This window comes from Microcystis aeruginosa NIES-2549 (assembly GCF_000981785.2).
Classification (GTDB): domain Bacteria; phylum Cyanobacteriota; class Cyanobacteriia; order Cyanobacteriales; family Microcystaceae; genus Microcystis; species Microcystis aeruginosa_C.
Map to the genome: position 1 here is coordinate 3,283,052 of NZ_CP011304.1, position 57,671 is coordinate 3,340,722.

General features: G+C 42.2%; 58 protein-coding genes, 1 tRNA gene, 1 other RNA gene and 5 pseudogenes (2 of these 65 running past the window's edge). 31 read left to right on the top strand and 34 right to left on the bottom strand.

The window, feature by feature from the left end; all coding sequences use genetic code 11:
* Positions 1-650, bottom strand: partial view of a DUF2993 domain-containing protein gene (locus tag myaer_RS16115; RefSeq protein WP_002800349.1) — the 5' portion only. It extends 109 nt beyond the left edge of the window; the window shows 650 of its 759 coding nt (coding positions 1-650); it begins with the start codon at positions 648-650; its stop codon lies beyond the left edge, outside the window.
* A 198-nt stretch (positions 651-848) separates the two neighbouring features.
* Here myaer_RS16115 and myaer_RS16120 point away from each other — a divergent pair, with 198 nt between their 5' ends.
* Both myaer_RS16120 and myaer_RS16125 read left to right on the top strand, forming a co-directional pair.
* Positions 849-1,991 (top strand): ferrochelatase, encoded by a 1,143-nt coding sequence (locus myaer_RS16120; protein ID WP_046662845.1) that lies wholly within the window; start codon positions 849-851, stop codon positions 1,989-1,991.
* 56 nt (positions 1,992-2,047) lie between these two features.
* A tRNA-Arg gene (locus myaer_RS16125) sits at positions 2,048-2,120 on the top strand.
* A gap of 270 nt (positions 2,121-2,390) precedes the next feature.
* On the opposite strand, the gene myaer_RS16130 is transcribed toward myaer_RS16125, so the two are convergent.
* The 4 genes from myaer_RS16130 to myaer_RS16150 all read right to left on the bottom strand — a co-directional run bounded on the left by myaer_RS16130 (position 2,391) and on the right by myaer_RS16150 (position 4,194).
* Positions 2,391-2,579 carry a hypothetical protein gene (locus myaer_RS16130; RefSeq protein ID WP_002783384.1) on the bottom strand — a complete coding sequence of 63 codons (189 nt, stop codon included), beginning with the start codon at positions 2,577-2,579 and terminating at the stop codon, positions 2,391-2,393.
* Positions 2,580-3,166: 587 nt separating this feature from the next.
* Positions 3,167-3,529 carry a DUF5615 family PIN-like protein gene (locus tag myaer_RS16140; protein WP_046662846.1) on the bottom strand — a complete coding sequence of 121 codons (363 nt, stop codon included), beginning with the start codon at positions 3,527-3,529 and terminating at the stop codon, positions 3,167-3,169.
* Positions 3,504-3,803: a hypothetical protein gene (locus myaer_RS16145; protein WP_046662847.1), complete on the bottom strand. Its 300-nt coding sequence runs from the start codon at positions 3,801-3,803 to the stop codon at positions 3,504-3,506. Before myaer_RS16145 ends, myaer_RS16140 begins: the two co-directional genes overlap by 26 nt.
* A gap of 124 nt (positions 3,804-3,927) precedes the next feature.
* Positions 3,928-4,194, bottom strand: a complete 267-nt coding sequence (locus tag myaer_RS16150) for a HigA family addiction module antitoxin (RefSeq protein ID WP_235614759.1) — start codon at positions 4,192-4,194, stop codon at positions 3,928-3,930.
* Positions 4,195-4,420: 226 nt separating this feature from the next.
* Here myaer_RS16150 and myaer_RS16155 point away from each other — a divergent pair, with 226 nt between their 5' ends.
* Both myaer_RS16155 and myaer_RS16160 read left to right on the top strand, forming a co-directional pair.
* A complete protein-coding gene (locus myaer_RS16155; RefSeq protein WP_008202209.1) occupies positions 4,421-4,657 on the top strand; it encodes a hypothetical protein in 237 nt (78 codons plus the stop codon).
* On the top strand, positions 4,657-5,109 hold the full coding sequence (locus myaer_RS16160) for a type II toxin-antitoxin system VapC family toxin (RefSeq protein WP_002750618.1): 453 nt from the start codon (positions 4,657-4,659) through the stop codon (positions 5,107-5,109). Before myaer_RS16155 ends, myaer_RS16160 begins: the two co-directional genes overlap by 1 nt.
* A gap of 160 nt (positions 5,110-5,269) precedes the next feature.
* Here myaer_RS16160 and myaer_RS16165 read toward each other — a convergent pair whose 3' ends face one another.
* Positions 5,270-5,521 carry a type II toxin-antitoxin system RelE family toxin gene (locus myaer_RS16165; protein WP_004162266.1) on the bottom strand — a complete coding sequence of 84 codons (252 nt, stop codon included), beginning with the start codon at positions 5,519-5,521 and terminating at the stop codon, positions 5,270-5,272.
* Positions 5,514-5,759 carry a hypothetical protein gene (locus tag myaer_RS16170; protein ID WP_002734321.1) on the bottom strand — a complete coding sequence of 82 codons (246 nt, stop codon included), beginning with the start codon at positions 5,757-5,759 and terminating at the stop codon, positions 5,514-5,516. The genes myaer_RS16165 and myaer_RS16170 overlap by 8 nt, the downstream gene beginning before the upstream one ends.
* Before the next feature lie 342 nt (positions 5,760-6,101).
* Here myaer_RS16170 and myaer_RS16175 point away from each other — a divergent pair, with 342 nt between their 5' ends.
* From myaer_RS16175 to myaer_RS16200, 6 genes and pseudogenes are all read left to right on the top strand, one after another.
* Positions 6,102-6,818, top strand: a complete 717-nt coding sequence (locus tag myaer_RS16175) for a PEP-CTERM sorting domain-containing protein (RefSeq protein WP_046662848.1) — start codon at positions 6,102-6,104, stop codon at positions 6,816-6,818.
* Between the two features lie 163 nt (positions 6,819-6,981).
* Entirely contained in the window at positions 6,982-7,236 is a 255-nt protein-coding gene (locus myaer_RS16180) for a hypothetical protein (RefSeq protein ID WP_002734916.1), read from the top strand.
* Positions 7,237-7,572 carry a type II toxin-antitoxin system PemK/MazF family toxin gene (locus tag myaer_RS16185; RefSeq protein WP_002768260.1) on the top strand — a complete coding sequence of 112 codons (336 nt, stop codon included), beginning with the start codon at positions 7,237-7,239 and terminating at the stop codon, positions 7,570-7,572. It begins immediately after the preceding gene.
* A 51-nt stretch (positions 7,573-7,623) separates the two neighbouring features.
* Positions 7,624-7,728: pseudogene (locus tag myaer_RS22095) on the top strand (PEP-CTERM sorting domain-containing protein); the annotation flags it as partial.
* Between the two features lie 198 nt (positions 7,729-7,926).
* Positions 7,927-8,220 carry a nucleotidyltransferase family protein gene (locus myaer_RS16195; RefSeq protein WP_002783391.1) on the top strand — a complete coding sequence of 98 codons (294 nt, stop codon included), beginning with the start codon at positions 7,927-7,929 and terminating at the stop codon, positions 8,218-8,220.
* The gene (locus myaer_RS16200) at positions 8,217-8,561 is read left to right on the top strand and encodes a DUF86 domain-containing protein (RefSeq protein ID WP_046662849.1); all 345 of its coding nucleotides are present in this window, start codon (positions 8,217-8,219) and stop codon (positions 8,559-8,561) included. The genes myaer_RS16195 and myaer_RS16200 overlap by 4 nt, the downstream gene beginning before the upstream one ends.
* Before the next feature lie 264 nt (positions 8,562-8,825).
* Here myaer_RS16200 and myaer_RS16205 read toward each other — a convergent pair whose 3' ends face one another.
* The 5 genes from myaer_RS16205 to myaer_RS16230 form a co-directional block, all read right to left on the bottom strand.
* Positions 8,826-9,092, bottom strand: coding sequence for a Txe/YoeB family addiction module toxin (locus myaer_RS16205; RefSeq protein WP_046662850.1), 267 nt, complete (start codon positions 9,090-9,092; stop codon positions 8,826-8,828).
* On the bottom strand, positions 9,085-9,345 hold the full coding sequence (locus myaer_RS16210) for a type II toxin-antitoxin system Phd/YefM family antitoxin (protein ID WP_002783395.1): 261 nt from the start codon (positions 9,343-9,345) through the stop codon (positions 9,085-9,087). Before myaer_RS16210 ends, myaer_RS16205 begins: the two co-directional genes overlap by 8 nt.
* A 366-nt stretch (positions 9,346-9,711) precedes the next feature.
* Positions 9,712-10,749, bottom strand: a complete 1,038-nt coding sequence (locus myaer_RS16220) for a fatty acid desaturase (protein WP_046662851.1) — start codon at positions 10,747-10,749, stop codon at positions 9,712-9,714.
* A 306-nt stretch (positions 10,750-11,055) separates the two neighbouring features.
* On the bottom strand, positions 11,056-12,219 hold the full coding sequence (locus myaer_RS16225; RefSeq protein ID WP_046662852.1) for a pyridoxal phosphate-dependent aminotransferase: 1,164 nt from the start codon (positions 12,217-12,219) through the stop codon (positions 11,056-11,058).
* A gap of 288 nt (positions 12,220-12,507) precedes the next feature.
* Positions 12,508-15,270, bottom strand: a complete 2,763-nt coding sequence (locus myaer_RS16230; RefSeq protein WP_046662853.1) for a DNA methyltransferase — start codon at positions 15,268-15,270, stop codon at positions 12,508-12,510.
* A 210-nt stretch (positions 15,271-15,480) separates the two neighbouring features.
* On the opposite strand from myaer_RS16230, the gene myaer_RS16235 reads away from it, so the two are divergent.
* Positions 15,481-15,948 (top strand): DUF29 domain-containing protein, encoded by a 468-nt coding sequence (locus tag myaer_RS16235; RefSeq protein WP_046662854.1) that lies wholly within the window; start codon positions 15,481-15,483, stop codon positions 15,946-15,948.
* Positions 15,949-16,118: 170 nt separating this feature from the next.
* Here the strand turns inward: myaer_RS16235 and myaer_RS16240 are convergent, their stop codons facing one another.
* From myaer_RS16240 to era, 5 genes are all read right to left on the bottom strand, one after another.
* Positions 16,119-16,394 (bottom strand): MoaD/ThiS family protein, encoded by a 276-nt coding sequence (locus myaer_RS16240; protein WP_002742805.1) that lies wholly within the window; start codon positions 16,392-16,394, stop codon positions 16,119-16,121.
* Between the two features lie 106 nt (positions 16,395-16,500).
* Complete coding sequence (gene thrC, locus myaer_RS16245) at positions 16,501-17,805, bottom strand: threonine synthase (RefSeq protein WP_002783420.1); 1,305 nt, start codon at positions 17,803-17,805, stop codon at positions 16,501-16,503.
* Between the two features lie 776 nt (positions 17,806-18,581).
* Entirely contained in the window at positions 18,582-19,127 is a 546-nt protein-coding gene (rsmD, locus tag myaer_RS16255) for a 16S rRNA (guanine(966)-N(2))-methyltransferase RsmD (RefSeq protein WP_046662856.1), read from the bottom strand.
* 3 nt (positions 19,128-19,130) lie between these two features.
* Positions 19,131-19,808 (bottom strand): uracil-DNA glycosylase family protein, encoded by a 678-nt coding sequence (locus tag myaer_RS16260; protein ID WP_045362346.1) that lies wholly within the window; start codon positions 19,806-19,808, stop codon positions 19,131-19,133.
* A 143-nt stretch (positions 19,809-19,951) separates the two neighbouring features.
* Positions 19,952-20,908, bottom strand: coding sequence for a GTPase Era (era, locus tag myaer_RS16265; protein WP_046662857.1), 957 nt, complete (start codon positions 20,906-20,908; stop codon positions 19,952-19,954).
* Positions 20,909-20,943: 35 nt separating this feature from the next.
* On the opposite strand from era, the gene myaer_RS16270 reads away from it, so the two are divergent.
* Both myaer_RS16270 and myaer_RS16275 read left to right on the top strand, forming a co-directional pair.
* Entirely contained in the window at positions 20,944-21,711 is a 768-nt protein-coding gene (locus myaer_RS16270) for a DUF6816 family protein (RefSeq protein WP_046662858.1), read from the top strand.
* Positions 21,712-22,081: 370 nt separating this feature from the next.
* Positions 22,082-23,362 carry an HhoA/HhoB/HtrA family serine endopeptidase gene (locus myaer_RS16275; protein WP_046662859.1) on the top strand — a complete coding sequence of 427 codons (1,281 nt, stop codon included), beginning with the start codon at positions 22,082-22,084 and terminating at the stop codon, positions 23,360-23,362.
* Between the two features lie 343 nt (positions 23,363-23,705).
* On the opposite strand, the gene myaer_RS16280 is transcribed toward myaer_RS16275, so the two are convergent.
* Positions 23,706-25,385 carry a DnaJ domain-containing protein gene (locus myaer_RS16280; RefSeq protein ID WP_046662860.1) on the bottom strand — a complete coding sequence of 560 codons (1,680 nt, stop codon included), beginning with the start codon at positions 25,383-25,385 and terminating at the stop codon, positions 23,706-23,708.
* 785 nt (positions 25,386-26,170) lie between these two features.
* On the opposite strand from myaer_RS16280, the pseudogene myaer_RS16285 reads away from it, so the two are divergent.
* From myaer_RS16285 to rsmH, 5 genes and pseudogenes are all read left to right on the top strand, one after another.
* Positions 26,171-27,535 (top strand): annotated as a pseudogene (locus myaer_RS16285) (GUN4 domain-containing protein); the annotation flags it as partial.
* Positions 27,536-27,748: 213 nt separating this feature from the next.
* Positions 27,749-28,183: pseudogene (locus myaer_RS22710) on the top strand (GUN4 domain-containing protein); the annotation flags it as partial.
* 51 nt (positions 28,184-28,234) lie between these two features.
* Positions 28,235-28,444, top strand: a pseudogene (locus myaer_RS22715) (hypothetical protein).
* A 35-nt stretch (positions 28,445-28,479) separates the two neighbouring features.
* The gene (gene ilvA, locus myaer_RS16295) at positions 28,480-29,991 is read left to right on the top strand and encodes a threonine ammonia-lyase, biosynthetic (protein ID WP_046662862.1); all 1,512 of its coding nucleotides are present in this window, start codon (positions 28,480-28,482) and stop codon (positions 29,989-29,991) included.
* A 30-nt stretch (positions 29,992-30,021) separates the two neighbouring features.
* Positions 30,022-30,894 carry a 16S rRNA (cytosine(1402)-N(4))-methyltransferase RsmH gene (gene rsmH, locus myaer_RS16300; protein ID WP_046662863.1) on the top strand — a complete coding sequence of 291 codons (873 nt, stop codon included), beginning with the start codon at positions 30,022-30,024 and terminating at the stop codon, positions 30,892-30,894.
* 140 nt (positions 30,895-31,034) lie between these two features.
* Here the strand turns inward: rsmH and myaer_RS16305 are convergent, their stop codons facing one another.
* From myaer_RS16305 to myaer_RS16320, 4 genes are all read right to left on the bottom strand, one after another.
* Positions 31,035-32,201, bottom strand: coding sequence for a pyridoxal phosphate-dependent aminotransferase (locus myaer_RS16305; protein ID WP_046662864.1), 1,167 nt, complete (start codon positions 32,199-32,201; stop codon positions 31,035-31,037).
* Positions 32,201-32,569: an FHA domain-containing protein gene (locus myaer_RS16310; RefSeq protein ID WP_080949811.1), complete on the bottom strand. Its 369-nt coding sequence runs from the start codon at positions 32,567-32,569 to the stop codon at positions 32,201-32,203. The genes myaer_RS16305 and myaer_RS16310 overlap by 1 nt, the downstream gene beginning before the upstream one ends.
* Before the next feature lie 29 nt (positions 32,570-32,598).
* Positions 32,599-32,989, bottom strand: a transfer-messenger RNA (tmRNA) gene (gene ssrA, locus myaer_RS16315).
* Between the two features lie 268 nt (positions 32,990-33,257).
* Positions 33,258-33,722 carry a hypothetical protein gene (locus myaer_RS16320; RefSeq protein WP_002742776.1) on the bottom strand — a complete coding sequence of 155 codons (465 nt, stop codon included), beginning with the start codon at positions 33,720-33,722 and terminating at the stop codon, positions 33,258-33,260.
* Positions 33,723-33,905: 183 nt separating this feature from the next.
* Here myaer_RS16320 and myaer_RS16325 point away from each other — a divergent pair, with 183 nt between their 5' ends.
* The 3 genes from myaer_RS16325 (at position 33,906) to myaer_RS16335 (ending at position 37,417) form a co-directional block, all read left to right on the top strand.
* Entirely contained in the window at positions 33,906-35,375 is a 1,470-nt protein-coding gene (locus myaer_RS16325; RefSeq protein ID WP_046662865.1) for a TldD/PmbA family protein, read from the top strand.
* 2 nt (positions 35,376-35,377) lie between these two features.
* Positions 35,378-35,980, top strand: a complete 603-nt coding sequence (locus myaer_RS16330; RefSeq protein ID WP_046662866.1) for a DUF456 domain-containing protein — start codon at positions 35,378-35,380, stop codon at positions 35,978-35,980.
* Positions 35,981-36,073: 93 nt separating this feature from the next.
* The gene (locus tag myaer_RS16335; protein ID WP_046662867.1) at positions 36,074-37,417 is read left to right on the top strand and encodes a TldD/PmbA family protein; all 1,344 of its coding nucleotides are present in this window, start codon (positions 36,074-36,076) and stop codon (positions 37,415-37,417) included.
* 210 nt (positions 37,418-37,627) lie between these two features.
* Here the strand turns inward: myaer_RS16335 and myaer_RS16340 are convergent, their stop codons facing one another.
* The 7 genes from myaer_RS16340 to myaer_RS22720 form a co-directional block, all read right to left on the bottom strand.
* Positions 37,628-38,065, bottom strand: a complete 438-nt coding sequence (locus myaer_RS16340; RefSeq protein WP_046662868.1) for a DUF29 domain-containing protein — start codon at positions 38,063-38,065, stop codon at positions 37,628-37,630.
* 37 nt (positions 38,066-38,102) lie between these two features.
* Positions 38,103-38,300, bottom strand: coding sequence for a hypothetical protein (locus myaer_RS22100; RefSeq protein WP_235614760.1), 198 nt, complete (start codon positions 38,298-38,300; stop codon positions 38,103-38,105).
* A gap of 134 nt (positions 38,301-38,434) precedes the next feature.
* A complete protein-coding gene (locus myaer_RS16350) occupies positions 38,435-39,301 on the bottom strand; it encodes a transglutaminase family protein (protein WP_046662869.1) in 867 nt (288 codons plus the stop codon).
* Positions 39,301-40,302: an alpha-E domain-containing protein gene (locus tag myaer_RS16355; protein ID WP_046662870.1), complete on the bottom strand. Its 1,002-nt coding sequence runs from the start codon at positions 40,300-40,302 to the stop codon at positions 39,301-39,303. The genes myaer_RS16350 and myaer_RS16355 overlap by 1 nt, the downstream gene beginning before the upstream one ends.
* A gap of 68 nt (positions 40,303-40,370) precedes the next feature.
* Positions 40,371-41,807, bottom strand: coding sequence for a circularly permuted type 2 ATP-grasp protein (locus myaer_RS16360; RefSeq protein WP_046663816.1), 1,437 nt, complete (start codon positions 41,805-41,807; stop codon positions 40,371-40,373).
* Between the two features lie 41 nt (positions 41,808-41,848).
* Positions 41,849-43,084, bottom strand: coding sequence for an RNA-guided endonuclease InsQ/TnpB family protein (locus myaer_RS16365; protein WP_419178814.1), 1,236 nt, complete (start codon positions 43,082-43,084; stop codon positions 41,849-41,851).
* Positions 43,014-43,493 (bottom strand): IS607 family transposase, encoded by a 480-nt coding sequence (locus myaer_RS22720; protein ID WP_201261998.1) that lies wholly within the window; start codon positions 43,491-43,493, stop codon positions 43,014-43,016. The genes myaer_RS16365 and myaer_RS22720 overlap by 71 nt, the downstream gene beginning before the upstream one ends.
* Positions 43,494-43,775: 282 nt before the next feature.
* On the opposite strand from myaer_RS22720, the gene petB reads away from it, so the two are divergent.
* Together petB and petD are read left to right on the top strand one after the other, a co-directional pair.
* Positions 43,776-44,444 (top strand): cytochrome b6, encoded by a 669-nt coding sequence (petB, locus tag myaer_RS16370; protein ID WP_002738970.1) that lies wholly within the window; start codon positions 43,776-43,778, stop codon positions 44,442-44,444.
* A gap of 51 nt (positions 44,445-44,495) precedes the next feature.
* Complete coding sequence (gene petD / locus myaer_RS16375; RefSeq protein ID WP_004267928.1) at positions 44,496-44,978, top strand: cytochrome b6-f complex subunit IV; 483 nt, start codon at positions 44,496-44,498, stop codon at positions 44,976-44,978.
* A gap of 87 nt (positions 44,979-45,065) precedes the next feature.
* Here petD and myaer_RS16380 read toward each other — a convergent pair whose 3' ends face one another.
* The 4 genes from myaer_RS16380 to hmpF all read right to left on the bottom strand — a co-directional run bounded on the left by myaer_RS16380 (position 45,066) and on the right by hmpF (position 48,394).
* Positions 45,066-45,875, bottom strand: coding sequence for a squalene/phytoene synthase family protein (locus myaer_RS16380; RefSeq protein ID WP_046662872.1), 810 nt, complete (start codon positions 45,873-45,875; stop codon positions 45,066-45,068).
* 269 nt (positions 45,876-46,144) lie between these two features.
* Positions 46,145-46,369 (bottom strand): hypothetical protein, encoded by a 225-nt coding sequence (locus tag myaer_RS16385; RefSeq protein WP_046662873.1) that lies wholly within the window; start codon positions 46,367-46,369, stop codon positions 46,145-46,147.
* Positions 46,370-46,495: 126 nt separating this feature from the next.
* A complete protein-coding gene (locus tag myaer_RS22365; protein ID WP_255420520.1) occupies positions 46,496-46,624 on the bottom strand; it encodes a hypothetical protein in 129 nt (42 codons plus the stop codon).
* 129 nt (positions 46,625-46,753) lie between these two features.
* The gene (gene hmpF / locus myaer_RS16390) at positions 46,754-48,394 is read right to left on the bottom strand and encodes a pilus motility taxis protein HmpF (protein ID WP_046662874.1); all 1,641 of its coding nucleotides are present in this window, start codon (positions 48,392-48,394) and stop codon (positions 46,754-46,756) included.
* Between the two features lie 667 nt (positions 48,395-49,061).
* Here hmpF and myaer_RS22725 point away from each other — a divergent pair.
* The 7 genes and pseudogenes from myaer_RS22725 to myaer_RS16420 all read left to right on the top strand — a co-directional run.
* A pseudogene (locus myaer_RS22725) lies at positions 49,062-49,145 on the top strand (DUF4388 domain-containing protein); the annotation flags it as partial.
* Positions 49,146-49,239: 94 nt separating this feature from the next.
* Complete coding sequence (locus myaer_RS21455) at positions 49,240-49,389, top strand: response regulator (RefSeq protein ID WP_162496091.1); 150 nt, start codon at positions 49,240-49,242, stop codon at positions 49,387-49,389.
* A 356-nt stretch (positions 49,390-49,745) separates the two neighbouring features.
* A complete protein-coding gene (locus tag myaer_RS16400) occupies positions 49,746-50,111 on the top strand; it encodes a response regulator transcription factor (protein WP_046662875.1) in 366 nt (121 codons plus the stop codon).
* A 182-nt stretch (positions 50,112-50,293) separates the two neighbouring features.
* On the top strand, positions 50,294-51,517 hold the full coding sequence (locus tag myaer_RS16405; RefSeq protein WP_046662876.1) for an RNA-guided endonuclease InsQ/TnpB family protein: 1,224 nt from the start codon (positions 50,294-50,296) through the stop codon (positions 51,515-51,517).
* Between the two features lie 45 nt (positions 51,518-51,562).
* Positions 51,563-52,093 carry a chemotaxis protein CheW gene (locus myaer_RS16410; protein WP_046662877.1) on the top strand — a complete coding sequence of 177 codons (531 nt, stop codon included), beginning with the start codon at positions 51,563-51,565 and terminating at the stop codon, positions 52,091-52,093.
* Positions 52,094-52,186: 93 nt separating this feature from the next.
* Positions 52,187-54,850 (top strand): HAMP domain-containing methyl-accepting chemotaxis protein, encoded by a 2,664-nt coding sequence (locus myaer_RS16415; protein WP_046662878.1) that lies wholly within the window; start codon positions 52,187-52,189, stop codon positions 54,848-54,850.
* A gap of 73 nt (positions 54,851-54,923) precedes the next feature.
* Positions 54,924-56,135 carry a glycosyltransferase gene (locus myaer_RS16420; protein ID WP_046662879.1) on the top strand — a complete coding sequence of 404 codons (1,212 nt, stop codon included), beginning with the start codon at positions 54,924-54,926 and terminating at the stop codon, positions 56,133-56,135.
* A 141-nt stretch (positions 56,136-56,276) separates the two neighbouring features.
* Here the strand turns inward: myaer_RS16420 and myaer_RS21380 are convergent, their stop codons facing one another.
* On the bottom strand, positions 56,277-56,420 hold the full coding sequence (locus tag myaer_RS21380; RefSeq protein ID WP_158524807.1) for a hypothetical protein: 144 nt from the start codon (positions 56,418-56,420) through the stop codon (positions 56,277-56,279).
* 144 nt (positions 56,421-56,564) lie between these two features.
* Between myaer_RS21380 and myaer_RS16425 the strand changes: the two genes are divergently transcribed.
* Positions 56,565-57,671: the 5' portion of an AAA-like domain-containing protein gene (locus myaer_RS16425; RefSeq protein ID WP_046662880.1), read on the top strand. It continues 231 nt past the right edge of the window; the window shows 1,107 of its 1,338 coding nt (coding positions 1-1,107); it begins with the start codon at positions 56,565-56,567; the stop codon falls past the right edge of the window.

Here is a 57,671-nt window from a genome sequence, read left to right on the forward strand (position 1 = left end):
TTATCTAAATCCATAAGGTTGTTAACATGACTGATTAAAGCTTCTCCTAAAGCTTTCGATCTTTCGTCGCCTTGATAAACCACCTCGACAAATTGAATTTTTCGCCTTTCTTCCACAACCACAGCAGTGGTCATTTCTAGAAGAATTGGTTCTTCTTCTCCCAATTTAATTAGACTTTTCAGAGTTAAAGTTTTATCGTCATTGAGAATTAATTCCGTATTCTGACAGTGAATTGATTTACCTTCGTACTCTAATCTTTGCAGTTTTTCGACAATAAAAGGTGTATTAAAAGAGGTGGTTAAGTCTTCTTCCGTTAAAACTACCCGCAAAGTGGCCCGCGTCGGTTGACGGAGTTTCACCTGTCCGGTAAAAATGGCACTAAAATCGATCGCCACCGCCTGCACATACAATTCCATGGCCTCGATGCGTAGGCCATTGTACATGAGCATTGACTGACCGATAAAGTCAAAACCGTCGATACTGCCTTGCAGTAATTTGGCTACGGGTTCGGCGCGGACAGTCGCTGTCAGCTTGCCTGTGCGTTTGAATAATGCAGCGATTGCAGCACTCACCACTTTACTGATGAGTTGATCGCCGCTCTGATTGGAAAAAGGTAAGCTACCAAACACGCCTGCTGTCATATCTCTCATAGGTGGGACTGCAACGATCTTAACATTATTTAAAGTTTCTTTACATATCGTTTTATTAATCAGGATGATAAGCAATCTGTATGATTCTGTAGAGGTTATAAATTTTTAGCGGTCTATCGCGTGCGAGGGGATAGGATGGAAAAACGCTACTATCCCAGTGATATAGCGTTTTTCACTTAAAAAATCGGGGTTAAAAACGTGGTTGCCATTTCAGATCAACAACCGTTAGCCGCTACCCACAACCACAGCGATCGAGTGGCGGTATTATTGATGGGATACGGGGAAGTGGAGAGTTACGAGGACTTCGCCAACTATAATGAACAGGCCTTAAATCTGCTGACGGCTAAGTTTGCTCCCGTACCGACTTGGGTTTATCCTCCCCTAGCGAAATTATTGGCTATATTTGACCTGCACGAATGGCAGCACCAGCATAATCACTTTATTTCCCCCCATAACCACATTTTCGAGCATCAAAGACAGGAAATCGAGCGCAATTTACAGGCAAAATGGGGTAATCGGGTGGAGGTATTCAAAGCGTTTAACTTCTGTGCGCCTTTTTTACCGGCACAGGTGTTAACGGAAATCCGCGAGCGGGGATTTGAGAAAATTTTGATCTATCCTCTCCTCGTTGTTGATTCTATCTTTACCAGTGGCATTGCGATCGAACAAGTTAACAAAGCTTTAGCTCAAGGACAAACGGGGGAACATTGGGTCAAAGGATTGCGCTATATTCCCTCGTTTTATAACCAACCCGCTTATATAGAGCTAATGGCGCGGTTAGTGGAGGAAAAAATCGCGGCCGAGGTAGCTAGTAGCTGTCTTCCCTCGCAAATTGGCATTATTTTGATGAATCACGGTTGTCCTCACGAAGCTAAGGGATTTACGTCGGGAATCGATGAAAGTCAAGCTTTATACGAGTTAGTCCGGGAAAAATTAATCTATCGTTATCCCTTGATTTCTGTGGGTTGGTTAAATCACCAAACCCCCTTAATTAAATGGACGCAACCGAATGCAGAGTTAGCGGCGAAGAATTTAATCGAATTGGGGGCCAAAGCCTTAATTTTCATGCCGATTGGCTTTGCTACGGAAAATCACGAAACTTTACTGGATGTGGAGCATATTATCGAAGCTTTACGCCGCAAGCACGACCAAGTTAATTATGTGCAGATGGCCTGTGTCAACGATAACCCCGAATTTTGTCAGATGGCCGCCGATTGGGCCGAGGAACATATCGAAGCTTTACTATCACAAGAGGCTTTATCTGTCAATAGTTCTGTAACAATTCCTCACATTCATTCCGATCACCATCATCATCACCACGGACACCACCATCATCATTGAAAATCAGTCCTACCACTTGTCACTGTTGGAGGTATGATCTATAATTGTGCTTTCCTGGGTACGTAGCTCAATGGATAGAGCATCCGCCTTCTAAGCGGACGGTTGTAGGTTCGATCCCTACCGTACCCGTTATTGTTAACTAGGGGTTGGAAATTCTCTCCTATCGTCCCGGGGACAATCGCTTTGATGCGGTGAGCGTGGAATTAGGTCAGTTGAATCCCGTCGGTTGATATTAATTCTGTTTAATTTAGTTTGCGATCGAGTTGAGGATCAGTCAAGGGAGAAGGCAAAGGCGAATCAGACATACTGCGTCACAATATCTCACGGAATGAGGATATACAGCCTGAGAAGGAGTAAAACAAGAGAAACTACCTGAAACTCCTTCTTCTGTGCATCCCTCTATTTAATAGTTTGCCCTCTTTGCAATAGCCTTTCTCGTCTCTTTTGACGGGATTCTGTTTCCAGTTGGGCGAGTATATCGTCTAAAAAAAGATTATAAAGCTCAATCTGGCGGTTAGTTTCCCGTAAGCTTTCAAGACATTGTTTTCTCGTTGCTTCATCGGGATAGGAGGTGCGGTAAGTCATCATAAGTTCCATTGCCTCTTTACTTCATCAACACTAGCACTAACAGCATCCACACTGGCTGTTCCTTGCAAAATCGCTCTTTCTAACATCTCTAGCATCGTATTTGAGAGAGTCGGCTGCTCTTGTAAAATTATCAGCAGGATATTATTAATTCGGGAGTAGGAATTAGTTACCCTCTCTCTGGCATTAGATAATTCTTCTAATTCTGATAATGTCCGTTCATTTTCCCCATATTCTGTAAAAAGTTGCCATTCCGTTGCCGATGCCTACTCTATCTGATCCGCTAGTTGACGCAGTAGATCAAAAATGCTCGTTAAGGTTTCCTCCGGTAATGTAGCCATATTCAATTATTTCTATTATCCCCAGTCTATCATCTGGTTGGTACGAGGTAATCCTGTTTAATTTAGTTTGCGATCGAGTTGAGGGTCAGTCAAGGGAGAAGGCAAAGGCGAATAGGACATACTGCGTCACAATCCCTCACGGAATGAGGATATACAGCCTGAGAAGGAGTAAAACAGGGGAAAGGAAGCGATCGCCAGTGTGAGAGATATATAACTTAAGATTTGTGACGCGATCACGACAAAGCAGAATTAATAGTTCCAATGGTTCAGGGAAATGAACTGATTAGCAAGAGGGACGTTAGCCGTTTCCAGATTGGCGATCGCATTGACAATTGCCTTGGAGTCCATATTTTTAAAGCGGTTAGCGTTACGGTAAACCGCTAAGATACCCGAATGGCTTGGATTGGCTTGGTGCAACTCTTCAAAGTCATCGCAGTTATGAGTTAGCAGAATCCGATTTTCCTGTATGGCATAGTCAAGTACGACATCATCTGTGCAGCCAGTCAAACCAATTTTATTGATCGTCAGTACGTCATGACCAGCAGCCGTAAGTAACTTAACCAGAAGTTGGGATTGCGAGTCCTCATCAAGCAATAATCTTAGGCTCAACACTAATCCCCTTTGCTTCCAGACGGTGGCGTTCTTCTTCCGCTTCTTGCTTGAGTAGCTGCTGATTAGCCTCGCAGTAGTCAATTGCTTCGTAGATAGCAGCCAAAGGTAACTCCCAATTAAGAGCTGCTTCTTGAGGAGTCATCTGGTTGACAATCATATCTGACCAGACATCAAAAGCTTTCAGCCTCCTACCTTGAAAACAAAGCTGTTGTCGCCAGGAATGAGGACGTTTCTCTAAATACTGCCATTGAGTTTTTGCCGCGTTAGTGGTCATGCTGATGCCTTGATCAAAGCTGGTATCCCTAGTTTATCAGCTACAGAAGCAGCGCACCGTCGAAGGCGGCTCTCTTCGAGATCGCGCTAACCCAATGTTGTTTGGTGTTGTAACCCAATCGGATTCAGAAAATCCTATCTTCCTGTTTTTTAACCTCAGCAAGATCGTAATTCATCTGGAGGCGCAGCCAGACAGCAGGGGTGCTACCGATTGTCTTTGACAAACGCACAGCCATTTCCGGGGAAATCCCCGCCTTGCCATTGATTAGGTTAGATAGTCTAGAGCGTGACACGTTCAGCATTTTTGCCGCAGCTGTAACGGTCAATTCAAGCTCTTCAATCGAACTTTTGACAATTCTGCCCGGATGTACGGGATTTTTCAGGGTCATCATGTTTTTTCCCTCAATGATAATCTACAAGGTCAATGTCGAGAGCGTTTCCATCTTCACCCATCACCCATCCTCAAAATCCCCAAATCACTGAAAATCCTGATGCTGACAAGGAAGTAGTGCAGATACCAGCGTAAGCCATGAGGGAGAGGAATGTAAAGATTTATTAAATATAGAGAAATTGCGGCATGAGATATGATCGATATGGTTGCCTATTAGTCTAAGTCAAATGAACATTGAACAAGTTATCATTAAAAACCTAAGAAAACTTCCCTTAGAAAAACAACAAGAAGTGTTATCCTTCACCGAATCTCTCACCTCAAGAATTTCCCTCCCTTCCCCAGATTATAGTCTCACTCCCCAGGAAAAAGCTCAAAAATGGCAGAAAGTAATCGCTAAACTTCCTAAAACAAGTGCGAATTTACCTGATGAAGCTTTACACCGTGACACTATGTATGAAGACTAATGACTCAATATTTACTGGATACTAACATTTTGCTTCGGGCGGCTGATACGTCTTCAGCAACTTATTCTCTTGCTAATAATGTAATTACTCAAATCGTTGAAACAGCTAATGAATGTGTTATTATTCCTCAAGTTTTAATTGAATTTTGGGTAGTTGCAACCCGCCCCCTTGATGTTAATGGTTTAGGTTGGACTCCAGCACAAGCTACAAATTATGTCAATGATTTATTAGATAACTTTACATTAATTGCAGAAACGCCGGATATTTTTCCCCTTTGGTTTCAATTAGTCACCATCTACAACATTAAAGGAAAACGCACTCATGATATTAGGCTTCTTGCTGTTATGAAAGCTTCTAACATTACCCATTTATTAACCTTTAATCCTGATGACTTTATCCCTATTCCCAATATTACCATCGTTCATCCTCAAGATTTCATTAATTCCCAATAATTAGGCAGCAAATCCGACATACCGCACCACAATCCCTCACGGAAGTGGATAGTTCACCTGAAAAGGGGAAAAACAGGGAAAAACACCTGAGAATCCTTCTTCTGTGAATCACTGTCTTATGGCGAAAGGAGAAACAGCAGTCTAGAAAAGAGTTCTGGTATTATTTATAGACATCGCCGCGAGGTTTAATAGTTGTAATGACGTATAGATTGTTATTTCTATCTTCAAAAAACAACACTCGATACTTACCTACTCGCAATCTTAGTTCATCTCTTCCGTAAAGGGGTTTAATATCTAATTTTGTAGAATCCGAAATCAAAGTATCTAAAGCTTCAAGAAGACGAATTTGATCATTTTTAGGCATCCTTTCTAAGGAGCGTTCTGCTTGTCTAAGTAGAATATAATCAGCCAAGTTTATCTCCAAATAATTTGTATTTTAATTCTGTTGAAGTGATTCCAGTATCTCGACCGGATAAATAATCTTGCCATGCTGCTTGGCTTTCAGCAAGTTCTTCGGCTGGAATGATCTCATCGTCATCTTTTGGCGCTACGGTCGGCTTGATGATAGTTTTTAAATCCTCTAAAAGTCGCAACTTATCCGTAAGGGGAAGATTCTCTATTTGGCTGAGGATTTCATAGTAAGTTGTCATAGACCTTGATCGTATCAGATAATCCGAACACACCTCAAATAATACCACATCCAGATACTAACCAAAAATGGTAAAAGCGGTGGGCTGTTCACAACCGACTTGGTTCTGCGGTTTCTTTATCGGGATTAAGAGAGAAATATAAAAATTTATTAAATTGTATCAAAAAATACAATTGTGGGGGGGGGAATGTGTATTGTTGTCTTTGCTGACCCTTTAGGGTTAGGTAAAACTGCTGGTTAACTTGGCTGCTAGAAAAGCGATCGTATCAATTTACTCTTTGCCAACTTTGCCAAAAAACAGTTAAATCCCACTAAACAATTTCAATGTCTTGAGGCATCTATCATGGTATTCATTAAACTTGTCAAAAATTCTATTGGGGGAGCCGTACTTATCAGTTTGGCAACAATAGGTACTGCTAATGCTCTTCAAATTACACCTATCAGTTATAATATGGAAAATGGAGGCGCCTCTAAATACTGGGACAAGAAATATAATGGCACTGGAAACACGTCGCTAGATTATGCTCTTCTCAGCGGAGGAGTTGGAGATCTAACTGATGGCATAATTCCTACACAAAATTGGAATGATATAGAAGTTCCAGACGGTACAGGACCTTATGTTGGTTGGGAAAACCGGAATCCTGTCATTACTTTTAACTTTGCTGACACAGTAAGGATAAACTCAGTTACTGTCCATGTGAGTGACTCAAATGGTCTTGGTGGTGTTTCCGTACCGCAAAGTATATTATTAAGTATGGGCAGCTCTAATTACGATTCGGGAACTCTTACTGATCCGCCTAGTGCAGCGCCAACATCCTATACTTTTTCAGGATTAAATTTTAGTGGTAGTTCCCTACAACTTACTCTAAATCGACGCACTGCGTGGGTCTTTGCCAGCGAAGTTACTTTTGATGGCGAACTTTTGGGTGTCCAACCAGTTCCCGAACCCACTTCTACTTTAGGCTTCCTCGCACTCGGAACACTCGGCGCAGCTTCAACCCTGAAGCGCAAACTAAAACCCTCCCAATCCATTGAAAAAGAAACCACAAAAGTTGGCTAAATTGCTTCTAAAATACCATAAATGCCCCTTCATTCAGTCAGTAGAGGGGTTATTTTTTGTGTATTGTTTATTGTCTATTATTTAATTGCTGCTAACTAATTGACAACAAGAGGGTTTTTTGTGGTAAAATAGTCACCCTAGTGTAAATATAGTAAAAGTTGAAATGTCTGTCACCCATATTAATAATCTTCAAGACCAGATTTTGCAAAGTATTAAGACTTTACCGCTAGAAAAACAGCAACAAGTCCTTGAATTTGTCAAATCCTTACAAAGAAATTCACGTTTTCAGAAATGGGATAATATTTCAGATGCAGAAGCACAATCGTTACAAAATGAATTTGCTCAAGAGGATATTAGCTTTTCAGAAAGTATTTTACCCGATTATTTATCTCACCTTGAACAAGAGGATAAGGAATAAATGCGAGGCGATATTTATCTAGCTGATTTGAATCCGAGTCGTGGTTCAGAACAAGCTGGTATTCGACCTGTTATTATTGTCCAACATAACAATATTGATCGCTTCACTAGCACTGTTGTTGTAATTCCATTAACCAGTAATTTACGTCGCGCACAAATTCCCGGAACAATGGTTATTCCCGCAGGACAAGGAGGCTTAAATCAGGAATCAGTAGCCTTATGTTATCAAATTGTTGTTATTGATAGACAACGACTTCAGAGACAGTTGGGGACACTTTCTTCTAGTTATTTACAGCAATTGGAAGAGGCGATGCGATACACATTAGATTTAACATAAAACACTAATATGAATGTTTAATTAGTTTAATTTTCTTTCTGGAAAACTTGAACTTTAAGTCTCCTGGTAGTCAGTACACTCGGCGCAGTTTCAACCCTCAAACGCAAACTAAAACCCTCCCAATCCATCGAAAAAGAAACCAGAAAAGTAGGTTAAATTGCTTCTAAAAATACTATAAATGTCCCTTCATTTAGTCAGTTGAGGGGGTATTTTTTGCATAACTCTCTCAATTCTCATGATTTTAAGGAGTATGGTTTATCCTTTCATCCGCTATCTGCTACAATACAGATACAGGAAATAAAATTTTGATCAGTAGGGTAAAAGTCTTTTCCGTTATCTTAGAAGGTAAGCATCATGAAAAATTTAGAAGAAATTAAAGCGATTTTGGGTCAAGTTAAGTCCTTAGTAAAAGAAAAGTATCATGTCAGTGAATTAGGTATTTTTGGAGATTATGTAAAAGGAGAAGTGCAGGAAAATAGTGAAGTTAATATTCTGATAGATTATACAGAACCGCCTAGTTTACTGGATTTAGTAGATATGGAATATTATTTAAGTGATTTACTTAAGGTAAAAGCGGATGTTATCAGTAAAAATGGATTAAAAGGAAGAAGGCGAGAAAGAATTTTATCCGAGGTTATTTATGTATGACGCAACGGGAATTTAGAGATTTCTTGCAAGACATTCTAGAGGCAATTTGTCAACTAGAAAAGATGACTCAGGATCTAAGCTTTGAAGAATTTTCAACTAAGATAGAAATCTTTCTTTCGGTAGTAAAATTAATTGAAATAATTGGGGAAGCAGTCAAAAATATTCCTGATGAAGTGAGAGTTAATTATCCTAATATTCCTTGGAAAAACATCGCAGGTATGCGGGATAAATTAGTTCATGAATATTGGGCAATTGATGAAAAAGTCGTCTGGAAAGTGATTCAAAACAATCTCCCCCAGCTAAAGAGAATCATTATCAGTATTATTGAGAAATTACAATAAATTTTCCTGCCTCTCTGGTGTCCCGTTTTTTAACTTGGCTTTTACGACTAGCATTGATTAATCCTCGACCCTGGCTAAATTAAGTATAACACAGTTTACCTACAAATAGTAGAATGAAAATCGTGCTTCGCGGTTGACCCTTCGACTTCGCTCAGGGTCATTGATATTCTGGTCGGATTTCATTCCCCGCAAAGGTGAGTATCTTGTCGAAAAATCTAGCGGGGGCATTCATCCGACATTTTAGGTAAAATAAATTAAAAGGGGTTATTCATAATGAGTCCACATCCGTATAATTTTGACAACCTTCTCTTCTGGAATAACCTGATCAACCAAACGATGCTGAATATTAATACGTCTAGAATAATAGCTCGCTAAATCACCACTGAGTTTCTCATAAACAGGATAAGATTGATAGGGATTTGACTTAAGAATATTTAATAACTCGTTAGCTTGTTTTGCCAACCCAGTACGAGCCAGCTTTTCAGCATCTTTTTTCGCTTGTTTGGTAAAAAACAACTGCCAATTATCCATTTAAAATTGCTCTGATACCCGCCTCATCCAGACAATCTTCAATAGAAGTGTTGCCACCTTCAATAATTGAATCTACCATACCAGGAATAGAATACAAATAAAGCGTTTCTTGAATAGAGTTCCAATCTTCCTCAGCAATTAAAATAGCATTCTTTTTCGTACCAGATAACAAAATCGGTTGATGATTATCATTGGTATCATTCACTAATTCATCAATTTGTTCTTTGGCCTCAGTAACAGTAACAATTTTCATGTAACTATCCCTTAAATTAACAACATCACCGATTCTAACACAAGTCAACTATTATTCCGCATAATAGCACCTTTTCTAAATATTTCTCATTCCTCCGATTAAACGCCAAGGAATAAGAGAATAGCGAGACTTAATTTCCTTTGGTACATTTCTAGTTGCTTCTCCAATTAGATATTTGTTTGATTCTTGGCCAATGCTGCCGATGTCATTCCCTTTGTACGTTGTTCAATTTCGCTGCATCAGCTTAATTCCTTGCCACTGAACCAAATCCAGAAAAAGACTTTATTGCTAGTTTTGGCAACTATTCTCGGTGTGAGAAGAGGAGGCAGATTTTGCTGCCTCCTCCTCCTGATGGATAAGACAGGATCAGTTTTTGCGGTAAAAAATCTTACTGCCTTGGTCACTGACAAAATGACAATTGCGGTAGGACCGCCAGAGAGATTTGAAAATCGGTTCTTTCGAGACGCGATAATAGTCTCCTAAGACGGGACGGATAGCCTCGGTTGCTTCTTTAAGATGATAGTGGGGAATAGTGATAAAAATGTGATGGGCGACGTGAGTACCAATTTCGTGATGGATGGGATTAAAGATGCCATAATCGCGATCGATGGTAGAAAGCGCCCCTTTGAGAAAGTACCAATCTTGACCGCGATACCAGGGAATATCATCTTCGGTGTGGTGTAGGAATGTCACCAAGTCCAACCAAACCACAAAGACGATATAGGGCATGATGTAGTAGTTAAACAGAAACCAAAAGCCTTGGCTGATACCCACCCCGATTAATAGACCTAACATAAAGGTACAGCAAAAGGTGCTAGTCAGTACCTGCCAGCGTTCCGAGGGGCGAAAGAGGGGGCTTTCGGGCATAAAATGGGACCCCTGTTTATTAGGGGAACGACGGAAAAGATAGAGGGGATAAACAAATAAAATTAGCTGAAAACGAGCTAATTTTTCGTACCAAGCCATATTGTTATACTGGGTTTCCGTGACGGGATACCAACTTTCATCGGTGTCGATATTGCCGGTATTAGCGTGATGGGTGCGATGACTGATGCGCCAACCGTGGAAAGGTACGAGAATGGGAGTATGACTGAGATGACCGATTAAGTTATTTAACCAACGATAACGGGAAAAGGAACCGTGACCGCAATCGTGACCGACAACAAATAAGGCCCAAAACATGGTTCCCTGCATAAACCAAAAAAGGGGGAAGAACCAAGCTTGATTAATCTGGTAAGTTATCCAGTAAAGTAGGGTAATAATGCCAATATCAAAAAAAAAGTAGGCTAAAGAGCGAAAAACGCTTGATTGGAAGCAACGTGCCGGGATAGCTAGACGGACATCCTGTAGGGTAAATGGCAAAAATTCCCTTTCTAGGGTGGGTTTAGGTAGGGTTTGGGACACTAGGTTATAACTCAAGATAGATGACAAGGGCAGTATTGACGAAGGCTTGAGTAGTTCAAGTTTTCTGTTTCTCGATGCGCTATCTTTTCTCTATCTCAGCTAGGAGCAGATAAGACCGAGCGATCGAGCGAATTTCGTCTAACTCCCTAGGATTTTATTGTAGGGCTTAATGTAACTTAACAAAAGCCCCTAGGGAAAGTCCCCAGAAGGGCCTTTAGGAAGTAAATTCCCTGTTTTATAGTTCAAGTTCGTTAAAACCCAAAAAAAGGGCGAACAAAATTCACCCTAACAGATACAGTAATCATCCTACAAAGTGCCGATAAACTTATCAATGCGATCGAATCCTTTTTCAATCGTCTTTAGGTCTGTAGCATAGGAAAGACGAATACAATCATCAGCACCGAAAGCAATACCGGGGATAGCGGCTACTTTTTGGGTTTCTAGGAGTTTCTGACAAAAATCCCGGGATTTTAAACCAGTTTGACTAATATCGATAAACACATAAAAAGCACCGTTGGGAGTAGGACAATTGAGTCCAGGGAGCGATCGCACTCGTTCTAAAATATACTGTCGGCGCTGGCTAAAAGCTTTGACCATTTCCTCGATGCAATCTTGGGGACTCTCTAAAGCAGCGATCGCACCGTACTGGGCAAAAGTGCAGACATTAGAGGTACTATGACCTTGGATATTAGTCATGGCCTCGACAATTTCCACCGGTCCTGCTATGTAACCGACGCGCCACCCCGTCATCGAGAAAGCTTTAGCAAAACCATTACTAATAATACTGCGCTGAAAGATTTCCGGACCCAAAGAAGCGATACTGCGGTGAATTGCGCCATCATAGAGGATTTTCTCGTAAATTTCGTCAGAAACGACTAAAATATCCTTTTCAACCACAATTTTTGCTAAAGCTGCGATTTCTTCGGGAGTATAGACAATACCGGTAGGATTAGAGGGAGAATTGAGAACAAATAATTTAGTTTTCGGTGTAATTGCCGCTTCTAGCTGTTCGGGGGTGATTTTATACTGATTCTCTAGGCTAGTGTTCACTATAACCGATGTTCCCCCCGCTAACGTCACCATTTCAGGATAACTCAACCAGTAGGGTGCGGGAATAATTACTTCGTCCCCCGCTTCAATTAACGCCATGATTAGATTATAGAGAGACTGTTTACCCCCATTGGTAACGATGATATTATCGGCATTGTATGCTAGTTGATTATCCCGCAGTAATTTCTCGGCGATGGCTTTTCTTAACCCTGGTTCTCCGGCAGCAGGTCCGTAGCGAGTTTTTCCCTCATCGAGGGCCTTTTTCGCGGCAGCTTTGATGTGAATGGGTGTGTCGAAATCTGGCTCCCCGGCGCTAAAACTACAGACATCTTCGCCGTTTTTCTTCATTTCCTTGGCCAGAGAGTCGATAGCTAGGGTAAGGGAGGGGGTGACTTGATTGACTCGTGACGCTAGTTTCATAGTATTTTACCCTGACAGGGCTTTTCTGATGACCTACACAACCTTTAGTATTGTCCATCACCTCGATTGTTCTGGGTGTTTTTTTATATAATCTCCGGAATTGCGGCGCTTAGGGATGGGTGTGGGGTGTGGGGTGTGGGGTGATGGGGTGTGGGGTGATGGGGTGTGGGGTGTGGGGTGTGGGGTGTGGGGTGTGGGGTGATGAGGAGAACAAAGCTGCTTTTTGCCTTTTGCCTTTTGCCTTTTGCCTTTTGCCTTTTGCCTTTTGCCTTTTGCCTTTTGCCTTCGTTATTGAGGATTTTTTCTTTTCGGGGGTTTTTGTTTGCTGGTAGGGAGTAGGGGAGCGGTTAATTTTTCGTAGAGTTCAAAGAGGTATTCAATACGGTTTAATTCACTGGTGAAAGGTTGGGGACGATAACACAAATCAACAGCTTTGTCAAGTTTTTGGTGAGCTTTGAGCAAGTCGGGAGGCATAGTTAAAGGATCGTATAAATCCGCAAGGCTACTATCGGGATATTTTACCCTAGTATCTAGCACAGCTTGAGCGCAAGTTTCAACGGTTTGTTTTTGTTTGTCGGTGATATTTTCTGGAAAGGGGTAGTTATTATAAACAATATCTTTTGAGTAACGATAATCACTTTTTAATCTCCCACAGACATATTTAACCCATGCCATGTGCATTTCTGAAGTAAGAATACCAAATAAATATAGATTGGCATTAGGAATTAATAAAACTTGATCATTACCAATCACATTTTTATTCATAAAACCTATCGGAATATATTTTCTTCTTTCAGATGAGACACGGGGAACAAGTAAATAATTAGTATCGGGTTGTGCTATTTGACAGAATAGAGTAGGTGTCGCCGCAAATTTACGAGTAGAAGCAGCTTTACTTTTTAATCTAAAATTTTTAACCTTATCTACTCTTTTGATGACTTCTGGTAATGTCTTTAATTCAGTGGGAGAAATATCAACTAACCATAGACAATAGCGACTATAACCATTAATAAATTCTTGCGCTCCTGTATAAGGTTTAATCCATTTTTCTGCCTTCGGCTCTAATTTTAAAAATTCTTCTTTTTCCAGTTCTGTAAAAATAAAATTACCACCATCTCTTGGCATACTACCAAAACGCATTAATGGAACATTAGATAAAGGAAAACTTCGATTAGAAATAATGATGTCACTTCCATCAACCAAATAGGGATTAATATTATTAGACTGAACAACTAATGATTCACCTTGAATATCTTCATAATCAAATAGGATTTTAGTTGTTATATTAAAACTTCCAAAGCCAATAATAACACAATGAACTGCGGCGTTTCCTTTTGCTTCATTACTCCATTTAAAAGTACGATGGGCAAAATGAATTTTTAAATGATATTTTTGAAAAAGAATATTCCAAAGTAAGGCAACTTGCTCACCTTGAGATATAGAATTTGTGGAAACAAAAGCAACCCTGATTCTATTGCCCTGAATTATTTGAGCAGCCTTGATATACCATGCACACACATAATCTAAAACGCCTATTCCTTTCTCACCGTCGAAAACATAAGCCATATCATTCCTTTGCTGTTCGTTCATAATCATCGCACCCACAAAAGGAGGATTCCCTAAAATAAAATTGAGCTTCTCTTTTGAGATAACTTCCTCCCAATCAATCCGCAAGGCATTTCCATGAACAATCTTTGCCGCTTTCTTTAATGGTAAACGCACAAAATACTGACCAAAAGTATTACTAACTTTAATATTCATCTGATGATCAATTAACCACATTGCCACCTCTGCCACCCTCACCGCAAACTCATCGTATTCAATACCAGCAAACTGGTTTACATCTACCTGAATAATAGCACTAATATCTGTTACTAACTGCCCCGTTTTATCTAATTTATCTAACTCCTGTAATACCAAAATCTCTAAATCTCTTAACTCTCGATAGGTAATAATTAAAAAGTTGCCGCAACCACAGGCAGGATCAAGAAAATATAAATTAGCAATCTTTTTCTGAAATTCTAGTAATTTATTGCGATTGCCTTTAATCTTCTCAAATTCTCTGTGTAAATCATCTAAAAATAACGGTTTAATCACCTTTTGAATGTTCTTCTCGGAGGTATAATGCGCCCCTAAATTGCGTCGCTCTTTTGGATTCATTACCGCTTGAAACATAGAGCCAAAAATAGCAGGGGAAATTTTTCCCCAATCAAAAGCACAAGCTTCTAATAACATGACTCGCATCTTGCTATCAAAAGCCGCTAAGGGTAATGACTCCTCAAATAACTTGCCATTTATGTAGGGAAATTGAGTTAAATTCTCATCGAGATTTTTTAATCTTTTGTCTTCTGGTGTATTCAAAACCTGAAAAATATAAGCGATGTGCATCGCCAAATCACTGCCATCTTCTTTGGTATGTATATCAATATATTCCCAGAAAATACCCTTATTAAAAATACCCGTATCATCGGCAAATAAACAAAATAATAAACGCACTAGATAAACTTCTAAATTATGCCCCATATAACCAATTTCTTTGAGGCAATCATGAAGTTTTCCCATTAACTCGGCTGCTTGAATATTGACGGGATCTTCGTCTTTATAAACTCGCTTTTCGTAACCAGCAATAAAATCAAATAAATGAACGTTATCAACAAAATTACTTAATTCAAATTCCCATTGATTTCCTGAATCTAAATCATATAATTTAAACCGTTGAAAATCCGATACTAAAATATAACGCGGTAACTCATGTTCCTTTAAATTGGGAAAATAATCCTTAGCCTGTTGTGTGGCTTTTTCTAAATCTTTCCCCTTCGATTTATGCTCAACTAAAATCGTTCCTTTCCAGAGTAAATCAATAAAACCCTGTTTATTATCTGCTTTTTTTATCGGTTGCTCAAAACTAGCTACCCTACGCCGTGAAATGCCAAAGACATTAAAAAAATCATTCCAAAAAGACTGAGATTCTGCTTTTTCTGAAGTCTCTCCTTCCCACTCTTTTTGAAAAGCGATGGCGCGATTTTTAATTTCATTCCAACTTAAAGGCATAGTTTTAAATCCTTATCTTTCGCGGGTTTGCTCAAAGATAGTAGAAAATGGTGTAGGGAGCCAGATGCAGTCAGCAAGGGATACAGATAGTTTCCATTTTAGGTGATTTTTTGGTAAACTACAAGGGAAGCTAGAAATTAGTAACGCCTTGAGAATTGTAGCCGCTTAGTTATCAATCTAGTTATTGACTCGAAGGAACAACTTATCGCTATGTCCAAAACTCTCTACGAACAAGATTTTCAAGTATGGCTCGCAACAACAATTAGCCACCTACAGAAGCGGGAATTTGCTGCGCTGGATACTGATAACTTAATTGAGGAGTTAACCGAGTTGGGAAAATCGGAAAAAAGAACTTTAGAAAGTAATTTGATGATTCTTTTAGCTCATTTGCTCAAATTAAAAGTACAGCAGGACGCACCGCCATCAATGAAGGATAGCTGGTATTGTTCTATTATTGAGCATCGCCAGCGAATTGAGAAAAACTTACGCAATACGCCTTCCCTGAAATCCTATCTAGAAACTGCTATCGAGGAAGCTTATCCAGATGCTCGTCAAGTGGCAATTAAGGAAGGGAAACTTGCTCAATTTGGTGTTCGGATTCCCCCAGAAAATGATTATCCTCAAATTTGTCCTTTCTTGCCAGAGCAAATCTTAGATGAGAACTTCTATGGCAATTGACCAAATGTGTCTCAGCTTATAATAATATGAACAACCACAAAGGCACAAAGGACACAAAGATTAGGTTTTTCTGGCAACCCTAACTAAAACTTACCTGAACAAAAGCCCCCAGAAAACATCACTTTCTAGGGGTTTAATTACAATTGACGGAAAACAAACTTATGGGGAGGTTAACCTCCAGCCACCGCAGGAACGATACTGACTTCATCGCCATCTTTTAAGGGGGTTTTTGTCCCATCGAGGAAGCGAATATCTTCACTGTTGACGTAGAAATTTAAAAAGCGCCGGGGTGCGCCCTCTTCATCGCATAAGCGGGCCTTAATACCGGGGAAACTTGCTTCTAAGGATTCGATTAAATCACCGACATTACTAGCACTACACTCGACGGTAGCCTTATTTTTTGTAAATTGTTGCAGGGGAGTGGGAACGAGAACTTTTACGGCCATAGATATCAAGGAAAAAGTGGAAAGGACAGTAAGCTGCGCGCAAATTTAAATTGCTTGTGGAGATGAGGCAAGGGGATAATCGCCCCATCATCCCTGAACATCAATTCTAGACGAGAACCTGTTGCCATTCGAGGCGTTCGAGGGTGCGGGAACGTTCCAGGGCCCGTTCAAAGCTTTCTAATTTCGGTTCGATTAACAGGGGTTCACCGATATAACCCTGTACCGCTTCTTGGGTTTTTAGACCATTACCGGTGATATAAACGACCGTGGTTTCTTCAGGGTCGATTTTACCCGCTTCTACTAATTTTTTCAAGACAGCGATAGTTGTACCGCCTGCGGTTTCCGTGAAAATGCCTTCCGTTTCTGCCAAAAGTTTAATACCTTCGATAATTTCGGCATCGGTGACGGATTCAATATTACCGCCAGTTTTACGCGCAATATCAAGGGCATAAACACCATCGGCGGGATTACCAATAGCGATCGATTTGGCGATAGTATTGGGTTTAACTGGGGCGACAAAATCCCGTCCTTCCTTGAAAGCTTGGGCAATGGGGGAACAACCCTCCGCTTGAGCGCCACTAAAACGCACTGCTTTATCTGCCACCAAACCGACTTTGACGAATTCTTGGAAGCCTTTATAAATCTTGGTAAAGAGGGAACCACTGGCTAAAGGTGCGACAATATGGTCGGGGAGTTTCCAGCCTAATTGTTCAGCCACTTCAAAGCCTAAAGTTTTGGAACCTTCGGAATAGTAGGGACGCAGATTGATGTTGACAAAACCCCAACCGTAGGTATTGCCCACTTCTGAACAGAGACGGTTAACTTGATCGTAGTTGCCTTTAACTGCCATGACCGTGGGATTATAGATTAGGGTGCCGAGAATTTTACCCGCTTCTAAGTCGGAGGGAATGAAAACACAACAGTCTAAACCGGCGTGAGCGGCAATAGCGGCGGTGGAATTGGCCAGATTTCCCGTACTAGCACAGGAAACGGTAGTAAAACCTAATTCTTTAGCCCGGGTAAGGGCGACGGATACCACTCTATCTTTGAAGCTGAGAGTGGGCATATTGACGGCATCATTTTTAATGTAGAGATTTTTGAGACCCAAGCGCCGGGCTAAACGGTGGGATTTAACTAGGGGAGTCATACCCGTACCCACATCGATGGGATTTTCACTTTCCACCGGCAAAAAGGAACGATAGCGCCAGATGGAATTGGGACCTGCTTGAATGCTTTCTCTGGTAACGGTGCGACGGATGAGGTCGTAATCGTAGTCCACTTCCAGGGGGGCAAAGGTTTCTTCGCAGATATTCAGCGCTTTCAGGGGGTAGGAGGTCCCTCCTTCCTTAGAAACCAAGCGGGTAAAGGTGGGGATGAATTTTGAGGTTTCGATGTTTGTCGCTAGGGTCATGATTTTCCTGTCTTGCCGTCAACTGATGTACAAACATCCTATCACCGGCAAAATCTTGGTGTCAAATATACCCGACTATTTTTGTCGGGTATAAATTTATACAAAAACTAGGTGATAATCTGGGGAGCAGCAAGGGTTAAGGGGAGATGGTTGGGCTGCCGTGTCAGGAAACTTCGGGGTAGTTTCAGGTCAAAAAAAGGACTAGGAGAAGGGATTTAAGTTTTTTAGGAGGTTACAGCCTATTTACTGCTAATTTTATCGAAATAAACCCTAATTTTTCTTTAAATAGCCTAAAAAGGGGGGCGATTAACTGCGGTTGCCAGAAAGTTTCTCGCTTTACTCAGGATAATTGTCAAGAAAAGTGACAAATTATGTGATTTTGTTGAGAAATAATAATTTTTCGGCTCTCCTCGACACCTATAGGTGAGCAGCAGAAGTTATTCAAAGAGGGCGAATGCAATTCGCCCCTACAATAATATGATTGCGCCAATGGTAGGGGCGCATCGCGTGCGCCCAAAATGTCATCTAGATATTTCGACCAAATTGAGATGCACCCAAATTATCCCTATTCTTCTTCCTTCCACACAAAAACCAGAAGAGCCATTTTTCTGGGCTGCCAAATAAAATTGACCATTTCTTGCGGCAGTACCCAGATTTCCCATTCTCCGCTTGTAATAAGTAGGGTCTGCTGAAAAAGTTTGTTGGTGGGGTTAGGAGACAGGAGACAGGAGATTATTTTATTTATTCTCCCTTCTCCCCACTTCATAATTCATAATTCATAATTCATCTGTTTTTTGATAAAAAGTTAAGGTAGTATTGCCGTAGCGTTTTTGACGACAAATGGTTAAACCTTCTAGATTAATTGCTGGCCAAGATTTGGGATTATGTTCCACGGCAATTTCCCCCAGAGAATCTAATAAATTATATTGAGAGATGGCAGTTAGTACCGGTAAATATAAACCGCTTTCATAGGGAGGGTCAAAATAAATTAAATCAAAACTTTCCCCTGCTAAAGTGGCTAACTTTGTCAGTACATCCCCCCGAATTACTTGGAATTGCTGGGGAGAAGTTGCTAAATTGCGCCAATTTTCCTTAATAATTTCGCCAGCGCGTCCTGATTGTTCAATTCCGATTACTAGACTCGCACCTCGACATAAAGCTTCCGCACCCATGGAACCATTACCCGCACAAAGATCCAACCAACGACAGCCAGATAATTTATGTTGCCAGATATTAAATAAAGCTTCTCGGACCCTTGCTGTCGTAGGACGGGTTAATTGTCCTGCCAGGGTTTTTATGGGACGATTGCCGTAAATTCTCATTAGTTAAAAGGCAAATTCAGTTAATCTTTTTTGTAATAAATCAGGAAAAAGGGCATAGTATCTTTGATTGAGAGGAGAGGGATGGGGGAGAGGTAATAAAGTCACTTTCTTTTGCTGTTTTAATCCATCTTCATCGGTAGCGGTAAGGGTAACTAGCAGTTTTTTGGTAAAGCGTTCTTTATCAAGATAGAATTTATCCACTTCTTTGGGTTTACCGTAGGGTTCAAACCATTTAAAAGCTTCCGTACCAAGGGTAATGATATGATCACCTTGCCAATAAAAAACGAGCAGTTTTTCTATAAATGGACGAAAACGATCCTTCACTTCCCCAGAATAAGCTTTATTACCCGGAGGTTTGTAGGGAACTGTATTAGTTAAGAAAATTTGATCGCACACCGATAATAGCTCTTGACGATCATGGGATTTTCTCCCCTGCCAAGCTTGAAAAAATCCCTCTCTTACCATTCTACCGGCAGCCCCGATCAAAGGTTGTCCCGCATACACTTCATCTCGTCCTAAATCCCGGCCAAAAAAGCATAACTGACTAGCAAGATTACCAGCATACAAAACCGGTTCAAAGGGGTCTTTTTTTGCCTCTTGGTAAATTAGGGTATCGATGGGAAAATCCTCTTTTTTTGCCTCTTGGTGTACCTGTTTAATTAGGGTTTTAATATCAGTCATTTCAGTTATCAGTTATCAGTTATCAGTTATCAGATGTGAGTTTTCAGTTATCAGATGTGAGTTTTCAGTTCACTAATTACTGTTTACTGATAACTGATAACTGAAAAAAGCTTCTCCCTACACCCTACACCCTACACCCCACTTCACTCCTCGGTGCGATAGCCAAATTCCGCTAAAAGTGAGCGAGATTGTCGCCATTTCGGTTCTACCTTCACGAATAATTTTAAATATACCTCCCCGGCGATTAACTTTTGAATAGCCGAGCGAGCGGAAGTGCCGAGCGCTTTTAACATACTGCCATTTTTGCCGATGACGATCCCTTTTTGGGAATCTCGTTCCACATTGATGGCGGCAAAAACCCTAGTTAAAGCGGGAGTTTCCTCGACGCGTTCAATCACCACCGCCACAGAATGGGGAATTTCCTGACGGGTTTGCAGTAAAATCTGTTCGCGGATTAATTCAGCCATAATAAACCTTTCCGGTTGATCTGTGACTAAATCGGGGGGATAGTAATAGGGACCGACTTCGAGGGAATCAATTAACAGATTTTGCAATTCTGCGATTCCCATCCCCTCCAGTGCCGAAAATTTGAGCAGAGGCCAGTTATTTTCCGCCGCTAAGGTACGATAACTATCGTCTAGAGGCTCCCGGTCTTCCGGTTGCTGATCGGCTTTATTTAGCCCTAAAATCGTGGGAGTTTGGTTTTTAGTCAGTAAATCGGCAATATAGCGATCGCCACTGCCCAAAAAATTGCTACTATCGACAACAAATAAAACTAAATCTACGGAATTTATGGCGTTTTCAGCATTTTTAACTAAAACTTTGCCTAATTCGTGATGGGGCTTGTGAATGCCGGGGGTATCGACAAAAATCATCTGGGATCGCTCGCCGGTGACAATGCCGCGTAAACGGTTGCGGGTAGTTTGAGCGATGGGGGAAGTAATGGCGATTTTTTGTCCCACTAATTGATTCATCAGGGTGGACTTGCCCACATTAGGACGACCAATAATGCCAATAAAACCCGATTTAAAACCGGTCGGTGCGATGGGAATTACTGCCGAATCGAGATTAACGGCTTGAGAGTTGATAAAATCGTTCATAATCAAAGAATATTACTTAAAAAATATTTTTACCCATGCAAAGGATAATTTTGTTCTTGTTAGTATTGATTTTAGGCTGTAGTAACCATTTAGAATTATCTATAGCTGGAAATTTAAGCGATCGCTTAACTAATTATCCTCGCTGGATGACTAAACCAGTGGTTAGTTTTGCCAGCGGAGATTTAGTTTATCCCGATTGGATGGTAGGCAATTGGACTGTCACCAGTACCCTAATCGATTTAACCGCTCCTCTTGCTCCCCAGATTATCACACCTGGTTTTGAAAGTAATCGTCGTTACCTAGAACAATCGATCGAGTTTCCGGTGAGATTCATCGAGAAAGCTATTTCCAGACCGATAAATGCTGCCTTTTTATCCACCATTATCAGTAAACCATCAATTGTGGCCGATCGATCCTTTAATGGTTTAGCAATTAGTCGCGCCTATTTAGGTAATCAATCGGTATTATCCGTAAAAACTGACCCCAATAATCCCAATCGTCAGATTACCTTTTTACGCGGCGCTCATCAACTCATTTCCACCGTAATTGCCAGAAATAGCGAAACTCCTAGCCGAAATCAATTTATTGCCACAGAAATCAGTCAACAAATTTTCCGGGGAGAAACCAACACTTATCTCAATGAGGTGGAAACCACCACCGCCTATCAGTTATTATCTCCTAATAAAATTCTAGGCGATCAGGTGACAGCCATTTATCTGTCCCCCCAATCGCCGGATTATTTCCAAGCGCCGAATCGTCCTGTGGCTTTGTATCGTTATCGCCTAGAATTGCGGAAAGATTAATATTACCAGTGGTTAAACCCTGCTGAAACCGGCGCAGTCTTTCCCCATCCTGTTGAAAAAGTATAGGGGGAGCTTTTCAGTGTTGCCAAAGGCACGGCGTAGCCGTCCAGTCAACAGTAATCAGTAATCAGTGGGGAGCAGGGAGAAGGGGGAGCAAGAATTATGAATTAAGTAGGTAGGCGTTAAAAACTAACTGATAGGACAATGACCTTGTAATCAAAACTTCATGTCTGCGTCACAGTAAGTTCATATCCCCCACCTAAATTAGAGATAGTCAGTCCCAAGCCGTTTTCCGAAACACTCCTCTCACACCCACGATTATTAGGACTGACTTTTATTCCCTTCTCAGAATGGTTAAACAATAAAAACTATGACTCACAATATTTTTAACGATAATATTTCCCCGAGCAACGAAGGCAATCCCAAACGCTCCAAATCTTCTGCAATGAAAAAACTTTTTGCCTATTCCTCCTTACTGGTTTTGGGTGCCGGGTTAGGTATCGGTGCCACCTACGCCTACAGTCAAAATCCTCTAGAATTAGCCCAAAATATTGCCACCGCTGCCACTAATCCTCGCCCCTCCACAGCAGCCGCAGCCGCTCCCTCAACCCTAGTTATTCCCACCAATTTTGTCGCTTCTGTGGTGCAAGAAGTGGGGCCGGCGGTGGTAAGAATTAATGCTTCTAGGGAAGTCAATGGAGGCGGTGATTTTTCGGAATTTGCTAACGATCCTGTTTTCCGTCGCTTCTTTGGTTCCCAAATACCGGAGCGAGGAGAAAGACAAGTTCAAAGGGGTACAGGTTCCGGGTTTATTATCAGTAATGACGGTAAAATTATCACCAATGCTCACGTTGTCGAGGGAGCAGATAAGGTGACTGTCACCCTCAAAGATGGTCGCACTATCGATGGTAAAGTCTTAGGTAGTGATCCTTTAACTGATGTGGCAGTGGTACAGGTGGAAACGGGCAATTTACCCACGGTTAAATTAGGTAATTCTGATAGTTTACAGGTGGGAGAATGGGCAATTGCTATCGGTAATCCTTTGGGATTAGATAACACTGTCACCACGGGGATTATTAGCGCCAAGGAACGCAATGGCTCCCAAATTGGTGCTAGTGATAAACGGGTGGATTTCCTGCAAACCGATGCGGCAATTAACCCCGGAAATTCTGGCGGACCTTTGTTAAATGCTCGGGGAGAAGTTATCGGAGTTAACACTGCTATCATTCAAAATGCCCAGGGTTTAGGTTTTGCTATTCCGATTAAAACTGCCCAAAGAATCGCCGAACAATTAATCGCCACGGGTAAGGTGGAACATCCCTATCTCGGTGTTCAAATGGTACAGTTAACCCCAGAGGTAAAAGAACAATTAGCCGATAGTCCCATGGCTGATAATTGGACTATCCCCGATGATTCTGGTGTCTTGTTAGTGCGGGTGATGAGAGATTCTCCTGCCGCAGCAGCAGGATTGCGATCGGGTGATGTGTTAAAGTCTGTAGGTGGTAAGAATGTCACCGATCCCGATGCGGTTCAGGAAATTGTGGCTAATACTCAAATCGGCGATAATTTACCCGTAGAAATTAGCCGGGAAGGACAAAAAATTAATCTGAATATTCAAGTGGGTAGCTTGAATACTGCTAACAAATCCTAGTCTGGAAAATAAGTGGTAGAAGACCTAAACTTTATAGAGAGCTTGTTAGTAAGCTCTCTATATTTCTGGTTTTACTTTTGCCTCTTGAATCCAATAATTATAGCATTTATCTTAATGGTGAGATAAGTAGGTAGTCGTTAAAAATTATCAGACACCCCACTTATCAAGGGGGGATCGACACCCCCCTTATCAAGGGGGGATCAAGGGGGGATCGGCACCCCCCTTATCAAGGGGGGCAGGGGGGATCGACACCTCTCTTATCAAGGGGGGATCAAGGGGGGATCAAGGGGGGATCAAGGGAGAATCGAAAGATAGTTAAATACTTGAACCTAGGCTCACAATTTTACTGTTGGGAGATAGAAAATAAAAACCGCTCGTAAGCTCGATTAATTTTTTGCATAATTTTAATCGCCATGGCGGAAGAATTGTGATCGGGGTGATACTGACGAGCAAGCTGATAATATCTTTGTTTAACTTCTGAAAAACTGGCATTTTTAGAAACTTCTAAAACTTCCCACCAATCCTCGGAATCTGGGGGTAATATTTCTAATTCTCCTAACATTTCTGACCATATTTTTACCTTATCTCCATAACTACCTGTAATTAAAAACTGACCGTCAGGACTAAATTTTAAGGGAGCAGTTCCCCGTAAAATTTTAATTAATTCTCCTGTTTGTCCTTGCCAAATTTTAATTTCTGTTCGGGAAGCACTAGCAATTAGATGGCGATGAGGATTAATAGCAATACTGATAATTGCCTGCTCGTGTGCCTGCCAACTTTTAATCATTTCTCCTGTCTTTATATCCCAGATTTTAATCGCTTTATCACTACCACCACTAATTAGATATTGACCATCATTACTAAAAGCTAAACTGTTAACGGCTGCCCTGTCACCGATAAAAGTTTGATAAGCATAACTATGATCAAATCGCCATAATTTAATAGTTTTATCATCACTACCACTAGCAATAATTTGGCTATCGGGACTAATAGCACAGGTATTAACTGCCTCCTCATGACCGATTAAAGTTCGCTTTAATTCTCCTGTATGATAACCCCAGATTCGCAGAGTTTTGTCATTACTAGCACTAACAATAAATCTTTCATTGGCAGCAAAAGCTAATTGTAAAATGACACCATCATGGCTATGGGGAGCATTGACACGAGCGAAAAAACTACTTTTATACTGCTTAGTGTCTAATTGCCACTGACTAATTCTGCCATCTAATCCACCAGCAATGATCGATTTACCGTTAGGACTTATCGCCAGAGTTTGGATCGGTTCATTAACTCCCACAAAGGAATAAATTAATTTACCCGTTTCTCGCTGCCAAAGTTTTATGGTTTGATCTTCTCCCGCACTAGCAATAATTTTACCATCAGGACTAACATCGATCGCCCCAATATTTTCCTGATGACCTTTAAGAGTTTGGAAACACTGCCAAGATAAACGCTCTGGAATAGTAATTTCTGTAGAATCTAACTGTTGATTTTCCTGAATAGATACTTCTTCCAACAGTTGCTGTAGTTCTGCCTCTAGATTTTCATATTTCCCCGTAACTTCTTGCCAAAATAAAGCTTCTTCGTACTCTCTAGTAATGCGATCAAAAAATTCTAGATTGCTATAAAAATTATTGTCGGAGTAGGTGGGAGATAACATTTTCATCACTCCGTAGACTCCTAACCCGACTATCCCACCAGCGATCGCCATAGAACCGACACCAACACCGAAAGCTGTACCTTTAACCGCGACTCCCACACCCCCAAAGGTAGAGTAGATACCGATTCCGCCAAGGCTTCCTATTCCCAAAGCTAACCCGACATTGTGATCGTTTGTTTCTAGTCCTTGCAGACTGGCATAAATTGCCGAACTTGTCAGGATGCCAATCCCCGTCATTCCCACTAAACCGACGCTTATACCGCCAAATCCGCCGACTAAGCCAATATTTCCCAGACAAGCAGATAAATTGGCTCCTGTGACTCCACCGACGGCGGGAATAACAAAATCGAGCTTTTTAGCCATATTTTTGCGAAATAATCAAGTTAGTCATCGGGTTTCTCCTATAGAGTTTAGCCTAGTTTGGTATCGACGACTGACTCCCCAAAGTGGTACTTTTCCCTCCTGCCCCCTGCCGACCGCCTCTTTCAAGTCAGTCCCGATGAAAAAATTTTCACCCCCACAGATGAAAGAGGTTTCCTTCCCCACACCCCTAGGGTTGATTCAAGGTAGGGTTGATTCATGAATCAACCCTACCCACACCCCACACCCTACACCCTCTTTCCAGTCAGAGGCAATCAGGAAAAATGATAAGTATTTTATATATAAATAGCTTCAATGCTTAAAAATATTTAAATTTACAATCGGTAATATTTATTTTTACCTAAGAATTTATTGAGAATAATTTTTATTTATTTACGAGGTTGCAATACTTCCAGCGATTCTGGTACAATTTTCCATTATGCTATGATGGCTCTTATTGTAATTTTTAGGGTTTTAATGGTCTAGGTTGTCTTAAAACCCTTGCTAAATCTAGACTTTTCCCTTGAGCAAAACCAAACACTTTCGCCAATTATCCCTTTTTTCCCCAACAACGTTGATCTAATTTTTGTGTAGTTTTGTTGCAAAGTCAAATTTTTTTTGACAAAATGGCTAAATTGTGGTATGGACAAAGTATAACGGGTTGTGGATTGACCATACCTGTCACCTTATTTTCAGCGAATTATCAGAAAATTTGCCTACTAGAGTCGCCCTAGCTTGCTTTCTTTTTCTATAATAAGTGTTAATCTTCCCACACTTGTCAAACGGCTATGAGTCTCTGTCTCAATCCCGATTGTTCGCACCAAAACACCCCCACGGATAAATTCTGTCATAAGTGCGGTTCTCAATTACTGCTCAGAGAACGTTATCGAGCGCTAAAATTAATCGGTCAAGGGGGTTTTGGTAAAACATTTCAAGCGATAGATGAGGATAAACCTTCAAAACCCTATTGTGTAATTAAACAATTTTTCCCGTCAGCGCAGGGAACAGAAACTTTACAGAAAGCAGCAGAATTATTTAAAGAAGAAGCGATTCGTTTAGATAGTTTGGGAAGATACCCACAAATCCCCGAACTTTACGCCTATTTTACCGGTAATGGTGGGCGACAATATCTCGTCCAGGAATATATCGAAGGACAAAATCTAGAACAAGAATTAAAACAGGAAGGAGTATTTAACGAAGCAAAAATTAAACATCTTTTGTCAGAGATTTTACCGATTCTAGAATTTATTCATAGTAAACAAGTAATTCATCGCGACATTAAACCCGAAAATATTATTCGCAGAAAAAGCGATAATAAATTGATTTTAGTGGACTTTGGGGCGGCAAAATTTGTCAGTCCTTTAAATCGTTCCATGACGGGAACAATTATCGGTTCTGCTGAATATATTGCCCCTGAACAGGGAAATGGCAAGGCAGTTAATGCCAGTGATTTGTATAGTTTGGGTGTAACTTGCCTTTATTTATTAACTGGAATATCTCCCTTTGATTTATTCGATGGGGGGGAACACCAATGGGTATGGCGACAGTGGTTGGTTAATAATCCTGTTAGTAATGAGTTAGGGAATATTCTGGATAAATTAATCGAGTTCGGCACAAAAAAACGCTATCAATCCGCCTCGGAAGTGTTGCAAGCTTTGCAGATAAAAACATCAGTCTCTATATCCCAGACAACTATTCAAAAACCCGTTAATCCCATTATTTCCGTTCCCCAAACTCCCCCATCTATCCAGCTTAAAAGTGCCAAAGGAATCGATTATCGGAACTTAGAAGATTTATTAAAACAAAAGCGATGGAAAGAAGCAGACGAGGAAACTGCGAACTTAGTAAGAAAAGTAACTAATCGTGTCAAAGACTGGTTAAGAGATGAAGATATACAGAAATTTCCCTGCGAGGATTTGCGAACCATTGACCAATTATGGGTTTATTACAGTAACGGAAAATTTGGTTTTTCTGTGCAGGGGCAAATCTATCGAGAAATCGGTGGCATGGAAGAATATAATGAAAGAAATTGGGATATTTTTGGCAGTTTGGTAGGCTGGCAAAAAAATAATAGTTGGAATTGGCAAGATATTAATTATAGTTGGCAAGCACCTCAAGGTCATTTGCCGCTAATACGCTACGGTTATAAGGGAGAAGGAAGTTATATTATCTATCATCTAACCTCAAGAATATTTATTTGTCAGACTTCTAGTCACCAGATTATTAATCAAAAACAACCTGTAGCAACAATTATTCAATCTCCCATTATTTCCGTTCCGCAAACTCCCCCATCTATCCAGCTTAAAAGTGCGGAAGGAATCGATTATCGGAACTTAGAGGATTTATTAAAACGGCAGCAATGGAAAGAAGCGGACCAGGAAACCGAGAGAGTGATGCTACAGACTGCCAACCGCACAAAAGAGAGATGGCTGAGAAAGGAGGATATCGATAAGTTACCCTGCGAAGATTTGCGAACAATTGACCAATTATGGGTGAAATATAGTAACGGAAAATTTGGCTTTTCTGTGCAAGCGAAAATCTATCACGACCTCGGCGGGACGCAGGAGTATAATGATAAAATCTGGAACGGTTTCGGGGATAAAATCGGCTGGCGGATAAATAACAGCTGGATAGAGTATAAAGATGTTATTTTTGATTTCAAAGCACTGCAAGGACATCTTCCTGCTGATGTTCCGATATGGCGGTGTGGAAATTGGCATGACCCGATTTGGTGGAGTTCTTTTCCAGCTATCAAGCGTGGAATCAATCTCTTCTCTCGCGTCGAGACTTGTAAAATGTAACATATAAAGGTAACAGCCAATTTTTAAGAATTGTATCGGAGGGAAAACCAAATGCTAGAAATTACCAAAAACTATGTATTAGACGAGGATCAAAAGCTGATTGCCGTTAAGATTCTCATTGCCGAATTTGAAAAAATTGCATAAATCCTAGAGGATTACGGACTAGGAAAACTCATCGAAAAAGTTGAAAATGATCAAAGGATTCAGTATGATAGCTCTTTATTGCTAACTGGACCGACGATGATCTATTCTGGATCCTAGCCTGACTTGCCAATCCCCACCGCCAAAAAAGAATAATGTACTGCGATTACCTGGTTCAAATCCTCACCGCACGCGTCTACGATGTCGCCCAAGAAACCCCCTTGGAATTTGCCCCCAATCTCTCCCAACGCTTGCACAATCAGCTGTTACTCAAGCGTGAGGATATGCAGTCAGTTTTCTCTTTTAAACTGCGCGGCGCATACAACAAAATGGCGTATTTGTCAAGGGATTTGTTACAAAAAGGTGTAATTGCTGCCTCGGCGGGAAATCATGCTCAGGGAGTCGCTTTGGGAGCGCGGCAATTGGGAACCCAAGCGATTATCGTTATGCCTGTCACCACTCCCCAAGTCAAAATCGACGCGGTAAAAGCCCGGGGGGGAATTGTCGTCCTGCACGGTGACACCTACGATGATTCATACACCTACGCGCGGCAGTTAGAAGCGGAAAAAGGCTTAACTTTTATCCATCCCTTCGATGATCCAGAGGTAATCGCCGGCCAAGGTACGATCGGTATGGAAATTTTACGACAATATCAGCAACCGATCGAGGCGATTTTTGTCGCTATTGGCGGCGGTGGCTTAATATCAGGTATTGCAGCCTATGTCAAGCGTTTACGCCCAGAAATTAAAATTATCGGGGTAGAACCTGTGGACTCAGACGCGATGAATCAATCCCTAAAAGCCGGTTATCGGGTGCGTTTGTCTCAAGTGGGATTATTTGCCGATGGGGTAGCGGTGCGCGAGGTGGGAGAGGAGACTTTTCGTCTCTGTCAGCAGTATGTGGATGAGATTATCCTCGTGGATACGGATGATATTTGTGCGGCGATTAAGGATGTTTTTCAAGATACACGCTCGATTTTAGAACCTGCGGGGGCGTTAGCGGTAGCAGGAGCGAAAGCTTATGTAGAAAGAGAAGGAATTGAGGATAAAACCCTCGTTGCTGTGGCTTGTGGGGCGAATATGAACTTTGATCGTCTGCGGTTTGTGGCGGAAAGGGCCGAATTAGGGGAACGGCGCGAGGCGTTGTATGCTGTTACTATTCCCGAACAACCGGGCAGTTTACGGCGTTTTTGCGAATGTGTCGGCAAACGCAATTTAACCGAATTTAGTTATCGTATTGCCGATGAAAAAGAAGCGCATATTTTTGTCGGCGCCCAGATCGAAAATCGCAGCGATGCCAAGAAATTAGCCGAGAGTTTTGAAGCTTGTGGCTTTAAAACCCTCGATATTAGTGATGATGAATTGACTAAATTGCATCTGCGCCACATGGTGGGAGGGCGATCGCATTTAGCCGATTATGAATTATTTTATCGCTTCGAGTTTCCCGAACGACCGGGGGCTTTAATGAAATTTGTCGCCTCCATGAGTCCCCACTGGAATATCAGCGTTTTCCATTATCGCAATAACGGGGCCGATTATGGGCGCATCGTCGTGGGCATACAGGTCCCCCCCGATGAAATGAATCAATGGCAAGCTTTTCTCGATACTCTCGGCTATCGCTATTGGGATGAAAGTCAAAATCCGGCCTATCAGTTATTTTTAGGTTAAATCGCCATTTTCAGGAAGTTATCAGTACAGATGAATCAAGATTTTCCCCATATTTCCGTTTTGAGTCAAGAATTAATCGCCGGTTTAAATATTCAACCCGGGGGGCATTATCTCGATCTTACCCTAGGGGGTGGTGGACACAGCCGCTTGCTTTTAGAAGCTCATCCCGAAACGAAAGTAACCGCCATCGATCGCGATCAAAGCGCCCTAGAAGCCGCTAAAATTAGTCTTGGCCCCTATCTAGATAGCCGTTTAACCCTCTGGTGGGGGAACTTCGCCGATTATAATGGACAAAATAGCAGTTTTGATGGCATTATCGCCGATTTAGGGGTCAGTTCTCCCCAATTCGATCAGAGCGAGCGCGGCTTTAGTTTTCGCCACACGGCAGCCTTAGATATGCGGATGGATCGCTGTCAATCCCTGACGGCAGCCGATATTATTAACCATTGGCAGGAAAAAGAATTAGCGGATCTTTTTTATCAATACGGAGAAGAACGTTTATCTCGTCCTATTGCTCGTTCTATCGTCCAAAAACGTCCTTTTACTACCACTACAGAATTAGCGGCTGTCATCGCTAGTTCTGTCCCCGCTAGTTACCGTTATGGACGTATTCATCCGGCAACGCGGGTTTTTCAATCCCTACGCATCGCTGTTAATCAAGAATTAGATTCTCTGCAAAAATTGTTAAATCAAGCCCCCCACTGGCTAAAATCCGGGGGAATTATCGCTATGATCAGTTTTCATAGTCTAGAAGATCGTCTGATCAAGTATGGCTTTCGCGAAGATAATTCCTTGAAAATTATCACGAAAAAGCCAATTATTCCCAGCCGAGAAGAACAGGCTAAAAATCCCCGTTCTCGTTCGGCTAAACTAAGAATAGCCCAAAAGATAAGCTGTTCTTAATTTAAATTGCTTATTGAGATGAGGCAAAAGGCAACAGGCAAGAGGCAAAAGGGAGAATAAATAATCAGTTTTTAATAACCGGATTTAGTCTGAGCTTAAAGTAAAAACCAAGAAAGAAAGCCGGTATTTATTCTTGAAAATCATTGACTAAAATAACGCAGTCCTTTTACCAATCTTTCTACTGCCGTTAAAGCCGTTTCTGGAGATAAAGCACCGTAGGCAAGACGCAAATAACAGCCTTCTGTTATCCCAAAAGTTGAACCGGGTAACACCGCCACCCGCTGCTGCTCAATTAAAGTTTTAACTAACTGAAAATCATTCTTGTCTGTAGGAATTTTCAGGAAGAAATAAAAAGCCCCTTCCGCAGTGGCAACATCACAGATATCGCCGATTGATTCTAAAGCATTCAGGCAAATTTCTCTAACTTTACTGATGGTTTTTAACTGTTCTAAAGGATAGCTTTTACCCACCTGTAATGCCCCTAGGGCCGCGTATTGCGACACCACAGGCGGACAAATTAAAATAGTATCCTGAATCTTATTAATCGCCTCAGATAAATGTTCTGGTACTACCATATAACCAATGCGCCAACTGGCAAAACCGTAGGCTTTTGAGAGACTAAATAAGGAAATAGTCCAGGATTCACTACCAACAATTGCCGCCGGAGAAAAGTGGCGAGCATGGTTATAGGTAAAATACTCATAAGCTTCATCGTGAATGTGATAGATGCCCTTTTTTTGACAGATTCGATTGACTTCTCTTAGGGTATTTTCTGGATAAACTACTCCCGTGGGATTATTAGGAGAAATCGTCACCACTGCCTTAGTTTTTTCCGTGATTGCCTCTTCAATGGCAGCTGGACGCAATTGATAATTTTTGTCTGTGGCGACCAAAATTACTTGACAATCAGCCATTTTTATGACCATTTCATGATTGAAATAAAAGGGAGTGTTGAGAATAATTTCATCCCCCGGGGAAGTAATGGCTAAAATGGCATTCATAAAAGCCATATTACTGCCCGCCGTCACAAAAATTGCCTGTTTATCGCTGATTTCTATCCGATTATCTTCGGCTAGTTTTTGCCGAATTACTGCTAATAAGGGGGGAATTCCCGCCACAGATTGATATTGATGATTTTTGGGATTAGCTAAGAATAAAGATAGAGATTCGAGCGCTTCCTGGGGTGGATAATAGGAAACAACACCTTGACCGAGGGAAATAGTGCCGGGGTTCGCTTTAATTAATTGACCGACCACGGGAATAATTGGTGTTTGTACCCCGTCCATGCGAGAGAGAAGGTTTTTCATCAGTTGGCAAGAGATTTGAAGGTATATTGGGGAGGATGGGCTGATTCAATCTCAAACAAAAGATTAATCGCCCGGTAATATCCCAAAGTAATCCTATCGCCACTTTTCAGCTTTTTGCGTCCCGATTGCAGATTTTCCCCATTAAGATAAGTGCCGTTAAGACTGCCGGCATCTTCTAGATAAAAACCGTCTTTTTCTACATAAATAATCGCATGGACGCGGGAAACTATTTCCGCATCGGGAAGATGGGAAAGATCTAAATCTACCGTCACTTTCGGATTGACCTTTCCCAGATAAAAACGGTTTTTCCGTCCCGAAATTTCCAAGAGAGTCCCCGTTTCTTCGTGGAGGAGAAAAGCCTTAGACACTTTTTTTAAGGGTTTTTTATTAAAGTAATCAATGGAGCCGAGCAGAGTCGAACTGCTGTCCAAATTAGGTATTGACTGTCCGTTCATTCACAGGTTTAGTTTCGATTACCCTCGAAACGGGGACTGTCACTTATCCCGGACAGTGGGATGCTCTAGTTAAAGCTTAGACGGTTAACTAACTAGAGAAAGTTAAACGTGGCATCCGTTGGGGGTTTATCCATAGTCCTTAACGGAGTCAAACCATGAATGCTCGAGTCGATTAGAGACTATTAGGCAGCTACAGGAGCGGCTTTACGAGCGAAAGGAACGATGTTGTTCGCATTTACTTTTTGTTTGAGCCTTTGATTTACGAGAGGAGACTCACTCTCGACCTGTATCACGGGGGAGCTTTCGCTAACCTGTCGAAACCGTTACGGCCCCTTGTGCTTACATTCTGATTATAGCATATTTTTTGATTAAGCTAATTGTGGCTCAATTGAGATTTTTCCGAGCTTCCCAGTCTTCAGAGCCAGTCCAGATGGGAAAAAAGGTTTTTATCGCTGATTTTTGGGAAAATTATCCTATATTTGCCCTCGATTAGTATCACCAGAGACTAAACAATTAATTGAGCAGCTATTGCTCCACTGCGATAACCTGAGTTCGGAATCAGGGAAAACTGCAAAATTTCCCTAACCCGAACTAACCTTGATTACAAAACCTTATGGGTGTGAGAATGTTGTTTGACGTTATCCTCCGTCCGCACCACATGAACAGCATTCAAGATGCGTTTTTTCTCTAGGGAAAAGTTTAAATCGTCTTTTTGGCCGCCCAAGGGGATTAACCCTTGTAGGTGGGGTTGATTTTTGTAGGTGCGAGTGGCTGCAATCGCCCTTTCGACAAAATTCTCGCATAATTGGGTATTATCGGGAAAATTACTGGGTATTTGAGGATTATCGTCCTGAAATACCTCTCCCAAAGCCATGGCGCGGGCAAATTCGTAGGAAGTGGGAATTCCTTTGACAATTGCCTCTAGGGCTGCCGAGGGAATCGGTTCTAACACCGCCACTTTTTCTAATTCTCCCTCCCGTTTAAGAAAACAAATCGCTAAACCGAATACACAATAATCATCTTTTGTCAAGTCAGAAATGTTTAAGAATTGTGTCGCTGTGGCCATTATTTTGATCCTGAGTCGCTCTTTCTTTAATCTTGCGGGTGATCAGCGATCGAATCAAGGTTTTTATTAAGAGATATGAAGGAGAAAAATTTAGCAGGGTTGGGCGGCGCTAACGCCCCCAAGACGCAAAAAACTGAGAACTGTTAGACTAGAAACCAGCAGATTAACTGATAAACGAGCTTTATGTCACCCACCCTACTCATCTCCAAAGAACTCCCCACCCTGAAATATAATCCTAGTCTGGAGCGCTTTGATAGCTCTTGGGCGGCCCCTTTGTCCACTCTTCTGGGACTGGGACGGGCTGCCGGGGCGACTTTTATCGAATTTTTCCTGGAAAGAGTCAACTATATCAGTTGTTTAGCCGAAGATGACAGCATCACCAGTCTCTCACCGAAACTATCTACAGGGGCAGGAATCCGCCTTTTTCGCGGGAAAGCTGATTGTTATGTCAGTACCAACGATTTAAGCTTCCAAGGCTTAAAAAATGCCCTAGAAAAAGGTTTATCGATTCTCGGTTTAAACCTACCCAGTCCTAACGCGTATATTCCCGAAATCAATCTGGAAATGTTCCGGGATTATGCCACGGTCAAAAACAAAGATATTTGGCTGAATAATTGCAGTTCTTTGGGAGAAATGGGTGATATTCTGCTAAATGCTAACGTTCAACTCAATCAGAAAGCCTCTCACGTCCAATCTCGTCGCGCCGCTTATTTTCGCGATTGGCAAGAAATTTTAGTTGCCGCTAGTGATGGCACTTTTGCCCGGGATATTCGCCTCACCCAATCGGTGGGCTATAATCTCCTCTGTGCCGATGGGACTAATCGTTCTAGCATTGGTAAACGGGTGGGTAGTACCAGTAATCCTGATTTTCTGCGGACGTGGAATGCCGAGGAATCGGCGGCAGAAGTGGCCGAATCGGCGGGTAAAATGCTTTACGCTGACTATGTAGAATCCGGCAGTTATCCCATCGTCATGGCCAATGAATTTGGCGGCGTTATCTTCCACGAAGCCTGCGGCCATTTGCTAGAAACTACGCAAATTGAGCAAAAAACCACGCCCTTTCTCGATAAAAAAGGCGAAAAAATCGCCCACGAAAACCTGACGGCTTGGGACGAAGGATTATCCGATAAAGCGTTCGGTACTATCGATATGGACGATGAGGGAATGCCGGCCCAGCGTACTCTCCTAATTGAAAATGGTATCCTAAAAAACTTCATTGCCGATCGCACCGGTTCAATTAAAACCGGCCATCCGCGCACAGGTAGCGGTCGCCGTCAAAACTACACCTATGCGGCCGCTAGTCGGATGCGGAATACCTACATCGCCCCCGGGGAATATACCCTCGATAATCTCTTTAATTCCATCGATAAAGGCATTTATTGCAAAAAAATGGGCGGCGGTAGTGTGGGGGCCACGGGGGAATTTAATTTCGCCGTCGAGGAGGCCTATCTTATCGAAAATGGCAACCTGACTAAACCCCTGAAAGGCGCGACTTTAATCGGTTCAGCTAAGGAGATTATGAATAAAATCTCTATGTGTTCCCAAGATTTAGGTCTAGCGGCGGGTTTTTGCGGTTCCGTTAGTGGTAGCGTTTATGTCACCGTTGGTCAACCCCATTTAAAAGTCGATTCTATTACCGTTGGCGGTCGTTAATCATGACTTTAGTGATTCTCTACTATTTCCTCATTGCCATCATGATAGTGGGAATAATTGGCGAACTGCTGCCCGCTATCCCCGGCATGAGTTTGATTTTAATCGCCATGCTGGTGTGGGGTTTTGTCACCAAATTTGCGGGGATGGGGGTCGCTTTAACCGTGGCCTTTGTTGTCCTTCTCCTCAGTATCGGGGTGGAATTCCTCGCTAGTTATCTCGGCGCCCAAAAAGTTGGGGCGAGCAATTGGAGTCAAATCGGGCTAGTAGTGGGTTTATTAGCGGGAATATTCGGGCTTTTACCCGCTTTACCCATTGGCGGACCGATTATCGGCTTATTTGTCGGTCCTGTGGTGGGGGCTTTTTTGGGAGAATACGCCTATCGTCGCGATTTGGAATTAACTCCCCGTTTGCAGCAATCCCTAAAAGTCTGTGTCGGTATCGTCGTCGGTACGGTTATCGGTCACGTTGCTAAAGCTATGCTGGCCACGGCCGCCGTTATCGTCTTTATTGTCACCACTTGGCCCAATCTCTCTTCAGTTATCAGTTATCAGTTATCAGTTATCAGTTTTCAGTTTTCAGATTTGAGTTCTTTGTTTTTCAATTAATCAGCCATTTTTCTGATAAATATCACTTTTATCTAGCTGACTGCTGATGGCTGACCGCTCAATTCTACATTCATCTCATTTCTGACCAAATCTATGCCAAAAGTTGAAGATATCGCCCAAATCGCTAATTCTAGCGCCCAAGCTTTAGGAATTGCTAAATACGACATCTATGGTTCCTCGGTCGATGAAACCGATGTGGATGTGTTTCAAGGGGAACCGAAACAGGTACAAGCTTCCAATCGTTCCAGCGTTATCGTTCGCGTCTGGAATCAGGATAATCAAGTCGGTGTCACCTCCACCACCGATGTGGACCCGGTGGGACTGCAATTAGCCCTAAAAACCGCTCAGGAAGCCAGCGTTTTTGGCGTTAAGGAAAATGTCCCCGATTTTAGTCCCGCTGCCACCGCACCTACCACAGAAGTGGCCAGCGAAATGTATAATCAAGCACCTGTATCCACTCTCATCGATAAGTTATTAGCCGCCGAAAAATCCCTACTAGCAGCCCATCCGGCTATTGCCAGTGTTCCCTATAATGGTTTGGGACAACAGCAGGTCAGACGTTTTTATCTCAATAGCGACGGGGCAATGCGTCAGGAAGCGCGTAGTTATGCCAGTGTGTATTTATACACCAAAACCGAACAGGAAGGCAAAAAACCCCGTAGCGCCGGTGCTTTTCGGGTGAGTCCGGGCCTGGAAAAATTAGATATCGATGGTTGCATCGAGGAAGCGATTACCAAAACTGTTAGCCATCTGGACTATCAACCGATTACCACGGGTAAATATTTGGTGGTTTTTGCCCCCCGCGCCTTTTTGAGTCTAATGGGAGCATTTTCTAATCTGTTTAATGCCCAAAATGTCCTTGATAAACAGAGTCTTTCTACCCCTGAATCCCTAGGGACACAAATCGCTGCTACTGCCTTAAATTTGTGCGATGATTCCCTCCATCCGGCTAATGTTGCCGCAGAAACTTTTGATAGTGAAGGCACTCCCACCCGTCGTGTGGAATTAATTAAAGAGGGGATTTTGAGTAATTTTCTCCATAGCACGATTACCGCTAAACGGATGAATACAGAACCGACTGGCAACGGTAACATTGGGTCAAAAGTAACGGTTAGTCCCCATTTTTATCACGTTTTTGCTAGTGCTAATCAACCAAAAAGCTATTCTTTGGAAACAGCAGAAAATGTGGTTTTAATTGATAGTTTACAGGCACTTCATGCGGGAGTTAATTCTCTACAAGGTTCCTTCTCTTTGCCCTTTGACGGTTGGTTAGTGAACAAAAATGAGCGCGTTAGCATCGATTCCGCTACCGTAGCCGGGGATATTTTAACACTGCTGAAATCGATTGTTTATCTGGAACCGGAAGCAGTTATTACTCCCAGTGGTGTTTGTCCCTACGTTTGGGTAGAGGGTTTATCAATCACAGGAGAAGCTTAACACTATATCGGACCAAAAATAGGGGGTATTAACTAGGGTAATACCCCCGCAAGATGGATGCTAATTTTATAGTCGTGGGTAAGCTGTTGACTATGCAAATTACAATAAATCTGGTTATTAAAGACTGATTATTTATTCTCCCTTTTGTCTTTTGCCTATACTCATAAGTAGCCTATACTCAACGGATTTAGTATTACTCCTAATTAAGAACTATTTTTCAGCCGGGGGAAACCAATTATCATCTAATGTTTGTTCGAGGGATATATGAGCGTCTGAATTGAGGGAAAAAAGCTGAGAAACCGATTTAATCGCCACTGGATAAACTTTATCATACATGGCTGCTAATTCTGACCGTAAGCTGGGACTATCTTCTAAACGATGCTGAATTTGGGCGCGAAAATTGACTATTGCTGCCGCCCAATGATTACCTGACCGTTTTTTTTCTTCTTGCCAATAAGCCAGCTTTAAAAGATGTTCGATAAGACGGGTTAACAGACTCATTAAAGCTCGTCTATCACTTTTACCCATACTCTCGATTTCTTCAATTAAATTATCCCAATCCACCTGCTCAAAATTGCGCTCTTGTAACTGTTTTACCGTCTCTTTTAGCCATTGATTATAATCAGTTTCGTAGGCAGTTGACGACATAATTTAACTCTCCATAGAAAATTACTTAAATGGCTCTCTATCTAGGAGAGTCCGAATTTTGTTCAAAAGTTAACTCCTCTAACACTTCCGTAACCAACTTGCCGTTGGCTAAACGCTTTAAACTTCTAATCTGAATATTTACTTGGGGAGTTTCTTCTAACTGTTCAATCAAAAAATCTGCATATTTGATTATCGCCTCACGCGCCGCATTTTTTTTAGTCCAAACTCGCGCCATTTCTAACAGATTAGTAACCCCAATAAACTCCTCTCCCTCCCCATCTAAACTATTATTAGCCCCATAAACAATAAAACATAGCCTAAATGTCCTTTTGTTGCTGTGCCAAATCCTTTAGCGATAAAGAATCACCCTCAAGATAACAAATCGAGCGCAATTGTCGATGATAGGTGAGATTCCATCACTTGATGACCGAGACTAACCGGTCGAGCATTTCCCTGTACCGGAGCGCAATAACGGGGAATTGGGCTAGAAACGAGGCTAATATGACGGTCACTCACCGCTAGTCCATGGGTAGGATCATAACCTTTCCAGCCGCCCCCCGGCAAATACACCTCTACCCAAGCGTGTAAATGTCTTTCTTCTTGGTCTAAATCCCCTTCTTGATAGCCACTGACAAAACGGGAAGCTAATCCCACACAGCGACACACATCCATAAATAAAACCACCAAATCGCGACAGGAACCCTGCTTATTTTTCCAAATGTTTCCGGGTAGATAGGGTTCCCCGGTAAGACGAATAATTTGCTGACAATTGCGGTAAATTTTGTCATTAAGATTAAACAGGAAAGATAGCACCTGTCCTTCGGTTTCCTGCATAATTTCTTGGGCTAATGCTGCCACATCGGGGTCATTAGCTAACCCATAAAATTGTCCGTAGGGTTGTAATTGACTGTGGAGAGAAATGGGATAATCAAAGGGTAAACAGGTCGCCCAAGGTTCCAATAAATACTGGAAAGGATTAACCCCATGGGTTTCCACTTCACTGACCACATCAATCAATAATTCTTCCGTCGGTTGATTAAACCAAATTTGTAAACAAGAATTGCCATCGAGGTCGATAATATTAGTTATCGTTAAAGGTTCTGGGTTAATTTTGAGCGTGAACTCTCGCAAAGTTTGCCCACCATCGGATTTTGGTCGCAAGCGCAGCAGATGGGGAGATAAAATCACGGGCTGATTATAGAAATAGTTAGTTTGATGCCGAATGTGATAACGCATTAAGTTGTTAATTGGGATTGATATTGAAAGTTATTTACTGGCAGAGGTGAGGCAAGTTCAGGATTAAAAACGAAGAAAGTTTCTGTCATTTTTATTCCCACATCATTAACTCTTTTTTGAATATGGTCGAGGAATTCATGCAATCCCATTTCAATAATATCATCGATAGTTAGATAGCTCATTTCCGCACAAAGTCGCCCTAAACTTCTTTCTACCGAATTCCCCCAAGTTCCTACAGGAGTCCCTGTAACTTGATGTAAACAGTGGTCTAATTCCCGCAGACAAAAGTGAATTGAACGAGGAAATTCTCGATTAAGAATTAAAAATTCGGCCACGTCACTAGGAGTAATCCGTCGTTGACATTTACGATACATTTCGTAGGCACTCACCGACCGCAGTAAAGCAATCCATTGAATTTGGTCTAGAGAAGTTCCTACCCATTGAGCGGAAGGTAAGAGATAATAGTATTTAACATCAAGAATTCTGGCGGTTTTATCGGCGCGTTCCTGTAATCTTCCCATAACGCCAAAATGCCAACCTTCATTATGAGTCATCGTTGCATCCATTACCCCCGCAAAACGGTGACTAGCCAATTTAACTTGGGTAAAAAAGTTCGGTAAAGTAGTTTGAGGATGGTAAGAGGAAGCGTCTTTTACCATCAAGAAAAAACCATTAACCTGTTCCCACATTTCCGAAGAAATAATCTCACGAACTGACCGAGCATTTTCTCGCGCCCAGCGCAAACAAGAGATAATTGAACTACTATATTCCGTGTCAAATGTCAAGAAATTGATCACATTTTCTGCGGTGGCTGTGCCGTAACGTTCCTTGAATTGTTCTAAATCTCCTGTGGTTAAAACCAAAGGTTCCCACTGTTGCAAAACACTGGTGGGAATATCCAACATTAAATTAAGGTTAACATCCATAAACCGGGCGACATTTTCTGCCCGTTCAATATAGCGATTTAACCAATAAATTGAATCGGCAACTCTACTAAGCATAATTAACAAGGAAAAAGGAAAGAGTAGGGTGGGTTAGTAACCCAGCAAAATTTCGATTATTGTCCTGATTACTTGGTTAAAACCCAAGTGTCCTTACTGCCACCACCTTGAGAGGAATTAACCACTAAAGAACCCTTTTTCAAAGCCACGCGAGTTAACCCCCCTGGATGCACATAAATTTCATCGCCTCGATGGAGAATATAGGGACGTAAATCCACATGACGACCTTCAATTTCCCTGTCAATTAAAGTGGGAACCCTAGAAAGACTTAACACCGGTTGAGCGATGTAATTGCGGGGATTAGCAGCGATGCGTGAGGCAAATTCTTCTCGTTCTTTCGAGGTAGATTGAGAACCGACTAACATCCCATAACCTCCCGATTCATTAGCGGCTTTTACGACTAACTTATCGAGATTATTTAAGACATAATCTAAGTCCTTTTCTCGCCAACAAAGATAGGTAGGAACGTTATTTAAAATCGCTTCTTCTCCTAGATAATAACGAATCATATCGGGGACAAAAGCATAAATAACCTTATCATCGGCAACTCCCGTACCCGGGGCATTAGCTAAAGCGACGCGGCCTTCCTGGAAAACTTTTAATAACCCGGGTACACCTAACATCGAATCGGGACGAAAAACCGCTGGATCTAAAAAGTCATCATCGAGGCGACGATATACCACATCTACCCGTCTTAATCCCTTGGTGGTTTTCATTTGTAGATAACCATCAAAGACGACTAAATCACGCCCTTCCACTAATTCTACCCCCATTTGTTGGGCGATAAAAGAATGTTCAAAGTAGGCAGAATTATAGGTTCCGGGGGTTAAAACCACCACGGTGGGATTAGGTAATTGGGGTGGGGCTAAATTGAGGAGAGTTTCCAACAGATGGGAAGGATAATCATCCACCGGTTTAACATTCATTGTCTGGAAAATATCGGGGAAGGTGCTTTTCATTACCCGACGATTTTCGAGGACATAGGAAATACCGGAAGGAACCCGCAAATTATCCTCTAAAACGTACCATTGACCATCCTTATCGCGGACTAAATCAGTCCCCGTGATGTGACACCAGATCCCTCCGGCGGGTTTCAGTCCCAGACAGGGTTTCAGAAATCCCGTCGCCGAGGCGATTAATTCGGGGGGAATAATGCCATCTTTAATGATTAACTGGTCATTGTAGATATCGGAGAGAAAAAGATTGAGAGCTTTGATGCGTTGTTTCAGTCCTCTTTCTAAATAATCCCAGTCCTCAGCTGCGACAATTCGGGGAATAATATCAAAAGGAAAGATTTTTTCTACCCCTTGATTGTCGCTATAGACATTGAAAGTCACCCCCAATTCAAACAGGGCCGACTGAGCGGTTTCCCGGTGTTGTTGAAGTTCTCGGGGGGGCAGATTCTGCAGCCATTTGATTAAAGGGGACGCGTGGGGACGAGGTTGACCATCATCTAAGAATAGTTCGTCGTAGAAGCCTTCGGGATCGTAGGTATTTAATAGCACGCTGACCTCATTCCATACCGATACTTTTTTGCTAACATACATTAACAATGCACTCTAAGAGAGTCTCTTAAAGAGGGGGTATCTCCCAAAGCACGAAGAAAAATTCCTCGTGCGCCATTAATATCTCTATCCATCGTCTTGCCATCAATCTTGGATTTAATGACTTTTTTTCCACCTAAGTTATGTATTAATTCATCAGTCCAGCTAACTGTTTTCGACGTATAGGCTTCACAGCAGTCTATTACTAATTTACCCATCTCAAAAGCCTTATGCTTGAGAAATTGCTTAAATCGGTAATGAGACCAGTTAAGCATCTGTCTAACAGATTTTGAGCGAATCTTCCTGCTATTTTTTAGAACCATTTCTGACACTTCAAAAGTAGGCAAAAGAATCACATCAAAGTTATCAACTAGGAATCTAGCAACTTGATGATGAAGTTCATCTACTAAATTCCTGATTTTATTTCTTAGTCGATTAGCGGCTTTTCGATAACGGTTTCTGGTTTTAGCATTAACTTTGGTAGAACGAGAAATTAAATCATCAAGGTGATAGCATAATCGTTGGATTTTACCTATATCCTGACTCCCGATTGAGCCAAAACTATTAGGCGAGAATAGTGCCAGAAAATCTCTAACACCGGGGTCTAGGGCGACAATGCGTCCTTGGTTATCGGATTCGCATCGTTGCACCTCATGGGGAATAGCTAAATAGTATTGTCCATTTCTGGATACTAATCGGCTATCCCCAAAATTGTCGGGCAGTGATTCGGTGAAGCGTATTTGCCCTAATTTTGTGTGATATATTCCTTTTTCTGAAATGGCTGACTTAGGAATATAACATGATTGCTGTTTATCTTTACGGGAACGGAATTTTATTTTCTGGATTTCCCCAGTTTTTTGATATTTTCTTTGAGCATTTTTAACGGCTTCACAAGCGTCTTTGACTGCTATTGATTTAATCTGGTAGGGGACTTCTTTAGCCCATTCTGGTAAATCATTAATGATTCCGGTCTTGATAGCCTTCCAATTAGCTTTTCTATCTGGTTCCTGTAGATATTTAATGGTTTGGTTGAAGACAAACCGAGATACTCCCCACCAGTGTTTCATCAGTTTCTTCTGTTCTGTTGTTGGATAAATCCGCACTTTCTTTGATTTTTTGAGCGTACTTCCTGAGTCCGGACATTCGGCAAGAGAAGATGTGAAGTATTTATAACAAGTCTGCTGTAAGTTCTGATTCGGGACTGTGAACAGTTTGGTCGAGAACCAAGATTTTGCCACCGTTTTGTTCGACCATGTACTGTATAAGCTCGAATCTAAATCGGCATAATCTGTCCAGTGTGGACATAACAATTGTGAGTTTATTTCCCCACAATAATCTGTCCAGTATGGCTCTAAGTCCTTTTCTTGGGAATTTAAGCCCACTACCGATGTTTTGGATGATTTCTGCCTCTGGATAGAATCCGCGCATAAAGCTGACTTGTCTCTCAAGGTCATCTCGTTGCTTGATTGAACTGACTCGGCAGTAGCAAACAAGGGAAGTTCTAGCTGCACCATTGACGTAAGACTGGACATCGTACAATCGTTGCCCTGCTTCGTTTTTGATACTTTTGATTTTCCCTTCATCGGCATATTCTCTGAATGTATTGGGATGTAATCCCCATAGCTCAACGGCTTTTCTTAGGGTCACAAACGTTCGCCTAAATAGTGGCGTATGTAGGTCAATGTGAGCCAATCAGTAACTAGCTGTCAACCTTACCTATTCCCAGTGTCGGACAATTGGCCCGATTTTTTGTAGTCTAGGAGACATTTTAAGGGAAATTTTAGGAAGTTAGCCGTTTGGCAGACAGCGATCGCCAATTGATCCCCACCGGTGGAGAAACCTGACAAGAGCGAGAATTAGCCCTGAAAACTGTGTTACATTTTTTAAAGGTCACACCTTAAATCTTTCATTTTTCTTACTGGTTACGCGATGTTTACCAAACAAGTAACGGATTCCAAAGCCTATCAATGGTTTGAGGAACGCTTAGAAATTCAAGGGATCGCTGATGATATCAGCACCAAATACGTTCCCCCCCACGTTAATATCTTCTACTGTCTGGGTGGTATCACCCTTGTGTGCTTCGTGATCCAGTTTGCCACTGGTTTCGCCATGACCTTCTACTACAAACCCACTGTAGCAGAGGCCCTCTCCTCCGTACAGTACATCATGAACGAAGTCAACTTTGGTTGGTTAATTCGTTCTATCCATCGCTGGTCTGCCAGTATGATGGTCTTAATGATGATCCTGCACGTTTTCCGCGTCTATCTGACTGGTGGCTTCAAAAAACCTCGCGAATTAACCTGGGTAACTGGGGTTGTCCTGGCCGTGATCACCGTTAGCTTCGGTGTCACCGGTTACTCCTTACCCTGGGATCAGGTGGGTTACTGGGCGGTTAAAATTGTTTCCGGTGTACCTGCTGCTATTCCCGTCGTCGGTGATCAACTCGTCACCCTGATGCGCGGTAGCGAAAGCGTCGGTCAAGCAACTTTAACCCGTTTCTACAGCTTACATACTTTTGTACTGCCCTGGTCGATCGCGGTCTTCATGTTGCTACATTTCTTGATGATCCGTAAACAAGGCATTTCTGGGCCTCTATAATTCAGAAAAATATCTCTGTCGATCCGAAATCATTTTTAGGAGACATTATCCATGTCCACATTAAAAAAGCCCGATCTCAGCGATCCCGCTCTGCGTGCTAAGTTGGCTAAAGGTATGGGTCACAACTACTACGGTGAACCCGCTTGGCCCAACGATCTACTCTATGTCTTCCCGGTGGTTATCTTTGGTACGATCGGACTCTGCACCGGTTTAGCGATTATGGATCCCACCATGATCGGTGAACCTGCCGATCCTTTCGCTACTCCCTTAGAAATTCTGCCAGAGTGGTATCTTTATCCCGTTTTCCAAATTCTCCGTATTCTTCCTAACAAACTCTTAGGTATCGCCTGCATGGCCGGCGTTCCCCTAGGCTTGATGTTAGTTCCCTTTATTGAAAGCGTCAATAAATTCCAAAATCCTTTCCGTCGTCCCGTCGCTACCGCTATCTTCCTATTTGGTACTGTGGTCACGATTTGGTTAGGTATTGGTGCCACTTTCCCCATCGATACATCTTTAACTCTCGGTTTGTTCTAATTTACTGAACACCACGGGTTTTTTGCCCACGCTTGTGATTCCTGACTTTGGAAGAGCGATCGTGGGCAATTTTAATTTTGATTTCTCCTATCGGGTAATTTGTTGTACCAAAGCGATGACATCGCTGCGGCTGAGTTTTTCCTTACCTAATGCTAGGACTTCGAGAGTGCCATGGGCTAAAGCGAGGGGAATCTTACAAAAATCAAGGGCTGGCCCTTTGGGCAGCGATTGAGTGTAATAATCGGCTAATTTCAGATTACGACGGGCATAATTATGAATATCACTAATTGTCCAACCCTGGGGCAGAAAACTTACCCCCCGGCGCAGATCCTCGCCATGGTTGCGGGCAATATTAACCGCTTGTAAACCCCGACCAAAACCGATGGCATAACTGCGATTAGTTTGAGTGCCATCGTACCAATTCCAGAGGTCGGACAGCAATAAACCCACGGCACCAGCCACACTAAAGGTATATTGATCTAATTCCACTTCTGTGCGAATATCCCAGTTATTTCCGGCCCAGTAGGCCATGCGATCGGCCATAGCCGCCGTGGCATCCCAGACCCGGGGGGCGATCGAATCCGGTGCTAACATTGCCCATTCGCCAATTCTCAGGGTTACTTCCGGCAAAATCTCCCGATGGACTAAGCCAAAAGTAAAATCCTCTTTGGTAGAATTTTCGGTACCTGCTTGTAAATTCAGGCTAATTTGTCTTAATATCTGAGATTTACTGAAGTTATCTAGGTCGGGATGGTCTTCTACTTCATCGATCGCCCTCATACAGAGATAAGCTGAGGCTACTGCCTCGAGCAGACGATCGGGTAAACGACTTATGGGAATATAAAAAGTTCGACTCGTTTCTTGCAGAATCGTTAAAGCATTATCGCGCAAATTCATTCAGTCCTCTCCTCACGCCAACTTAGGTAACTACGAGTTAAACCAATCAGACAGATCGGTTTAGGTTATGCCGATGTTCCTAAGACCAAGTTGCTGTCCATTGTAGTATGATTATTCAAAATTTCGAGATTATTCCCGAAAAAATCAACCATGAGGGTATTCTTGACAATTTTTCTTTCTGGGATAGCTGAGGGACAATTACGGTAATTTTTCGAGATTACGGGCTTAAAAAGTGGTTTTTGCCCGTTTTTAAGCAGTATTTTTCGGCTTCATGGCAGGGATTGAAAGGAGGTCACTTGTAAAACTGGCCCGATCATGGCCAGGGTCATCACATCTGAGCGAATTTGACCTATAACTGTCACTTTTGCCTTTGTTTGGGTTAATTCGGCGGGTGCTTCCATTAATTCGTAGGTTTGACCGTTATCGGCAATTAATGCCCAAGTTCCCGTGCCTATTTCGATTCTTTTCACCTGACCAGTTACACTAATGCTCATGCTTTAATTTCCCTCATCGAGGCGATCGCAATTTCTGCTGCTGTTACAAGCATTCTATCGATATCTTTCCTCGGCATTGATTGCCAATTTTGCCAGACTTTAACCCCATAAATCAGTTTTTTTTATCTAAAAAGCGATCACAACTTCCGCCACCACCGCTAAGAGGGATGCCACAGCTGCTAGAATTATTATTTCTCGATCGGATTGTCTCATAACTATCTGAGTATAAATTACTAATCCTAGTCTATACCACATCTAACCTAGAGTTAAATTGATCTAAATTATTTTATTCATAGATAAAAAGCTATAAAAGTTATCGGCAAGAAGGGCGAAATCTTTGTCTAAATTGCCCTGTATTATTTGTTCAGCAAACCCTAATTAAGCCTAACTGTTAATAGCGTAATGATAGGCAATACCATTAGATTCCATCGGTATAAACCACTGGGAGATATTTTCTAGTTTTTGACGGATTTGATCGAGATGATCCTGCACGGGTTGCAGGAAAGTTTCGTACTGTTGTATCTGAGTTTTTAAACGCACTAATGCCAGATTAGCATCGTGCCATTGTCGCTCCTGTTCTTCAAATTCACGAGTTTTTTGCTCTAAATCCGACCATTGCTCGTCAATAGTATCTCTGGTTTTTTGTAAATCCTCTTGTAGTCGCTTGATTTCTGCTGCTAAACTTTGACTTTCTTGGAGATTATTTTGATAACTATCCCCCAGGAGAATTAACACTGGTTCAAAGCTACATTTTTGGTCATCTTCTGGGGATAAAATTCCCTGTCTCTGGTGCAGAATTTTCAGATGTTGAGAGCGCATAGCTTGCCTTTCTCGAAGATTACGTCTTTGTCCGATCAAAGTTTCCTCCAGCATTCCTTTTCTCTCCTGTTCCTCGGCTAATTCTTCTTCTAAATTAGCTCGCTCAAATTCATCTATTGTAGCCATTCTTGCTTCTAATTCTTCCACGGTTTGGCATTGGAGAGTTAATTCTTCCTCTTGGTCGTTGACAAAAATTTCCCAGCGCTTGAGGTCTGTTTGTAAATTGTTAACTAAGCTCTCCAATTCTTCTAAAGGCATTTGTTCAAGAGCTTCTAGATCGATTTTGCCATCAAAACCTAGTTCTTCCCCTCCGAGGAGACGAAGAAGCATTTGTCGAGTAGAATGAGTGGTTTGTAGGGTGAGTTTAAGGCGCTCGAATAATTCCTGTTTTTGACTCAGAACAGTTTCTTGTATTTGTAGTTGTATTTTCGTTGTTTCCAAAGCACTGCGACTTATCTGTAATTCCCTGGCTCTTTGTTCGAGATGATTGAGCATTTGTTCGTTGGCGACCTGACGATTTTCTACAGCTTTTTTCTGCTCCTCTAAACTCTGCCAACAACTATTTAAAATTGTCTGTTGTCCCTGCACAGATTCAAGAGTTGAATAGAGAATTTGTGAGGGAGAATTGCCCAGATTGTGATTATTAGCTAAACTCTCCGCTAGAGAGCGAATAAATTGTTGTTGTTCTGGGGAAAGATTGGGGGAGGAGTTGAAATTTATTTGTTCTTCTTCCAGGTGTCGCTGTTGCTCTGTTAATTGTTGTTTTAGGTTTTCCAGTTCTTGTCTTTTGCGCTCTAAATCATCGAATTCTGCTTCTATTCGCTCAATTTGCTCAATTCTTGCCTCCATTTCCATTTTCTGGCGGTTGAGAATCTCGCTTTGATAGGTGAGGGATTTTTTCCACTGATCGATTTTCTCTTGATCTTCCTTATTGCGCTCCATCAAACGGGAAATCTTTTGCAGTTGCCGCACCATCTCCGCTCCCGCTAATTCTGGGTTTCCTTGCAGTTGACGATTATCGCTCAAATTCACCAAGAGAAGCGCACCTTCACTTATGGGGTTAGTTTCGTCGTAGGTTAAGATATCGTTCCCCGCTATGGCACTCCACGTCTGATCTTTATGCTGACAGGCCAATAGTTTCAATTCGGTTTTGTAACCGCCGATAAAACCTTTAGTCTGTTTTTTTACTTCTGCAAGGTATAGCACGAGTAGTCTTCCTCTGTGATGAAAGTTTTTGTAATCGGTTTTAGAGAGAGTTGGCGATCGAGGCTAGGAGCGGCCTGTCTATAGTTTCATTGTACCCATCGGCTGCCAAAAAATTTTTAGTTTCTATCATTCGAGTTTTTCTTTTTGAGACATACATTTGTTCTCAATTTTTACTCTTACCCACTGGAAAATTTTAAATTTTTGCAGATTTTTCAGCACCAATTTACTGACCTAGTCTCAAAAAATTCGGCAGTCAATCTCATAAATCGGCTCAGGTTTTCTCACCCCTTTTACCTCTGGCTGCAGTTTGAATAAGCTGACCACACATCTAAATGATTGGTTAAGACGGCGTGAGAGCGAGAGGCAAGGATAGAAAGCTAGACCTTTTGTACTGAAAATTTCCCAGCCTAGTTTAAATGCAGCAAAGCTTACTGAAAAATATCTCACATAATTAGCTTATCAGATTTATTATTAGTGACAAGAGGAAGGAAGACAGCGTTTCTCCTCAAGATGAAGTATGACGAGATTTGGCATCATCCCCAGACGACCAGCTATCGTTCCAGTATTACCCAAAACCAGAGACTTCGCACCTCACCATTAAGATAACGGCTCTAAGTTCTTCTAGACTACAAGAAATAGCGTCTAGTGGGGGAAATTCCGAGAAATTATGCAAGGAAGCTTCAATGAGATTGACATTCCCAGTATTTTACAATTGATTGAATTAGGACAAAGAACAGGAGAACTATTGATGACGCTCTCAGTATTGGTGAAAAAGTCGGGAGTATTTTAGAAAATTCCAACTATTCCTGTGGTCTTTTCCCTGAGAAGCTCTCGCTCAGGCTATAGTGATCGAACCTGCTTTCATTCTCTGGGATATCGCCCTACCAAAACTCGACGGTTTAACCGGTCAAGGGGGGCTGCTGGCAAGGGTAAAAGCCAAAATGGTCGGGGCAACCGATTATTTAAACAAACCTTTGCGCGAAAATGAGTTATGACTGCTGTTGGAAAAATACGTTCAGGGGAATGGGGGAATGGGGTAATTAGCGTAATGACAGGATAGGGGAATTTCCACTAAAACCCTAAAACCCCAACATCCTCAAACCTGACACTAAACCCCAAACCCGAAAAAAAATCTCTTGGCTAGTCGTTTTTAACAGTGGAATTGGGAACTATAGAGATAAAGCTTGAAAGGGGGAATGAATTCCTTCGTTGAGAGGGAAACCCCCGGATAAATTTCAGCGTGCGTTGGAGGCAAAAAATGGGAATAATTTCGGAGCATCGGGTCAAGGGGAACTATTATCGGGCATATTTGTTTATTGTTATCCTTGGCGGCCTAGCTAGGTAGGGAGTTATGAGAGAAATATTGCTGGTAGAAGACAGCCAAGCGCAACGGGAACTGATCTGTGATCTGCTCCGCAATAGCGGCATTAAGGTCACGATCGCCAAAGATGGGGTGGAGGCCCTCGAACATATTCAGAGAGTCAATCCCGATCTCGTCGTCCTCGATATCGTCATGCCCCGCATCAATGGTTATGAGGTATGTCGTCGTCTCAAGTCGGATCCCAAAACCAAAAATATCCCCGTGATCATTTGTTCCTTGAAAGGGGAAGTCTTTGATCGCTATTGGGGCATGAAAATCGGAGCCGATGCCTACATTGTCAAACCCTTTGAACCGATTGAGTTCATTTGCACTGTTAAACAACTGCTGCGCCGATAAAATCGCCTTCACCGGTGACAGTCTAGCTATGGTATAGGTCAAGACAGCTAAAAAAGCTGACCGAAAATTTGGGTACAAGCCCCGCCATGCCCGCGCAGGGTCGGGCGGCTTTAAATAAATATGTATTGTCAACTTAAGGAATTTTGTGTTAAGATATTGATACTCGGTCAAGCAGTGTCAAAATGTTTGTACTAGAATACAAAGTTAAGCCAAAACCTAATCAGATAGAAGCCATTAATGAGGCAATACGGACAACTCAATTTGTTCGGAATAAAGTCCTGCGTTATTGGATGGATAATCGGGGTGTTGGCAAAACAGAGTTATTTCGGTACAACACAGCATTAAGGAAAGAGTTTAAATTTGTTGATGATTTAAACTCCCATGCTTGCCAGACTGCCGTAGAAAGAACCTTGCGGGCAATTACTCGGTTTTATGATAATTGCCAAAATAAAGTTAAAGGAAAGAAGAACTACCCTAAGTTTAAAAAACATTCCCGTTCCGTTGAGTATAAAGTATCTGGATGGAAGCTATCAAAAGATAAACGTCATATTACCTTTACAGATAAAAAAGGTATTGGCACTCTTAAACTGATTGGTTCTAGAGATATTAATTACTATCAACCAGACCAGATTAAACGGGTAAGAATCCTTAATCGTGCTGATGGTTATTATGTGCAGTTCTGCATTAAATTAGACCCCAGAGACAGGGTTAAACCTTTAACACCTTCCCAGAAAACCACTGGGATTGATGTTGGATTAAAGTTTTTCTTAGTAGATAGCGAAGGCCATCAAATTGATTGTCCAAACTACTACAGAAAAGCTGAAAAACAACTAAACCGATTAAACAGGAAAAAGTCAAAGAAATACCGTAAGGGTAAAAAACAATCTCGTAATTATCACAAGGCTAGAAAGCGATATGCTCGGAAACATTTAAGAGTAAGTAGGCAACGAGAAGAGTTTGTCAAGAGTGTGGCACTCCGTTTAGTTAAGTCTAACGACTTAATCGCCTATGAAAACTTAAATATCAAAGGCATGGTTAAGAATCGTCATTTAGCGAAGTCGATAACCGATGCAGGATGGTCTGTTTTTAGGCAATGGCTAGAGTATTTTGGGGACAAATACGGCAAGTTAACTATAGCTGTCTCACCTCATAATACGTCTCAAAATTGTTCTAATTGTGGACAAAAAGTCCAAAAGTCGCTATCTACTCGAACCCATGTTTGTCCTCATTGTGGATATACAGATTGTCGAGACAGAAACGCCGCTTTAAACATCTTGCAAAAGGGATTAAGTAGCGTGGGGCGCACGCAAACTTTAAACGCTTCGGGAGAGATTCCCTCTTGGTTGGTTGGAGAAATCCTGCTTGCTAACGGAGACTCAATGAACGAAGAATCCCCGTCTCTTTAGAGCGGGGAGCGTCAACGAACTATTAGTTGCAAGAGAACCAAACAAATGCTTAACAACGCCGATTTTTTTGCTGGTGACGCTCAAAATATCACCCCCGACACTCAGGAATTACAAACTCCCGTCGGTGAACTGCACTTGCGATTTTATCTACCCTCTCAGGACGAGTTTGCCCTTAGTGCTGTGGGCATTTGCGAGGTAATACAGCAACCACTCGATCGCATTACCCCAATTCCCAATGCTTCACCCTTGCTCCTCGGTGCGATCAATCTCCGGGGTCAAGTGATCTGGGTGGCGGATCTCGGTCAATTTTTGGGGGATAAGAGCCGCTTAAATACCGAACAAGCCGAAATTCCCGTAATTGTGATCGAAGAAGAGGAAACGATCCTCGGTTTAGGGGTGCAACGTTTGGGAGAGATGGAATGGCTCGACCTAGATCAACTAGGTAGTGCCGCCGGTATTCCCGATCAGATCGCCCCCTATGTGCAGGGAGAGTGGATTCTGGGCCAAGAATCAAAAAAAACCTTAAGACTACTCGATCATCTGGCCATACTCCGTTCTGCCCGTTGGGCGGCTTAAAAACCCAAAAAAATAGCAGAATAGCATTTATAGCAATTATTTCTTGAAACCACTAACTACTTCACCACTTTATCTTTACTAGGGGAGGGGCAAATGCCGTCAGGGAAAGAATACGCGAAACTCTATGGAAAGGCTAACACTGCCTATTGCCAGGGCAACCTCTCAGATGCCGCCGTCATTGTCAAAGACATGATCAGCAAGTATCCCGATGATGCCAATGTCATCCTTTTACAGGGACACATTTATCTAGGACTAGAACAATACAGCTTGGCAGAGAAACATTACGAAAAAGTGCTGGAATTGGCTAAAAATTCTCCCAATCGCTTTGATCTGGTGGATTATGCTCGACGGGGTCTCGATCAGATTCGGCAATTGCGTTTTGAACCCGAGGATGGAGATTTTACGATCGCTGTTACAGAAAGCATTGCCTACAGTGAGGCAGCTTTCGATCCCAGTCAAGGTTTCAGCAATTCTTTGTCTGGGCGGTCGCAAGGGGCTGATCCTGATCGGCAAAATGAGTCAATAGATTGGAATAGTGGTCTTTTCAATGAGGAGTATCTCGGGGAGCCTACGGTGGGTACAGTCGATTCCTATGGCGATGATTTTGGGGAATCGGAGGAAACCGCCTTTGGTTCCCTTCCCCTGGCCAGTTCAGACTCTCACGGTTCCCAGTGGTCTGGCGATTCTCCAGATGGAGAACTCCCTTTCCCCTTTTTAGAAGCAGCGGAGATTGACTCGCTGCCGGAAGGGTGGGGTGGTGGGTTAGGGTCAAGGGGAGAAGCCACTTTTATGACTTCCTCTAACTGGCGGGAAAATCCCGTCACTGGGAGAGATCAGGAGTTATCCTATCCCGATACCCTAGAAACAAGCACTTTTGCCATTGACCCGAACCCGACCTACCGACAAGCGGCGAAAACTGGCCTTAATGAGGGCATAGTCACTCAAAAAAGATACGAGGAGGACCAAACCGGAGATTTTAGAGAACTAAAACTCAATGATGAGGATTTAGACGGTTTTTCCCCACTGCATCTGACGGATATAGCCGAAGAACTGGGGGAATCGGAGCTATTTACCCGTTCGGGAGAGGAAGCTTTAACTGCTGGTTTTGTCCCCGAACCCAGTGCGCGCCTTCATGCCAGTTCTGCTGTGGGAGAGTCTAGTTTTAATCCTTCTCGTCTAGAAATCCCCGATGACAAAAGAGATAGTCATCTTGGCCCTGTTTCCGAGCGCCTGCTCAAGCCAGTGGTGGAAGTCAATCCGGGCAAATTAGCCTTTTTTGTCAATGCTTCTTTGGGCAAAAAACAACTAATCCTAGCGGCTTTAGCGGGTATTACCCCTGTAGTCTTGATTTTTGCCGTTAGTACCACCTCTTGGCTATTTTCTCTATCGGCTGCCAAACCGGGCCCGAATAGCAAGGAAAAAACCGAAAAAGTTGCCCCGAAACCGGCCCCAGCCAGCCTTTCCCTTTTTAGTCAACCGGTACTAACCATGATGTTATTAACCGGACTGGGAACCCTTGGCCTGACTTGGCTAGGTTTACAGTTGCTAATTAGTCAAATTAAGCGCAGTCTCAACGATCTGCAAAGCCAATTCGATCATCTCTCGGAAGGCAATTTTAACGCTAAAGCGACGATCTACTCGGAAGATGAATTCGGTCAACTGGCTAATCGTTTCAATCAGATGTACCGGGTGGTGCTAACTACCACCACGGAAGCCCAACGCCGCGCCGCCGAAACGGAACAGGAACGGGAAGATCTACAAAGGCAAGTGATTCGACTTCTCGATGATGTGGAAGGAGCGGCTCGGGGGGATCTGACCGTGGAGGCGGAGGTAAGTGCCGATGTGTTGGGGGCGGTGGCCGATGCTTTTAATTTGACTATCCAAAACCTGCGCGAAATTGTCCGACAGGTGAAAAAAGCGGCAAAACAGGTGAATCAAGCCAGTACCAATAGTGAATCTTTCGCCCGCAATCAGTCTAGCGATGCCCTGCGGATGGCGGAGGAATTAGCAGTCACCCTTAATTCGGTACAGATGATGACCGACTCAATTCAACGGGTGGCAGAAAACGCCAGAGAAGCCGAAGAAGTCGCCCGCACTTCCTCGATTACCGCCCTGAAGGGGGGCGATTCCGTGGAAAGAACCGTGGCGGGAATTCTGCAAATCCGCGACACTGTATCAGAAACGGCGCGAAAAGTGAAGCGTTTGGCGGAAGCTTCCCAGGAAATCTCGAAAATTGTCGCAGTAGTCTCTCAGATTGCCTCGCGGACCAATTTATTGGCTCTTAATGCCTCGATTCAAGCAGCGCGAGCAGGAGATGCGGGCCGCGGTTTTGCAGTGGTGGCCGATGAGGTGCGTCAGTTGGCCGATAGAGCCGCTAAATCTCTTAAGGAAATTGAACAGATCGTTTTACAGATTCAATCGGAAACGGGTTCGGTAATGACGGCAATGGAGGAAGGGATTCAACAGGTTATCGATGTCACCGAGCGCTCGGAACAGGCCAAGAAGTCCCTAGAAGATATTATCCAAGTGTCTAACCGCATCGATACGCTGGTGCGCTCGATTACCGCCGATACGGTCAAACAACGGGAGAATTCTCTCAATGTCGCCCAAGTTATGCAGTCGGTGGAGTTAACCGCTCAGGAAACTTCCCAAGAATCCCAACGGGTGGCCGGTTCTCTGCAAAAATTGGTTAGTATCTCCCGGGAGCTGCTGTCTTCGGTAGAACGGTTTAAGGTAGACTCAGAGGATGATCGATAATCGGTGAGCGGTAATCACTGGGTTATTGATTAGCCGCTATCCCTCAAGATTGACCGCTAGAGTGAGTAAAGTTATGCCTAAACTTAGTCTCTGTATGATTGTCAAAAATGAAGCCGAAAATCTCCGGCGCTGTTTGGATAGCGTTAAAGGGGTGGTGGATGAGATGATCGTTATGGATACGGGTTCGACCGATGATACGATTGCTATTGCTAAAAGTTACGGTGCCATAGTTCCTAGCTACGATTGGCGGGGTAATTTTTCCGATGCCAGAAATGAGGCTTTAAAATATGTTACTGGTGATTGGATTTTAGTTCTTGATGCCGATGAGGAATTAAATCCCGCTATCGTACCGAAAATGCGTCGGACAATGGAAAAAGAGGAAAATTTAGTTATTAATTTAATCCGCCATGAAATCGGAGCCGTACAATCACCCTATTCTCTAATTTCGCGGCTATTTCGCCGACATCCTCAAGTTACTTTTACCCGACCCTATCACTCAATTATTGATGATAATGTGGCTATTTTATTAAAAAAAGAACCTGGCTGGAAAATAGTTGAACTGCCAGAAATTTCTATCTTTCACTACGGTTACACCGTCGATAAAATAGCCAGCTTAGATAAGTTTGAACGGGCAAGAAAAGCGATGGAGGGCTTTTATCAGCAACATCCCCACGATCCCTATGTGTGCAGTAAATTGGGAGGGTTATATCTAAAGATTGGCAGGGATAAAGAGGGTTTTAAGCTGCTCAAACACGGTTTAAAATGCCATGGCTCTAATCCGCATATTTTATACGAGTTATATTATCATCTCGCTAATTATTATTATTCGGTGGAGGAATTTAAGCAATCAGCAGATCATTTTATGAAAGCGATTAAGCAGCCAATTTTAGATAAATTAAAACTGGCTGCTTATAATAATTTCGGTGGGTTATTATACGAAGCAGAAAACTACGAAACTGCCTTATCTATCTTTGAGAAAACCGTAGAAATTGATCCTAGTTATGCCGATGGTTACTATAATTTAGGACTGGTTCTCAAACAACTGCACCGGCTACCAGAATCGATTAAAGCTTATAAAAAAGCTCTCAAGTTAAACCCCGATAATCCCGCTATTTACCAAAATCTAGGGGTGGCTTATATAGCTTTCGGTAGTTATAATGAGGCGATCGAGATTTGGCAAAAAGGCCTACAATTATTGAAAGATCAGGGTAATGTCTCTCGGGCTGAAATGCTGCAAGAAACCCTCAAAGCTCTGGGAGCAAGTCTATTGAGGGATGAACAATAACTGTTCACCGTTGTCGCGAAGATTGGGAGCAGCCACTGTACTAAAATTCTCAATAGGCAGTTGAAATGTAGTACATCTGATTGCTAAAACCCTGTCTAGTCAACTCCTGTGAGAATTTTTCCGAACTAATTCTTAATAGGATTATCGAGGAGTTAGACGCTGAAGACTTAGGGTTTTGATAGAAATGATCAAGAGATAATTGCTGCCGTGTAATTGACCTTGACAAGAAATGCTATAATTTCTTGGTAAGGGGAGAATTAATCCCTCTCGGTGTTGCCGTCGCACAATTTTGTCGGTTACTGGTTCTCGTCAGCTTGTTTGTCAAAAATATACCCATTCCGGTTTGAATCGGTGCTGTTATGTCAAGATTCAGGGTTTCTGGCTGCAACGGAACTGAAAAATTAAATAATCTATCCTTAGACAAAAATAATGAAATTCGAGGAAATCCAAGAGATTCTTAATGGGCAACTGCTCGAGCTTGAGAATCGCTCTCTCAATGACACAGAACAATTATTATTGCGAGGACTTTGGCAGAAAAAGAGCTATCAAGAAATTGCCCAAGAAAATGGTTATAGTAGCAGCTATTTTGCCAATGTAGTTGCCCCAGGACTCTATGATAGAGTCTCGCAACTGATCGGAGAACCGATCAATAAGAAAAATTTTTTATCTAGACTACAATCTCATTTTAGCAACTCCACGTCGTCTCAGTATCGCAGTCAGGAATATCTCCAAAATGAGCGTCCAGAATACCCCGATGCTCCTATTCCCTATAATTCTCCTTACTATCTGAAACAAAGAAACCTTGAAGCAAAAATTATCGACGAAATCGGCCGAACTGGTTCGTTAGTCCGCATTAAAGCTCCCAAAAAATGGGGAAAAACGTCTTTATTATTAACAATTTTAGATGCTTGTCAACAAAAATTCGGTTATCAAATTGTTAGTTTAGATTTACAAAAAGCAGACCAAAACATCATAGCCAATTTTAACAAGTTCTTACGCTGGATCTGCCGTAATTGCGCTCGGCAGTTGAATTTAGAAGCCAAATTAGATGATTATTGGGATGAAGATATAGGAATTAAAATGAGTTGGACAATTTATTTTGAAGAGTATATTTTACGAGAAATAAAACAGCCACTGGTATTGGCTTTAGACGAAGTGCATCGAGTCTTTGAACATCCGAAAGTAGCGGAAGATTTTTTACCTTTAATCCGAGCTTGTTATGAAGAATCTAAGCGATCTTCTCTCTGGCAGAAATTACGTTTAATTATTGTTCAATCCACAGAATCTTATGTTTCTCTGCGATTAGAACAGTCTCCCTTTAATGTGGGATTACCCATAGAGTTACAGGGTTTTGATCAAGAACAAGTGGCAGAATTGGCAAAAAAATATCAATTAAATGAATTAGCAAACAACGAAATTCAACAGTTGATCGACTTAGTGGGGGGACATCCTGCCTTGATTCATTTAGCGATTTATCATCTTAGCCAAGAGCAAATCACGATGCCAGATTTAATCAGATCAGCCATTACATCAACG

Coding starts and splice junctions, on each gene's coding strand:
- myaer_RS16130 (WP_002783384.1), bottom strand. CDS start 2,579: ATGATGACTTACCGCACCTCCTATCCCGATGAAGCAACGAGAAAACAA.
- myaer_RS16145 (WP_046662847.1), bottom strand. CDS start 3,803: ATGACCACTAACGCGGCAAAAACTCAATGGCAGTATTTAGAGAAACGT.
- myaer_RS16150 (WP_235614759.1), bottom strand. CDS start 4,194: ATGATGACCCTGAAAAATCCCGTACATCCGGGCAGAATTGTCAAAAGT.
- myaer_RS16155 (WP_008202209.1), top strand. CDS start 4,421: ATGAACATTGAACAAGTTATCATTAAAAACCTAAGAAAACTTCCCTTA.
- myaer_RS16160 (WP_002750618.1), top strand. CDS start 4,657: ATGACTCAATATTTACTGGATACTAACATTTTGCTTCGGGCGGCTGAT.
- myaer_RS16170 (WP_002734321.1), bottom strand. CDS start 5,759: ATGACAACTTACTATGAAATCCTCAGCCAAATAGAGAATCTTCCCCTT.
- myaer_RS16175 (WP_046662848.1), top strand. CDS start 6,102: ATGGTATTCATTAAACTTGTCAAAAATTCTATTGGGGGAGCCGTACTT.
- myaer_RS16180 (WP_002734916.1), top strand. CDS start 6,982: ATGTCTGTCACCCATATTAATAATCTTCAAGACCAGATTTTGCAAAGT.
- myaer_RS16185 (WP_002768260.1), top strand. CDS start 7,237: ATGCGAGGCGATATTTATCTAGCTGATTTGAATCCGAGTCGTGGTTCA.
- myaer_RS16195 (WP_002783391.1), top strand. CDS start 7,927: ATGAAAAATTTAGAAGAAATTAAAGCGATTTTGGGTCAAGTTAAGTCC.
- myaer_RS16200 (WP_046662849.1), top strand. CDS start 8,217: ATGACGCAACGGGAATTTAGAGATTTCTTGCAAGACATTCTAGAGGCA.
- myaer_RS16205 (WP_046662850.1), bottom strand. CDS start 9,092: ATGGATAATTGGCAGTTGTTTTTTACCAAACAAGCGAAAAAAGATGCT.
- myaer_RS16210 (WP_002783395.1), bottom strand. CDS start 9,345: ATGAAAATTGTTACTGTTACTGAGGCCAAAGAACAAATTGATGAATTA.
- myaer_RS16225 (WP_046662852.1), bottom strand. CDS start 12,219: ATGAAACTAGCGTCACGAGTCAATCAAGTCACCCCCTCCCTTACCCTA.
- myaer_RS16230 (WP_046662853.1), bottom strand. CDS start 15,270: ATGCCTTTAAGTTGGAATGAAATTAAAAATCGCGCCATCGCTTTTCAA.
- myaer_RS16235 (WP_046662854.1), top strand. CDS start 15,481: ATGTCCAAAACTCTCTACGAACAAGATTTTCAAGTATGGCTCGCAACA.
- myaer_RS16240 (WP_002742805.1), bottom strand. CDS start 16,394: ATGGCCGTAAAAGTTCTCGTTCCCACTCCCCTGCAACAATTTACAAAA.
- thrC (WP_002783420.1), bottom strand. CDS start 17,805: ATGACCCTAGCGACAAACATCGAAACCTCAAAATTCATCCCCACCTTT.
- rsmD (WP_046662856.1), bottom strand. CDS start 19,127: ATGAGAATTTACGGCAATCGTCCCATAAAAACCCTGGCAGGACAATTA.
- myaer_RS16260 (WP_045362346.1), bottom strand. CDS start 19,808: ATGACTGATATTAAAACCCTAATTAAACAGGTACACCAAGAGGCAAAA.
- era (WP_046662857.1), bottom strand. CDS start 20,908: ATGAACGATTTTATCAACTCTCAAGCCGTTAATCTCGATTCGGCAGTA.
- myaer_RS16270 (WP_046662858.1), top strand. CDS start 20,944: ATGCAAAGGATAATTTTGTTCTTGTTAGTATTGATTTTAGGCTGTAGT.
- myaer_RS16275 (WP_046662859.1), top strand. CDS start 22,082: ATGACTCACAATATTTTTAACGATAATATTTCCCCGAGCAACGAAGGC.
- myaer_RS16280 (WP_046662860.1), bottom strand. CDS start 25,385: ATGGCTAAAAAGCTCGATTTTGTTATTCCCGCCGTCGGTGGAGTCACA.
- ilvA (WP_046662862.1), top strand. CDS start 28,480: ATGTACTGCGATTACCTGGTTCAAATCCTCACCGCACGCGTCTACGAT.
- rsmH (WP_046662863.1), top strand. CDS start 30,022: ATGAATCAAGATTTTCCCCATATTTCCGTTTTGAGTCAAGAATTAATC.
- myaer_RS16305 (WP_046662864.1), bottom strand. CDS start 32,201: ATGAAAAACCTTCTCTCTCGCATGGACGGGGTACAAACACCAATTATT.
- myaer_RS16320 (WP_002742776.1), bottom strand. CDS start 33,722: ATGGCCACAGCGACACAATTCTTAAACATTTCTGACTTGACAAAAGAT.
- myaer_RS16325 (WP_046662865.1), top strand. CDS start 33,906: ATGTCACCCACCCTACTCATCTCCAAAGAACTCCCCACCCTGAAATAT.
- myaer_RS16330 (WP_046662866.1), top strand. CDS start 35,378: ATGACTTTAGTGATTCTCTACTATTTCCTCATTGCCATCATGATAGTG.
- myaer_RS16335 (WP_046662867.1), top strand. CDS start 36,074: ATGCCAAAAGTTGAAGATATCGCCCAAATCGCTAATTCTAGCGCCCAA.
- myaer_RS16340 (WP_046662868.1), bottom strand. CDS start 38,065: ATGTCGTCAACTGCCTACGAAACTGATTATAATCAATGGCTAAAAGAG.
- myaer_RS22100 (WP_235614760.1), bottom strand. CDS start 38,300: ATGGCGCGAGTTTGGACTAAAAAAAATGCGGCGCGTGAGGCGATAATC.
- myaer_RS16350 (WP_046662869.1), bottom strand. CDS start 39,301: ATGCGTTATCACATTCGGCATCAAACTAACTATTTCTATAATCAGCCC.
- myaer_RS16355 (WP_046662870.1), bottom strand. CDS start 40,302: ATGCTTAGTAGAGTTGCCGATTCAATTTATTGGTTAAATCGCTATATT.
- petB (WP_002738970.1), top strand. CDS start 43,776: ATGTTTACCAAACAAGTAACGGATTCCAAAGCCTATCAATGGTTTGAG.
- petD (WP_004267928.1), top strand. CDS start 44,496: ATGTCCACATTAAAAAAGCCCGATCTCAGCGATCCCGCTCTGCGTGCT.
- myaer_RS16380 (WP_046662872.1), bottom strand. CDS start 45,875: ATGAATTTGCGCGATAATGCTTTAACGATTCTGCAAGAAACGAGTCGA.
- myaer_RS16385 (WP_046662873.1), bottom strand. CDS start 46,369: ATGAGCATTAGTGTAACTGGTCAGGTGAAAAGAATCGAAATAGGCACG.
- myaer_RS22365 (WP_255420520.1), bottom strand. CDS start 46,624: ATGTGGTATAGACTAGGATTAGTAATTTATACTCAGATAGTTATGAGA.
- myaer_RS16400 (WP_046662875.1), top strand. CDS start 49,746: ATGAGAGAAATATTGCTGGTAGAAGACAGCCAAGCGCAACGGGAACTG.
- myaer_RS16405 (WP_046662876.1), top strand. CDS start 50,294: ATGTTTGTACTAGAATACAAAGTTAAGCCAAAACCTAATCAGATAGAA.
- myaer_RS16410 (WP_046662877.1), top strand. CDS start 51,563: ATGCTTAACAACGCCGATTTTTTTGCTGGTGACGCTCAAAATATCACC.
- myaer_RS16415 (WP_046662878.1), top strand. CDS start 52,187: ATGCCGTCAGGGAAAGAATACGCGAAACTCTATGGAAAGGCTAACACT.
- myaer_RS16420 (WP_046662879.1), top strand. CDS start 54,924: ATGCCTAAACTTAGTCTCTGTATGATTGTCAAAAATGAAGCCGAAAAT.